This is a genomic window from Mesorhizobium sp. M1027, from assembly GCF_040318745.1.
Classification (GTDB): Bacteria; Pseudomonadota; Alphaproteobacteria; order Rhizobiales; family Rhizobiaceae; genus Mesorhizobium.
The window spans coordinates 228930-284322 of sequence record NZ_JAMYMW010000005.1 but is presented as its reverse complement, the minus strand read 5'-3'; the positions used below and the strand labels follow the sequence as shown (position 1 = coordinate 284322).

At 62.5% G+C, this 55393-nt stretch carries 55 protein-coding genes and 2 pseudogenes (1 of these 57 running past the window's edge); 36 read left to right on the top strand and 21 right to left on the bottom strand.

Annotation, left to right across the window (positions count from 1 at the left end; all coding sequences use genetic code 11):
* Positions 1-55 precede the first annotated feature (55 nt).
* The 3 genes from NKH50_RS12290 to NKH50_RS12280 all read left to right on the top strand — a co-directional run bounded on the left by NKH50_RS12290 (position 56) and on the right by NKH50_RS12280 (position 2889).
* Complete coding sequence (locus NKH50_RS12290; protein ID WP_352704173.1) at positions 56-688, top strand: LysE family translocator; 633 nt, start codon at positions 56-58, stop codon at positions 686-688.
* A gap of 139 nt (positions 689-827) precedes the next feature.
* Positions 828-2306: a D-glycero-beta-D-manno-heptose-7-phosphate kinase gene (gene rfaE1 / locus NKH50_RS12285; protein ID WP_352704175.1), complete on the top strand. Its 1479-nt coding sequence runs from the start codon at positions 828-830 to the stop codon at positions 2304-2306.
* Positions 2307-2313: 7 nt separating this feature from the next.
* Positions 2314-2889: a D-sedoheptulose-7-phosphate isomerase gene (locus NKH50_RS12280; RefSeq protein WP_352704177.1), complete on the top strand. Its 576-nt coding sequence runs from the start codon at positions 2314-2316 to the stop codon at positions 2887-2889.
* Positions 2890-3145: 256 nt separating this feature from the next.
* Here the strand turns inward: NKH50_RS12280 and NKH50_RS12275 are convergent, their stop codons facing one another.
* Entirely contained in the window at positions 3146-3622 is a 477-nt protein-coding gene (locus tag NKH50_RS12275; protein ID WP_352878951.1) for an Lrp/AsnC family transcriptional regulator, read from the bottom strand.
* Between the two features lie 45 nt (positions 3623-3667).
* Positions 3668-3847: a hypothetical protein gene (locus NKH50_RS12270; RefSeq protein ID WP_352805693.1), complete on the bottom strand. Its 180-nt coding sequence runs from the start codon at positions 3845-3847 to the stop codon at positions 3668-3670.
* 29 nt (positions 3848-3876) lie between these two features.
* On the opposite strand from NKH50_RS12270, the gene trxB reads away from it, so the two are divergent.
* Together trxB and NKH50_RS12260 are read left to right on the top strand one after the other, a co-directional pair.
* Positions 3877-4851, top strand: coding sequence for a thioredoxin-disulfide reductase (trxB, locus tag NKH50_RS12265; protein ID WP_254819256.1), 975 nt, complete (start codon positions 3877-3879; stop codon positions 4849-4851).
* 97 nt (positions 4852-4948) lie between these two features.
* Positions 4949-5845 carry a LysR family transcriptional regulator gene (locus tag NKH50_RS12260; RefSeq protein WP_023719100.1) on the top strand — a complete coding sequence of 299 codons (897 nt, stop codon included), beginning with the start codon at positions 4949-4951 and terminating at the stop codon, positions 5843-5845.
* A gap of 257 nt (positions 5846-6102) precedes the next feature.
* On the opposite strand, the gene NKH50_RS12255 is transcribed toward NKH50_RS12260, so the two are convergent.
* The 3 genes from NKH50_RS12255 to NKH50_RS12245 all read right to left on the bottom strand — a co-directional run bounded on the left by NKH50_RS12255 (position 6103) and on the right by NKH50_RS12245 (position 10519).
* A complete protein-coding gene (locus NKH50_RS12255) occupies positions 6103-6597 on the bottom strand; it encodes a methyltransferase family protein (protein ID WP_352878946.1) in 495 nt (164 codons plus the stop codon).
* A gap of 840 nt (positions 6598-7437) precedes the next feature.
* Entirely contained in the window at positions 7438-9489 is a 2052-nt protein-coding gene (locus NKH50_RS12250; protein WP_254819259.1) for an elongation factor G, read from the bottom strand.
* A gap of 163 nt (positions 9490-9652) precedes the next feature.
* On the bottom strand, positions 9653-10519 hold the full coding sequence (locus NKH50_RS12245; protein ID WP_352704183.1) for an alpha/beta fold hydrolase: 867 nt from the start codon (positions 10517-10519) through the stop codon (positions 9653-9655).
* Between the two features lie 146 nt (positions 10520-10665).
* On the opposite strand from NKH50_RS12245, the gene NKH50_RS12240 reads away from it, so the two are divergent.
* Positions 10666-11262, top strand: coding sequence for a methyltransferase family protein (locus NKH50_RS12240; protein ID WP_352878942.1), 597 nt, complete (start codon positions 10666-10668; stop codon positions 11260-11262).
* Positions 11263-11292: 30 nt separating this feature from the next.
* Entirely contained in the window at positions 11293-11688 is a 396-nt protein-coding gene (locus tag NKH50_RS12235; protein WP_352878939.1) for a (R)-mandelonitrile lyase, read from the top strand.
* 6 nt (positions 11689-11694) lie between these two features.
* Here NKH50_RS12235 and NKH50_RS12230 read toward each other — a convergent pair whose 3' ends face one another.
* A complete protein-coding gene (locus tag NKH50_RS12230; protein WP_352477845.1) occupies positions 11695-12897 on the bottom strand; it encodes a pyridoxal phosphate-dependent aminotransferase in 1203 nt (400 codons plus the stop codon).
* Between the two features lie 203 nt (positions 12898-13100).
* On the opposite strand from NKH50_RS12230, the gene NKH50_RS12225 reads away from it, so the two are divergent.
* From NKH50_RS12225 to NKH50_RS12215, 3 genes are all read left to right on the top strand, one after another.
* The gene (locus tag NKH50_RS12225; protein ID WP_352878937.1) at positions 13101-13994 is read left to right on the top strand and encodes an EAL domain-containing protein; all 894 of its coding nucleotides are present in this window, start codon (positions 13101-13103) and stop codon (positions 13992-13994) included.
* Entirely contained in the window at positions 13991-14845 is an 855-nt protein-coding gene (locus tag NKH50_RS12220; RefSeq protein ID WP_352878935.1) for an EAL domain-containing protein, read from the top strand. The genes NKH50_RS12225 and NKH50_RS12220 overlap by 4 nt, the downstream gene beginning before the upstream one ends.
* A 262-nt stretch (positions 14846-15107) precedes the next feature.
* Positions 15108-15716 (top strand): glutathione S-transferase family protein, encoded by a 609-nt coding sequence (locus tag NKH50_RS12215; RefSeq protein WP_352878932.1) that lies wholly within the window; start codon positions 15108-15110, stop codon positions 15714-15716.
* 341 nt (positions 15717-16057) lie between these two features.
* On the opposite strand, the gene NKH50_RS12210 is transcribed toward NKH50_RS12215, so the two are convergent.
* Both NKH50_RS12210 and NKH50_RS12205 read right to left on the bottom strand, forming a co-directional pair.
* The gene (locus NKH50_RS12210; RefSeq protein WP_352475039.1) at positions 16058-16258 is read right to left on the bottom strand and encodes a hypothetical protein; all 201 of its coding nucleotides are present in this window, start codon (positions 16256-16258) and stop codon (positions 16058-16060) included.
* Positions 16259-16534: 276 nt separating this feature from the next.
* Positions 16535-16747, bottom strand: a complete 213-nt coding sequence (locus NKH50_RS12205) for a cold-shock protein (RefSeq protein ID WP_023678332.1) — start codon at positions 16745-16747, stop codon at positions 16535-16537.
* Positions 16748-17046: 299 nt separating this feature from the next.
* Between NKH50_RS12205 and NKH50_RS12200 the strand changes: the two genes are divergently transcribed.
* A complete protein-coding gene (locus NKH50_RS12200) occupies positions 17047-17373 on the top strand; it encodes a hypothetical protein (protein ID WP_023719370.1) in 327 nt (108 codons plus the stop codon).
* 49 nt (positions 17374-17422) lie between these two features.
* On the opposite strand, the gene NKH50_RS12195 is transcribed toward NKH50_RS12200, so the two are convergent.
* On the bottom strand, positions 17423-17995 hold the full coding sequence (locus NKH50_RS12195) for a methylated-DNA--[protein]-cysteine S-methyltransferase (protein WP_254820326.1): 573 nt from the start codon (positions 17993-17995) through the stop codon (positions 17423-17425).
* 207 nt (positions 17996-18202) lie between these two features.
* On the opposite strand from NKH50_RS12195, the gene NKH50_RS12190 reads away from it, so the two are divergent.
* The 8 genes and pseudogenes from NKH50_RS12190 to NKH50_RS12160 all read left to right on the top strand — a co-directional run bounded on the left by NKH50_RS12190 (position 18203) and on the right by NKH50_RS12160 (position 23180).
* A complete protein-coding gene (locus NKH50_RS12190; RefSeq protein ID WP_352878929.1) occupies positions 18203-18979 on the top strand; it encodes a transglycosylase SLT domain-containing protein in 777 nt (258 codons plus the stop codon).
* Positions 18972-19460 carry a GNAT family N-acetyltransferase gene (locus NKH50_RS12185; RefSeq protein ID WP_352878926.1) on the top strand — a complete coding sequence of 163 codons (489 nt, stop codon included), beginning with the start codon at positions 18972-18974 and terminating at the stop codon, positions 19458-19460. The genes NKH50_RS12190 and NKH50_RS12185 overlap by 8 nt, the downstream gene beginning before the upstream one ends.
* Before the next feature lie 160 nt (positions 19461-19620).
* Positions 19621-20367: a DUF899 family protein gene (locus tag NKH50_RS12180; protein ID WP_352879132.1), complete on the top strand. Its 747-nt coding sequence runs from the start codon at positions 19621-19623 to the stop codon at positions 20365-20367.
* Positions 20368-20625: 258 nt separating this feature from the next.
* Positions 20626-21009 carry a DUF6152 family protein gene (locus NKH50_RS12175; protein WP_352878923.1) on the top strand — a complete coding sequence of 128 codons (384 nt, stop codon included), beginning with the start codon at positions 20626-20628 and terminating at the stop codon, positions 21007-21009.
* Entirely contained in the window at positions 21010-21474 is a 465-nt protein-coding gene (locus NKH50_RS12170) for a DUF6644 family protein (RefSeq protein ID WP_352878920.1), read from the top strand. It abuts the gene before it with no gap.
* A gap of 45 nt (positions 21475-21519) precedes the next feature.
* A pseudogene (locus NKH50_RS28995) lies at positions 21520-21804 on the top strand (Rid family hydrolase); the annotation flags it as partial.
* 94 nt (positions 21805-21898) lie between these two features.
* Positions 21899-22030, top strand: coding sequence for a hypothetical protein (locus NKH50_RS12165; RefSeq protein ID WP_302897169.1), 132 nt, complete (start codon positions 21899-21901; stop codon positions 22028-22030).
* A complete protein-coding gene (locus NKH50_RS12160; protein ID WP_352878917.1) occupies positions 22017-23180 on the top strand; it encodes a branched-chain amino acid ABC transporter substrate-binding protein in 1164 nt (387 codons plus the stop codon). The genes NKH50_RS12165 and NKH50_RS12160 overlap by 14 nt, the downstream gene beginning before the upstream one ends.
* 1 nt (position 23181) lies before the next feature.
* Here the strand turns inward: NKH50_RS12160 and carB are convergent, their stop codons facing one another.
* Entirely contained in the window at positions 23182-26685 is a 3504-nt protein-coding gene (carB, locus tag NKH50_RS12155; protein WP_352878915.1) for a carbamoyl-phosphate synthase large subunit, read from the bottom strand.
* Between the two features lie 185 nt (positions 26686-26870).
* Complete coding sequence (locus tag NKH50_RS12150) at positions 26871-27794, bottom strand: SH3 domain-containing protein (protein WP_352878912.1); 924 nt, start codon at positions 27792-27794, stop codon at positions 26871-26873.
* Between the two features lie 220 nt (positions 27795-28014).
* Between NKH50_RS12150 and NKH50_RS12145 the strand changes: the two genes are divergently transcribed.
* On the top strand, positions 28015-30474 hold the full coding sequence (locus NKH50_RS12145) for a DNA/RNA non-specific endonuclease (protein WP_352878909.1): 2460 nt from the start codon (positions 28015-28017) through the stop codon (positions 30472-30474).
* Positions 30475-30621: 147 nt separating this feature from the next.
* Here the strand turns inward: NKH50_RS12145 and NKH50_RS12140 are convergent, their stop codons facing one another.
* Together NKH50_RS12140 and NKH50_RS12135 are read right to left on the bottom strand one after the other, a co-directional pair.
* Positions 30622-31368, bottom strand: a complete 747-nt coding sequence (locus NKH50_RS12140) for a metallophosphoesterase family protein (protein WP_352878906.1) — start codon at positions 31366-31368, stop codon at positions 30622-30624.
* A gap of 94 nt (positions 31369-31462) precedes the next feature.
* Positions 31463-31819, bottom strand: coding sequence for an ArsR/SmtB family transcription factor (locus tag NKH50_RS12135; protein ID WP_352506754.1), 357 nt, complete (start codon positions 31817-31819; stop codon positions 31463-31465).
* A 193-nt stretch (positions 31820-32012) separates the two neighbouring features.
* Between NKH50_RS12135 and NKH50_RS12130 the strand changes: the two genes are divergently transcribed.
* The gene (locus NKH50_RS12130) at positions 32013-33191 is read left to right on the top strand and encodes an MFS transporter (protein ID WP_254820339.1); all 1179 of its coding nucleotides are present in this window, start codon (positions 32013-32015) and stop codon (positions 33189-33191) included.
* Between the two features lie 37 nt (positions 33192-33228).
* Here NKH50_RS12130 and NKH50_RS12125 read toward each other — a convergent pair whose 3' ends face one another.
* Positions 33229-33687: a MarR family winged helix-turn-helix transcriptional regulator gene (locus NKH50_RS12125; protein ID WP_352878902.1), complete on the bottom strand. Its 459-nt coding sequence runs from the start codon at positions 33685-33687 to the stop codon at positions 33229-33231.
* Positions 33688-33881: 194 nt separating this feature from the next.
* Here NKH50_RS12125 and NKH50_RS12120 point away from each other — a divergent pair, with 194 nt between their 5' ends.
* Positions 33882-34673 (top strand): SDR family NAD(P)-dependent oxidoreductase, encoded by a 792-nt coding sequence (locus NKH50_RS12120; protein ID WP_352646456.1) that lies wholly within the window; start codon positions 33882-33884, stop codon positions 34671-34673.
* Positions 34674-34691: 18 nt separating this feature from the next.
* Here the strand turns inward: NKH50_RS12120 and NKH50_RS12115 are convergent, their stop codons facing one another.
* Positions 34692-35291 (bottom strand): LysE family translocator, encoded by a 600-nt coding sequence (locus tag NKH50_RS12115; protein ID WP_352740209.1) that lies wholly within the window; start codon positions 35289-35291, stop codon positions 34692-34694.
* 92 nt (positions 35292-35383) lie between these two features.
* Between NKH50_RS12115 and NKH50_RS12110 the strand changes: the two genes are divergently transcribed.
* Positions 35384-36253, top strand: coding sequence for a LysR family transcriptional regulator (locus NKH50_RS12110; protein ID WP_352478095.1), 870 nt, complete (start codon positions 35384-35386; stop codon positions 36251-36253).
* 52 nt (positions 36254-36305) lie between these two features.
* Here NKH50_RS12110 and NKH50_RS12105 read toward each other — a convergent pair whose 3' ends face one another.
* Entirely contained in the window at positions 36306-36959 is a 654-nt protein-coding gene (locus NKH50_RS12105) for a dihydrofolate reductase family protein (protein WP_352506758.1), read from the bottom strand.
* Between the two features lie 150 nt (positions 36960-37109).
* Entirely contained in the window at positions 37110-38477 is a 1368-nt protein-coding gene (locus tag NKH50_RS12100; protein WP_352477808.1) for an Nramp family divalent metal transporter, read from the bottom strand.
* A 235-nt stretch (positions 38478-38712) separates the two neighbouring features.
* Between NKH50_RS12100 and mntR the strand changes: the two genes are divergently transcribed.
* The 3 genes from mntR (at position 38713) to NKH50_RS12085 (ending at position 41722) form a co-directional block, all read left to right on the top strand.
* Positions 38713-39168, top strand: a complete 456-nt coding sequence (mntR, locus tag NKH50_RS12095; RefSeq protein WP_254820344.1) for a manganese-binding transcriptional regulator MntR — start codon at positions 38713-38715, stop codon at positions 39166-39168.
* A gap of 211 nt (positions 39169-39379) precedes the next feature.
* Positions 39380-40300 carry a KPN_02809 family neutral zinc metallopeptidase gene (ypfJ, locus tag NKH50_RS12090; protein ID WP_352478094.1) on the top strand — a complete coding sequence of 307 codons (921 nt, stop codon included), beginning with the start codon at positions 39380-39382 and terminating at the stop codon, positions 40298-40300.
* 153 nt (positions 40301-40453) lie between these two features.
* Positions 40454-41722 (top strand): TCR/Tet family MFS transporter, encoded by a 1269-nt coding sequence (locus tag NKH50_RS12085; RefSeq protein ID WP_352740207.1) that lies wholly within the window; start codon positions 40454-40456, stop codon positions 41720-41722.
* A gap of 56 nt (positions 41723-41778) precedes the next feature.
* Here the strand turns inward: NKH50_RS12085 and carA are convergent, their stop codons facing one another.
* Positions 41779-42987 carry a glutamine-hydrolyzing carbamoyl-phosphate synthase small subunit gene (carA, locus tag NKH50_RS12080; protein ID WP_352879129.1) on the bottom strand — a complete coding sequence of 403 codons (1209 nt, stop codon included), beginning with the start codon at positions 42985-42987 and terminating at the stop codon, positions 41779-41781.
* Positions 42988-43313: 326 nt separating this feature from the next.
* On the opposite strand from carA, the gene NKH50_RS12075 reads away from it, so the two are divergent.
* Positions 43314-43763 carry a GatB/YqeY domain-containing protein gene (locus tag NKH50_RS12075; protein WP_254820347.1) on the top strand — a complete coding sequence of 150 codons (450 nt, stop codon included), beginning with the start codon at positions 43314-43316 and terminating at the stop codon, positions 43761-43763.
* A 28-nt stretch (positions 43764-43791) separates the two neighbouring features.
* Entirely contained in the window at positions 43792-44349 is a 558-nt protein-coding gene (locus tag NKH50_RS12070; protein ID WP_352738971.1) for a GNAT family N-acetyltransferase, read from the top strand.
* Positions 44350-44351: 2 nt separating this feature from the next.
* Here the strand turns inward: NKH50_RS12070 and NKH50_RS12065 are convergent, their stop codons facing one another.
* The 3 genes from NKH50_RS12065 to NKH50_RS12055 all read right to left on the bottom strand — a co-directional run bounded on the left by NKH50_RS12065 (position 44352) and on the right by NKH50_RS12055 (position 47671).
* Positions 44352-45533 carry an MFS transporter gene (locus NKH50_RS12065; protein ID WP_352878896.1) on the bottom strand — a complete coding sequence of 394 codons (1182 nt, stop codon included), beginning with the start codon at positions 45531-45533 and terminating at the stop codon, positions 44352-44354.
* A gap of 128 nt (positions 45534-45661) precedes the next feature.
* On the bottom strand, positions 45662-45871 hold the full coding sequence (locus NKH50_RS12060; protein WP_023678301.1) for a DUF2061 domain-containing protein: 210 nt from the start codon (positions 45869-45871) through the stop codon (positions 45662-45664).
* A gap of 135 nt (positions 45872-46006) precedes the next feature.
* The gene (locus tag NKH50_RS12055) at positions 46007-47671 is read right to left on the bottom strand and encodes a Na/Pi cotransporter family protein (RefSeq protein ID WP_352506762.1); all 1665 of its coding nucleotides are present in this window, start codon (positions 47669-47671) and stop codon (positions 46007-46009) included.
* Between the two features lie 378 nt (positions 47672-48049).
* Here NKH50_RS12055 and NKH50_RS12050 point away from each other — a divergent pair, with 378 nt between their 5' ends.
* From NKH50_RS12050 to NKH50_RS12015, 8 genes and pseudogenes are all read left to right on the top strand, one after another.
* On the top strand, positions 48050-48433 hold the full coding sequence (locus NKH50_RS12050; protein ID WP_352878893.1) for an RcnB family protein: 384 nt from the start codon (positions 48050-48052) through the stop codon (positions 48431-48433).
* Between the two features lie 221 nt (positions 48434-48654).
* Positions 48655-50559, top strand: a complete 1905-nt coding sequence (gene dnaG, locus NKH50_RS12045; RefSeq protein ID WP_352878890.1) for a DNA primase — start codon at positions 48655-48657, stop codon at positions 50557-50559.
* Positions 50555-50767, top strand: a pseudogene (locus NKH50_RS12040) (DNA primase); the annotation flags it as partial. The gene dnaG and the pseudogene NKH50_RS12040, both read left to right, overlap by 5 nt.
* 374 nt (positions 50768-51141) lie before the next feature.
* Complete coding sequence (gene rpoD / locus NKH50_RS12035) at positions 51142-53163, top strand: RNA polymerase sigma factor RpoD (RefSeq protein WP_023678297.1); 2022 nt, start codon at positions 51142-51144, stop codon at positions 53161-53163.
* A gap of 207 nt (positions 53164-53370) precedes the next feature.
* Positions 53371-53664, top strand: a complete 294-nt coding sequence (locus tag NKH50_RS12030; RefSeq protein WP_352450720.1) for a GYD domain-containing protein — start codon at positions 53371-53373, stop codon at positions 53662-53664.
* Positions 53665-53771: 107 nt separating this feature from the next.
* A complete protein-coding gene (locus tag NKH50_RS12025; RefSeq protein WP_352506765.1) occupies positions 53772-54152 on the top strand; it encodes a thiol-disulfide oxidoreductase DCC family protein in 381 nt (126 codons plus the stop codon).
* Positions 54153-54563: 411 nt separating this feature from the next.
* Positions 54564-55244, top strand: a complete 681-nt coding sequence (locus NKH50_RS12020) for a PadR family transcriptional regulator (protein ID WP_352878886.1) — start codon at positions 54564-54566, stop codon at positions 55242-55244.
* Positions 55245-55358: 114 nt separating this feature from the next.
* On the top strand, positions 55359-55393 hold the start of the coding sequence (locus tag NKH50_RS12015) for an HlyU family transcriptional regulator (protein WP_023678291.1). 256 nt of this gene lie beyond the right edge of the window; 35 of the gene's 291 nt are visible here — the first part of the coding sequence; it begins with the start codon at positions 55359-55361; its stop codon lies off the right edge, out of view.

Below are 55393 nucleotides of genomic sequence, written 5' to 3'. Positions count from 1 at the left end.
CGCAAACGTCACGTTTCAGTCGGCCTGCCGGCCAACCGGCGACAGGAGCAAGGTAATGCCGTCAACCGAACTGCTTGTCGCCTTTTTCGCCACCACGGCGATCTTCGCCTATATCCCCGGCCCCGCCATGCTCTATGCCGCTGCGCAAACCATGGCGCGCGGCCGCTGGTCGGGCCTGATGGCGGCGCTCGGCATCCATCTTGGCGGCTACGTTCATGTCTTCGCCGCCGCTGTCGGCCTGTCGGTGCTGTTCCATGCCGTGCCGGTGCTTTACATGGCGGTCAAGCTGGTCGGTGCGCTGTATCTGATCTGGCTCGGTGTTTCGCTGTTTCGCGCCAAGGCGCAAAGCGACGTTGTCTTGCCGGGAATTCAGCCGAAATCCGCCCGCCGCGCCTTTTTCGAGAGCGTTGCCGTCGAGGTGCTCAACCCCAAGACGGCGATTTTCTTCATGGCGTTCCTGCCGCAGTTCATCGATGCCTCGGCGGCGTTTCCGGTGTGGCTGCAGTTCGTCGTGCTTGGAACGATCGTCAATTTGATGTTCTCGTCGGCCGACATTGTTTGCGTGGTGCTGGCCGGCGCAGTGATCGCCAGGCTGCGGCAGTCGAGCCGGGCGCAGCGCCTGATGCGGCGCGCCGGCGGTGCGGTGCTTGTCGGACTGGGCGTGGATGTCGCGTTGCAGAAAAGCTGACGCATTGCCTCGCCGCCGCGATCGGTCGAAGGCCTGCCGTTGCGTCGGCTGAAATTGCGGTATATCGGCATCGCCATGAACGGCCGGCCCTGCCAATCGAATTCCCCGTCACCGAAAATCGGCTCTCCCACGCGTTGACATGATCAAGCTGCCCTCTCCCGAACCGCTTCACCGCGCCATTTCGCGCTTCGGCAGCGCCACCGTGCTGGTGGTCGGCGATTTCATCCTGGACCGTTTCGTCAACGGCGTGATCGAGCGCATTTCGCCGGAAGCGCCGATCCCCGTGCTGCACGGGCGCGGCGAAACGCTGGCGATGGGCGGCGCCGGCAATGTCGTCGCCAATATCGTTTCGCTTGGCGCTTCCGTCATACCGGTCTCGGTGATCGGCGCCGACGAGGCCGGCAAGAACCTCATGCGCATGCTCGGCGAATTTGGCGTCGACACCGGCGGGCTGGCGCAGGATGCCGATCGCATGACGTCGTCCAAAAGCCGCTTCAGCGCGCTCAACCAGCAGGTGCTGCGTTTCGACGAAGAGGAAATCAAGCCGCTGGGCGATGCCGAGCACGCGACATTGGTCGGGCATTTTCGCGAAGCGCTGGTGCGCGCCGACATCGTCATCCTGTCCGACTATGGCAAGGGCGTGCTGCTCGACGGCGTCGCCGGTGAGCTGATCTCGATCTGCCGGGAAGCGGGCAAGCCGGTGCTGGTCGACCCGAAGGGTAGGGATTATGCGCGTTATGCCGGCGCGACGGCAATCACGCCCAACCGCAAGGAACTCGGCGAGGCGGTCGGCCGCGCAGTATTTGCCGATGACGAGATCGAGGCGGCGGCGCGCCAGCTGATTTCGGCGCACGGTTTCGATTTCGTCGTCGCGACGCGAAGCGAAAAGGGCATGAGCGTCGTCGGTGCGGACGACGCCCGCCATATCGCCACGCAGGCGCGCGAAGTGTTCGACGTTTCGGGCGCCGGCGACACGGTAATCGCGACCTTCGCGCTGGCTCTTGCAGCAGGGGCTGATCGTGTGATGGCCGGATCGATCGCCAACGCCGCCGGCGGCGTCGTCGTCGGCAAGCGCGGCACCGCGCGGCTGACGATCGAGGAACTCACCGGTGCGCTGTTTCGCTCGCATGGTCCGGTCGCCCACAAGGATGCGATCCTCGATGCCGCGGCCGCGGCGCGGCTGGTGGCTGCCTGGAAGGACGAGGGCTTGAGCGTCGGCTTCACCAATGGCTGTTTCGATATCCTGCATGCCGGCCATGTCAGCCTGTTGCATGCGGCGCGCAGCCAGTGCGACCGGCTGGTGCTCGGCCTCAACAGCGATGCCTCGGTGCGCCGGCTGAAAGGGCCGGGACGCCCGGTCAACGACCAGCATGACCGGGCCTGCGTGCTTGCAGCACTTGCCTCGGTCGACGCCGTCGTCATCTTCGAGGAGGATACGCCGCTTTCACTGATCGAGGCGCTGAGCCCCGATATACTGGTCAAGGGCGCCGACTATACGGTCGATCAGGTGGTTGGCGCCGATGTCGTGCGGAAGGCCGGCGGGCGCGTCGTGCTGGTCGATCTCGTCGCCGGCAAGAGCACGACCGGCACCATCGGCAGATTGCGCGCCGGGAACTGAGGGTTTCATGTCCGAACTGAACGATTACCTGGTTCGCTCGGCGGCCGCGATTTCGGCGATGGTCGAGCGCGACCTGACCCGTGAGATGGAGCGGGCGGTCAGCGCCGTCGTCGCCGCGCTTTCGCAGGGCAAGGCGCTGCTGATAGCCGGCAATGGCGGCTCGGCCAGCGACGCCATCCACATCGCCGGCGAGCTGGTCGGCCGCTTCCTCAGGGAGCGCAAGGCCTACAACGTCATCGCGCTGCCGGCCAACGCGGCGGTGCTGACGGCCTGGGGCAATGATTACGGCTTCGACACGGTGTTTGCGCGCCAGGTCGAGGCGCATGGTTCGGCAGGCGCCGTGCTGATCGCCATCTCGACCAGCGGTAATTCGCCAAGCATCCTCGCCGCCGCCCAGCAAGCGCGCATGATGGGCATGACGGTGGTCAGCCTGACCGGCGACACCGGCGGCAAGCTGAAGCAGCTCTCCGACATCCTGCTCAACGTACCCTCGACCTCGACGCCGATCATCCAGCAGGGGCACTTGTGCCTTTACCACCATCTCTGCGAAATGGTCGAAACGCGCCTCTGCGACGCAGGGTGATTGCGCCAGGCCGGTAAAGGCCGTCTGTCAACGGGGAGAGGTAGCCGCAACGCTGGCGACCCCTCTACGGGGAGGGTAAGGTGAGGGCAGCGCCAGTCTGTAGCGATTATTATTTGACGCATAGCCACGTTTTGTTCTTGCTTTGTGCCGGCAGCTATGCTACTAATTCAACTACGGTGATGATTCCCACCGACGATCCGCCCGCCGAGGCGGGTTTTTGTTTCCGGGTTTTGTTTCTCCGGGGCTTTGCCTGGTCTCAAGCCGAAAACGCCACTAGCCCTTCGTCCTTGACCCGGCGGATGGTCAGCGCGGTTCTAACCGTATCGACATTGGGGGCCGAGGCCAGTTCCTCGATGACGAAGGTCTGGAAGGTGCCGAGATCGCTCGCCACGCAGTGCAGCAGGAAATCGGATTCGCCCGACACCATCCAGGCATCGCGCACGATCGGCCAGCCGCGGGTGCGCTCGGCGAAGGTCTTGAGCTCGGCGTCGGCCTGGTGATGCAGGCCGATCAGGCAGAAGGCGACGACGTCGAGGCCGAGTGCCGGAGCGTTGAGCAGGGCACGGTAGCCGCGGATGATGCCGGCCTCTTCCAGCCGCCGGACGCGGCGTAGGCACGGCGGCGCCGAAATGCCGACGCGGCTCGACAGTTCGACATTGGTCATGCGTCCGTCCTGCTGAAGCTCGCGCAGGATCTTCCAGTCGAGGGCATCGAGATCGGCCTTGATCGGCATGGCGGCTTCCGTGGTGACGCGAAAGAATCTTTCGCGACTTTGTAGTTAAACGACTTTGCTGTCTATTCCATCCGCTGGATCGAGGATTTTCGCATCATCTTGCTGCGGTTGCTTGTCGCCGTCGCCGGTGCCGAAGCTTTCCGGGGACGAACGGCAACTTGCCTTGCTGGCGTCGCAGGCAACACTTACATTACGCGCAACAATCGACGAGAGTTCATGCCACAATCCATGGCTGCTCCCCGCAGAGGCTTTTCATGATCACCAAGCACGCGCCTGTTCTCATCATCGGCTCCGGCCCCGCCGGCTATACGGCAGCAATCTATGCCGCCCGCGCCATGCTCAAGCCAATGCTGGTCGCCGGCCTGCAGCAGGGCGGGCAACTGATGATCACCACCGACGTCGAAAACTATCCGGGCTTCGCCGAACCGATCCAGGGTCCATGGCTGATGAGCGAGATGCTAAGGCAGGCCGAGCATGTCGGCACCGACATCGTCAACGACATCATCACCGAGGTCGACCTCAACGTGCGGCCGTTCCGCGCCAAGGGCGATTCCGGCACGATCTATACCGCCGACGCGCTGATCATCGCCACCGGCGCGCAGGCGAAATGGCTGGGCATTCCGAGCGAACAGACCTTCATGGGTTTTGGCGTCTCCGCCTGCGCCACCTGCGACGGCTTCTTCTATCGCGGCAAGGATGTCGCGGTGATCGGCGGCGGCAATTCGGCTGTGGAGGAAGCGCTCTATCTCTCCAACCTGGCCAAGAGCGTCACCGTTATCCACAGGCGCAGCGATTTCCGCGCCGAGCGCATCCTGCGCGAGCGGCTGCTGCAGAAAGACAATGTCCGCATCATCTGGGACACGGTGGTCGACGAGATCACCGGCAGGCCCGGCAAGGCGCCGCTGCCGCCGTCGGTCGAAGGGCTGAAGCTGCGCAACGTGGTGACCGGGCAGGAGATGCATCTGGTGGTCGACGGCGTGTTCGTGGCGATCGGCCACGCGCCGGCGGTCGAGCTGTTTGCCGGCAAGCTGAAGCAGAAGCCGAACGGCTATCTGTGGACGGCGCCGGATTCGACCCGCACCGATATGCCGGGTGTGTTTGCCGCCGGCGACGTGACCGACGACATCTACCGCCAGGCGGTGACGGCGGCCGGTCTCGGCTGCATGGCCGCGCTCGAGGCGGAAAAATATCTGGCGGGGATCGAGGTTCACCGCGAAGCGGCGGAGTGATTGTTGAACAAGCGGCTGAGACAAGCCGCGCAAAAGCCTGATTTTTCATTCAGACGCCAAAACAGGCGGACGCCAGAAAACAGGACGAGGGGAAATCATGGCGTTGGATTGGGACAAGCTACGCGTGTTTCACGCCGCAGCGGAAGCGGGGTCGTTCACCCATGCCGCGGAAACACTGCATTTGTCGCAATCGGCGATCTCGCGGCAGGTCAGCGCGCTCGAGCATGACGTCGGCGTGCCGCTGTTCAATCGCCATGCCCGCGGCCTGGTGCTGACCGAGCAGGGCGAGATGCTGTTCCGCACGGCACACGACGTGCTGATGAAGCTCGAAACCATCAAATCGCGACTGACCGAAACCAAGGACCGGCCCTCCGGCGTGCTCAGGGTGACGACCACGGTCGGCCTCGGCGCCGGCTGGCTGACCGAGCGCGTGCAGGAATTCATCGAGCTCTATCCCGAGGTCAGCCTGCAGCTCATCCTGGCCAATGAGGAGCTCGATCTCACCATGCGCCAGGCCGACTGCGCCATCAGGCTGCGCCAGCCGCAGCAGCCGGACCTCATCCAGCGCCGCCTGTTCACCGTGCATTTCCATCTCTACGCGGCGCCCTCCTATGTGAACAAATACGGAAAGCCGAATTCGATCGCCGAGCTGAAGGCCCATCGCATCGTCACCTTCGGCGTGCCGGTGCCGGCGCATCTGTCGGAACTGAACTGGCTGGAGACGGTCGGCGATTTCGAAGGCGGGCAAAGGGTGCCGACGCTGCAGATCAACGACATCCTGTCGATCAAGCGGGCGGTGCAGGGCGGCGCCGGCATCGCCATGCTCCCGGATTATGTGGTCAGCAAGGATTCCGGGCTGGTGCAGTTGTTGCCCGAAACCGAAGTGCCGTCCTTCGATACCTATTTCGCCTATCCCGACGCGATGAAGAACCAGGCGAAGCTGCATGTCTTCCGCGATTTCATCATCGCCAAGGCGCGCAGCTGGTCGTTTTAATTACCAGTGCCGCTCGTCGACTTCTGAGCAACGTCGGGCGATTGGCGAAGGCTTCGGCGAATTCGTCCTTCTTCCCGTCAGTATACGGGGAGAAGCTGGCGGCAGCCAGATGAGGGGCAGCGCCAGCCTTTGTCGCACTTGCCCTTCGATGGGCAGTCCTGATGCCCCCTCCTCGCCCTGCCGGGCACTTCTCCCCATATAGTAACGGCGAGAAGGAGCTGTCTCGCCGGCTTCGCCAATTGTCGGCGTCCAGAAAATTACCCGCGCCAAGGCGTCAGCCGGGGCAGCCAGCCTGGTACGGCGCGGCGGTAGGCTTCGTATTCGGCGCCGTAGCGGCGGGCAAGCGTCGGTTCCTCGTATCGTTTCACGAAGGAGATCATGGCGGCCGCGGCGATGACTAGATAGGCGGCGACCGTCCCGCTCGAAAACAGCAGTGCCGGGCCGAGGACGATCGACAGCACGGCGACGTACATCGGGTTGCGGACATGGCGATAAATGCCGCCGACGACCAGCCTCTCGGTCGGCGCGACCGGGGCTGGCGTACCCAGGCCCTCCAGAGCAAAACGGGCAAAGGCGTGCAGCACGATTGTGCCGGCGACAATCAGCAGCCAGCCCACAGGAACGAACCCGGGCAGTCTCGACCAGGGCAGGCGATAGCGATCGGTCAGCAGCCAAGGCAGCAGTCCGGCGACCACGCCCGGCGCTGCCGCAAGGAAGATGACACTGCCGGCGATCGCCGAAGTGGCTCGCATATAGCTCTCCTTACGGGTGCGGCCTTGAACGGTCTCCTGCAAATCGCTTCAGGTCTTGTCCGGCATGTAACCCAAACCGCTACACCCTCAGGTCAAGCTCGATGGCGGGCTTTTTGGGCGGCATGCACCAGCAAGGTCTGGCTGCCGAAAAAACAAACGCGTGCTGCACGATTCCACGTCATCCTGCGCTTTTCGACTTTCCGAGCAGGAATCGCTGCTGATTCGCGGCTGCGGATCGATTTTTGCCTTGCCGCAGGCTGTATTTCAGCGATTCAACTGGTCCTATTGCGCTTCGGGACGGATTAGACCACAGCCGGCGCCTTTTTGCATGTGAGTGTTGCAAAATAGATGCTTGTTTCTTGGGCATGAAGAGCACATATATAGATCATCTCCTGAGCGCGTTCTCCTCCCATTAGCGCTCTCGAGTGTTCCCCTCTGGAGGTTAGCCTTAACAGGCACTTCCAATCAAACTCAGCCGGGTCTTCATTGATCCGGCTTTTTTGTTGCCCGAAACCAACACATCGCCGGAAAATCGGCCGGAACTGGCGCGTAACAGTGACATGTAACCTCGGGTAACATGCGTTGGCACGCCAAATCGGGTAAGCAGAGCATAGGACGCGGTGTGGCTCGTCCGGGGGATGGGGGCATCACTCGGACGACCCGGGCTCAGGCAGCTACCGCGTCCGAACCTTCCTCCGCCGCCAGACACCGGCGGCAAGCATGCGGCGGACCTGCCGTTTCGCCTCCCACGAAGACGGTCCGCAACGAAACGGCGCCCGAATGATGCGGGCGCCGTTTCCTTGTGTGCATCCTTGTGCTCTGGCCGCCGCAAGCTGCTGTTCAGGCGGCCTTGCCGTTGGCGTTCAGCGCTTCGTCGGCCAACCGCCCGGTGAGTTCGGCCATGTGGTCGAAGACGGCCCGATAGCTGGCGACACCAGCCGTGGCCGAGCGCAGCTCGATGATGAGGTCGCCGATCTCGGCCTGCGGCATGGTCGCCTCAACCACGTCCCATCCCGGCCAGTCGGGCCGCGCGTCGTAGCCGAGGATCTGGCCGCGCCGCTGCGGGATCAGAGCGATGATCTTCGACGTCGCATCCGACGGCGTGACGATCTCGACCTTCATCACCGGTTCGAGCAGCACCGGCGAGCAGGCGGCCATGCCTTCCTTCATCGCCAGCTTCGCCGCCATCTGGAAGGCCATGTCGGAGGAATCCACCGCATGGTAGGAGCCGTCGGAAAGGTTGACGGCAACATCGACGACCGGAAAGCCGAGCGGGCCGGATTTCAGGTAATCGCGCACGCCGGTCTCGACCGACTGGATGTAGGTCTTCGGCACGACGCCGCCGGTGATCGTATCGGTGAACTGGAAACCTGACCCGCGCGGCAGCGGCTTGATCTCCAGCACTACGTCGCCGAACTGCCCGTGGCCGCCCGATTGTTTCTTGTGGCGGCCGCGCTGCTGCGTCGCTTTGCGGATCGTCTCGCGATAGGGCACGGCCGGCACATGGCCCTCGACCGGGATCTGGTTCTTGCCTTCCAGCCGCTCGCGCACGACGCGCAGATGCATCTCGCCATGACCGGACAGCACGGTTTCGGCTGAATCCTGGTTGTGATGCAGACTGAGCGAGGGATCTTCCTCGGCCAGGCGCTGGATGGCCGCCGACATCTTGACCTCGTCCTTGCGCTCTTTCGGCCGCAGCGCGAAGGCGAAGACCGGTTGCGGCGGCGCCAGCGTAACCAGCGGCTTGATGCCGCCCTTGGTCGAGCTAAGCGTCTGGCCGGTCCTGACGGCGTCCAGCTTACCGAGCGCCACCGTGTCGCCGGCCTTGGCCGAAGTCAGCTTGACCTGGTCCTTGCCGAGCATCTTGTAGATGCCGGAGACCTTTGCCGTCTCGCCGCTGGGAAGGAACAGCTCGGCGGCGTCGGCGACCTGACCGGACAGGATGCGCGAGACCGACAGCTTGCCGCCATGCGCGGTGTGGATGGTCTTCATCACCTGGACCACGGTGGCATTGCCGTCGGGAGCGCCGAGACGCTGGCGCGTCGCCGCGATATCGGGTGCGTCGTGACGGATCGCCTTCAACAGGCGCAGCACACCGTTGCCCTTCTCGGCGGTGCCGATCAGCACCGGGGTCACCGTGCCGTCGCGCAGATCCGCGGCGAGGTCATCGAAGATCGCGTCCTTTGGCGGTTCGATCTCGTCCAGCAATTGCTCCATCAGGCGGTCGTCATGGTCGGCGAGCGTCTCCAGCATGGAAAAGCGCGCCTCGAGCTCGCGCGCCTTGTCGTCGCTCGGGATCTGGGCGACCTCGCTCTCGGCATATTCGCGATAGATGTAGGCACGCTCCAGAGCGAGGTCGATCGAGCCGATGACGACGCCGTCCTTGCGCAGCGGGATCTGGCGCAGCAGCAATGGCACCGAGCTTGCCGGCTGCAGCATCTTCAGCGTGTCGCGCACGCCTGATATCGCCTTGTCGACCTTGTTCAGGAACAGCATACGCGGCACGCCGAGATCGTCGAGCTTGCGCATGATCAGCTGCAGGGCAGGGATCTTCTTCTCGTCAGCCTCGGCGACGACCACGGCGACGTCGCAGGCAGCCAGCACCGGCTCGGCTTCGAAGGAGAATTCGATGGAGCCGGGACAATCGACGAAGGTGAACGGCTCGCCCATGAAATCGGTTGTGGCGAAGGTCGCCTCGACGCTCATGCCGTGAGCGCGCGCTTCGGGCGAATGATCGGAAACGGTATTTCCGGACGAAACGGGATTCTGGCGGGGGATGGCGCCCGTACGGGCGAGTATGGCTTCGAGAAGTGTCGTCTTACCGCTTGCGAAGGGACCGACTATGGCAATGCATTTCGGTCCCGTGCGTCGTCCTCCGGCGCGAGTACCCATGGCTGACCTCCACTCAGGCGTTTCCCTGTGAGCGGCGGCCGGCCTGTCGGCCGTCGCGGGCGAGGCTTTTTTCAATTTGCCACCTACCCAAAGGGCATCGTCCCACGGGCAGGCCGGGAGGGCAAGGGATTTGAGGTTGAAGGGATTTGAAGTTGGGGCCGGTTCAGCCGGTGCCGGTTCGGCGCGACGCCAGTGGCGTTGCCTCGACGCGCTGTACTGCCACCGTCTCGGCAAAGCGCGCGAGCAACGGATTGAACAGGTCCGCACGCTCCCAGAAAGGCGCATGCCCGGCGCCGGGAATGATGTGGCAACGCTCCCACAGGGAGCCGTAGGCGAGCGTTTCAAAATAGCTGAGCCGGACGAACGGGTCGTTCTCGCCATTGACGACGGCGACCGGAAACGCGGCCTGCTCGATCACCTGTCTCTGGTCGGCGCCCTTGCCGATGAGCATGCCGCGCGTCACCGCGGCGCGCAGCCGGCCGTCGGTGCGCAGGATGGTTTTGCGAAAGGACGGGTCGGCGGTGTCGCCGAAACACAGCGTTTCGAAGCGCTCGGCATCGCGTTCGGAATACGTCTTTTTGGACGCCAGCAGCATGTCCCAATGCGCGTGGAAGCCGCGCAGCATGCCGAAAGGACCCTTCGATACCGGCGGCGCGCCGGTCAGCATCAGCCCGCCGACGGCGCGGTGAAAACTCGCGAGCTCGATTGCCACGTGCCCGCCAAGAGACCAGCCGAAGACAACGGCGCGACCGATGCCCAAGGCATCGAGGAGCTGAGCCGCCGATTGGGCAAGGCCGGCGATGGTATAGTCCGTCGCCGGATCGCGGGCGTCCGACGATTCGCCATGGCCGGGCAGGTCGAAGGCAATCAGCCGATGGGCGGCAGCCAACGGGCTGTCGAACTGGCGGGCGAATACGGTGCGCGAACTGCCCGAGCCGTGGATCAGGACAAGCGGGATGCCGGGTCCCGACGACTGGCTGAGGCGCAAATCCGCTTGCGGCGTGCGGATCGTGCGGTGGGAAACGGCCATATCCGGTTGGACCTTCGAATTGTCTCGAGGTCAACATCGCATGCCGAGGTCACCATGTTGTTTAGAACGGTGGTTAAAAAATGATTTCTCGGTTTCTGCCGGGTATGATGACCGAATCCACCACAGCTAACCCCCGGAGCCTGATGATGGAATCCACGCTCGACCTTCTCCTCTCGATCAGCAGCATCGCGACGCTCGGCCAATATGCCTGGTCGATGCGCGGGCATTTCCAGTCGCCGAGCATGTCTCAAGGCGCCATGATCATTTCGGCCGTCGTGGTCGGCACGGCGCTGTTCTTTCTGGCGCTGCTGTGGATCGAGCGGCAACCGGTTGCAGCGAAGATCGGCGGGTTTGCCGTCGAACTGGCAAGCTCGGCGCTGTTCTGGTGGGCGATCTCGGTTTCGCGCAAGGCGCGGCTGCGTTTCGCGTTTGATCCGGACAATCCCGACAGCCTGGTGACCGAAGGCCCTTATAGTTATGTCCGTCATCCGTTCTACACATCCTACATCATCTTCTGGATCGGATGGGGTATCGCGACCTGGTCGGTGTGGGCGGTGGTGCCGGTCGCCGGCATCGTTGCGATCTATGTGATCGCGGCCTTGGACGAAGAGCGAAAATTTTCACGTACAAGGCTGGCCGGTGCCTACCAGGCCTATAGCGGACGTGCCGGCCTGTTCTGGCCGCGTTTTGCCCGCAGCCGGCAGGAGATGCAGCCGGCATCGGACGAAAGTGGTAGTCTCTAGGACACTGGATTGGATCGAGGATTTGCGACGATGAAGATTATTGGCTGCGGCAGCGTGCCGACGATTGTTGCGCCGGAAAAATACTTCACTGGCCGGGTTTTGCAGACGCCGATCATCGAGAAGGAGGCACCGGCGCGGCTACGCGCCACGCTGGTCAGTTTCGAGCCCGGCGCCCGCACCTACTGGCACACGCATCCGCTCGGCCAGACGCTCTACGTCACGTCCGGTGCCGGTCTCGTGCAAAGCTGGGGCGGGGCGATCCAGGAGATCAGGGCCGGCGACGTCGTCTCCTTTGCGCCCGGCGAAAAGCACTGGCACGGCGCCGCGCCGAAATCGGCGATGACGCACATCGCCATGCAGGAGGCGCTGGAGGGCGTGCATGCCGACTGGCTGGAGAAGGTCAGCGACGAGCAGTATGGCGGCTGAAACGTCTCAGACCAGCGCGGCGGTGAAGCGCTGGATGCGCGTGCAGGCTTCTTCGAGCAGAGCCTCCGACGTGGCGTAGGAGATGCGGAAGTTCGGGCCGAGGCCAAAGGCCGAGCCGAAAACAACCGCCACGCCCTCGGCCTCGAGCAGTTCCGAGCAAAAGGTTTCGTCACTGTCGATCACCTTGCCGCTCTTGGTCGTCTTGCCGATCAGCTGGGCACAGGAGGGATAGACGTAGAACGCACCCTCCGGCGATGGGCAGGTGATGCCGCGTGCCTGGTTGAGCATCGAGACGACGAGATCGCGCCGGCCCTGGAAGATCGCCTTGTTCTTCGGGATGAAATCCTGCGGCCCGTTCAGCGCTTCGACCGCCGCCCATTGGGCGATGGTGCAGGCGCCGGAGGTCTGCTGGCCCTGGATCATGTCCATCGCCTTGATCAGCGGCACCGGGCCTGCTGCATAGCCGATGCGCCAGCCGGTCATGGCATAGGCTTTCGACACGCCGTTCATGGTCAGCGTGCGCTCATAGAGCTTAGGCTCGACCTCGGCGATGGTCTTGAAGACGAAGTCGCCATAGGTCAGGTGCTCGTACATGTCGTCGGTCAGCACCCAGACGTGGGGATGCTTCAACAGTACGTCGGCCAGGCTCTTGAGCTCCGCTTCGGTATAGGCGGCGCCCGAGGGGTTTGACGGCGAGTTCATCAACAGCCATTTGGTGCGCGGCGTGATCGCCTTTTCCAGCACGGCCGCCGTCAGCTTGAAGCCGTTGTCGATCGAGGTGTCGGCAAAGGTCGAGGTGCCGCCGCAGATCGCCACCATTTCGGGATAACTCACCCAATATGGCCGCGGGATGATCACCTCGTCGCCGGGATTCAGCGTCGCCATGAAGGCGTTGAACAGGATCTGCTTGCCGCCGGTGCCGACGATGGTCTGCTCCGGTCGATAGTCGAGATTGTTCTCGCGCTTGAATTTTTTCGCGATCGCCTCGCGCAGCGGCACGATGCCGGAGACCGGCGGATATTTCGTCTCGCCGCGGCGGATGGCCTCGATCGCGGCGTTCTTGATGTTGTCGGGGGTGTCGAAGTCCGGCTCGCCGGCGCCCAGCCCGATCACGTCGCGGCCGGCGTTTTTCAGCTCGCGCGCCTTCTGCGTCACCGCGATGGTCGCGGAAGGCTTTACGCGGGAAAGGGCGTCGGCAAGAAAGGCCATGACAGATATCTCCAGGAGGACCGGCGCGGCGAAGGCGCCGCGGCGCCTCTCATGTCGCATCATCTGGTCAAGCGCAAGCCCAGCGCAGGCATTGTCGAATGAGCCAGCGCGCAATGCTGGCAACAATAAATTCATCAACGATCGGTAAAAGCTTGAACGGCAGGGACCGTAGCCGGTCCGCCAGTCTCGCATAGCGAGGAACCGTGACGCGCAGCATCGAGCTTGCCCATATCATCCGCCATGATGACGGCACCGCCAGCGGTGTCTGGGGGGTCTATACGCTGCAAAGCGCGTTCCAGCCGATCTTCGCCTTCAACAAGGGCAAGCTGTCCGTCGTCGCGTTCGAGGGGCTGATCCGGCCGTTCCGCGACGGCGAGCCGCAGCCGCCAATGAGTTTCTTCAACAGCTGTCCGGCGGTCGATCGCCTGCATATCGAGGCGCTGACACGGACGCTGCACCTGCTGAACGCCGGCGCCTGCCTGCCGCGAGACGCCTCCATCTTCATCAACTTCGATCCATCGGTGTTCACCGACCGCGGCATCGCCGACAAGGCGCTGCGCGACATGCGACTGGTGCTGCACGAGGCCGACATCGATCCGCGCCGCGTCGTCTGCGAGGTCACCGAGCAGAAATCGGCGTCGCAGGAAACGCTCTACAATTTCGTCGAGGCGCTCAGGGGTAATGGTTTGCGCATTGCGGTCGACGATTACGGCGCCGACGAATCCGACATCAATCGCATCAAGGAACTCAGGCCAGACATCGTCAAGTTCGACGCCGACTGGATCATGACGCTGATGGAGTCCGGTGCCGGCTTCGCCTTGCTGACCGCCATGGTGACAAGCTTCGAAGAGCAAGGCATCCGAACGGTATTCGAGGGCATCGAGACGGGCTGGCAGCTCGAGCTTGCCGAAAAGTCGGGCGCCTCGATGGTGCAGGGCTATGTGCCGGCGCGCCCCGAGCTTGCGCCGACCAGCTTTCGCGTCTTTGAAAAGAGCGGGCAGGCGGCCGCGGTGTCGGCCGATGCTGAGAAGGTTTCTGCGGCCGTTTCGCCATCGCGGCGGCCGATGCGGGCCTTTGGCCGCAGGGTGACATCGTGACCGGGCGGGCCGACATGCGGCGCAAGATCGGCGAGGCGATCTTTGCCGACGAGGTCGGCATCGAATATGGCGTCTACGGCGCATTCCGGCTGAGGAGCGCCTACCAGCCGGTCTTCGCGCCGCGCGGCAGGTTTCTCGCCGCCGTCGCGGTCGAGGGACTGATCGAGCCGCATCGTGCAGGCAGGCCGGTGGCGCCGCAAATCTTCTTCGAAGGTGTGCCGGCAGAGGATCGGCTGTTTGTCGAAACCATGTGTCGGGTGCTGCATTTGCGCAACTTCCGCAACATCGGCGTCGACGGGCTCGACCTGTTCTTCAACTACAATCCGCTGATCAACGATGACCCCGCACGGGCGCTGGCCGAAATCAGGCTGATGACCAGGCATCTGGCGGATTTCGGCCTGCATCCCGGCATGCTGGTCTGCGAGATCACCGAGCAGGCTGCCGGCGACAAGGTGCTTGTCAGCCTGGCGCGCGAGATGCGGCGCGACGGCGTCCGCATTGCCATCGACGATTTCGGCACCGGGCATTCTACCGAAGAAAGGGTCGCCCTCGTGCAGCCCGACATCGTCAAGATCGACGGCACCTGGTTCGCCGAATTCTGCCGCCATGCCGCCGCCGAGCGGTTTTTCCGGCCGCTGGTTTCGACCCTGCACGACCGTGGCGCCAAGGTGCTGGTCGAAGGCATCGAGAACGCCACGCATCTGCGCGTCGCGCTGGATGGCGGCGTCGACCTGCTGCAGGGCTTTTATCTTGCCCGGCCGGCGCTGGCCGGAACGCTGTTCGACGAGGAGCCGCTGTCGATCGACAGGCTGCTTGGCAGGGACAGCAACGTCATCCCCCTGTTCGGCTAGGATATGCCGATACTCAAGTGATGCCGGCCTGCGAACGGGGGGTCCTGCGCTTCCGGTGCTCACGTACCCAAAAAGTACGCTCCGCTCCGGTTCTCGGAACCCGCCCTTCTCGGCTCGGCCTGACTTGAATCTCGACATATCCTGAAATGCATCAGCGGCGCTGATGGTTACGCCAAAACAAATCACTGGATGAAGCCGCCGCTGCCGCGATAGAGGCTGGATCAAGCCCTGCGAGGGGTGGTTGCGAGCAAGGGGAGCGCCGATGATACTCTATGGAATGATCGACAGCGGCAATTGCTACAAGCCGCGCCTTTTGATGGCCAAGCTCGGCATCCCTTTCACCAATGTCGAGGTCAGCTCGCATACCGGCGAGACGCGCAAGCCCGACTATGTCGCGAAAAACCCGAACGCCATGGTGCCGCTGCTTGAACTCGACGACGGCCGGCGGCTGGCCGAATCCAACGCCATCCTGCTCTACCTCGCCGAAGGCACGCGGTTCCTGCCGGCGGACAGATACGAACGCGCGCTGGCCTATCAGTGGCTGTTCTTCGAGCAATACAGCCACGAGCCTTATCTCGCGGTGCGCAGAGCGCTGCTCACCTTTCCAGAACGCGCGAAAGACGCGACGCCCGAGCGGCTGGCGCTGACGCTGGAGCGCGGCAACAAGGCGCTCGGCGTCATGGACAAGCACCTGGCCGGGAGCAGCTTCTTCGCCGGCAATGCGCTCAGCGTCGCCGACATTGCGCTCTATGCCTATACGCATACGGCCGAGACGGGTGGGTTTCAGCTCGACGCCTATCCGGCGGTCGCGGCCTGGCTAAAAAGGGTCGAGGCCGATCCGGGGCATGTGCCGCTGGAGTGGTTGCCTTAGTTCTGTCCTCACGCTGCCGCCGCTTCGCGGCTCGCTCCGGACGGGGCGCGCCAAAAGGCGCGACGCCCGGTCGGGCTTGCGGCCTTCGGCCGGTGGCGTGAAATCCGGATAGTACTATTTCAGCAGGCGGTCATATTCGGAATGGGGGCCGATCCAGAACCAGACCACGTCGTCGTGGTCGCGAACAGATCAACCCGCGCCGACCAGTAGCGGCCGACCTGTTTGAAATGCAGCGATGGGTGGAACGGGTCGGAACTCAGTTTGGCGAAACGTCTGTTCGCCTTTGCTCAACGAGGGCAGTTTTGCGTAAGCCTCCCAAAACGAGGGAGTGGCAAAATGATTTACAGAGGCCGGGTCCGGCCGGCGCGATGATCAGCCAAGGCCTGCTCGGCAAGCTTGTCCAGCCTGCCGCCCTTGGCGTCGGCTTCGATCTGCCGGTCCCACATGTCGGCCTGCAGCGCCTCGAACCATGCGGCAAACGCTCTCAGCTCTTCGGGGCTTAGTTCGGCAACGGATTTCTCAATCTGTTCAAGCTTGCTCATGAATTAATAGTACCACATTGGCCCAAAAACACCACGAAGTGGGACTATAGGCCCAAGGCAGCGGTTCACTGGAATCCAGACAGCAAAAAGGCGGGACAAAATCCCGCCTTCCCATGCTTGGTAGCCTGATCGGGAGCGTTTTGGCCGATCCGGCAGCAATCTGCTGCTTCGGCTTGTCGGGGTCTTTCGCTCCGGCGCGCTTCTCGCACGACCGCCAGTACATCCGTGACTTGCCGCGCGCCCCGGGCTATCGCCCGGCGCACGCCATTCGCAAAATCAGGCTGCCTTGCTCAGAGATCCAGCGGACGACTTGCCAGTGCGGCGGTCCTGCTCGATCTCGAAGTTGATCTTCTGGCCTTCGACCAGGGTCGACAGTCCAGCACGCTCGACTGCGGAGATGTGAACGAAAACGTCCGCGCCGCCGCTGTCAGGCTGAATGAAGCCGAAACCCTTGGTGGAATTAAACCACTTGACCGTACCTGTTGCCATTTCGATAGTCCTTTACGTTTGCTTTAGTTTGACTGGACCGAAACCCAGCCGGTTTGTATCGAGATTTTGGAGATAGAACGTCAGCAAACGCGAATATCGCGAGGCCCGGATCGATCGGCCGAAATATCAATGGACCGCATATAGTATGCCTTCGCGCAAAAAACAAGACGGGGCGGAAAATGGCGCGGCGGCAACGCTGCCCAACGGCCGCCCCAATCGCGTGAGAGCGTCGTCGTTGCGCGCCTGACGCGGGAGGATCGCGCCGGCTTCGGGCGCGACCGGGTTTTGGGGAGAGGGACATGAAAATCGTTCTGCTTGCCGCTTGCCTGACGCTGGTGGCCGCCGAGGCGCAGGCGGTCTCGCGCTACGACCCGACCCGCATGAGCTGCGGCAAGGTGCAGGCGACGATCGCGCGCGAGGGCGCGGTCATCCTGCGCTACAGATCGGCGCGCGTGCCAGGCCTGGCGCTCTACGACCGCTATGTGCGGAGCCAGCAATTCTGCGACATCGGCGAGGTCAGGGCGCGGGCCTCGGTGCCGAGTGCCGATACGAATTCCTGCACCGTCTACAAATGCAAGCGGGTGGAAATCGACCGGCGCTTCCGCCGGCGCCTGCTTCCGGATTAGGGGCGGTTGGACGTGCCGGGGTGTCGGCATCACCTGAATATCAGCACACCTAAAACCCGAACGACACCTGCGCCGGCGGCGGCGGACCGACGCGCACGCCTTCCATGGCCAGCATCTTTTCCTTGGTGGCCGAGCCGCCGGGGGCGGAAAAGCCGCCGATCTTGCCGCCGGCGGCAAGGATGCGATGGCAAGGGATGACCAGCGGCACCGGGTTGGCGCCGAGCGCCGCGCCTGTCTCACGCGCCAGCCCGGCATGGCCGGCGCGTTTTGCCAGTTCGCCATAGGTGGTGGTTTCGCCGAAGGCGAGCTTTCGCGCCGCGTCATAGATCGCCAGGCGGAACTCGTCGACGCCGCTGAGATCGACCGGCACGCCGGAGAAATCGATATCCTCGCCGGCGGCATAGGCCTTGATCGACGCGATCAGTTCGGCAACCCATTGCGGTTCGGGCTTCACGGCTTGTTCGACGTCGGAGGCATGGCGCAGCAGCCGGCGCTCTACCGCGTCGCGGTTGCGCTGCGGCAGGCAGAGCCGGGTTAGCCCGGCTTCGCTCCAGGCGATACCCATGTAGCCGAGCACGGTTTCGAAGACCGCGTGGCCGGCGGTGGCATGAGAGGCGTCCATGGCGTGCTCCCTTCCGGAATCCTTCGAAGTACAAATCCAGAACAATATCGCATTTCCCGGCCCGGATCGCCACCCGAAAACCACCGTCTAGCGCGGATTGCCCGGGGAAAGATGCTGGTGTAAGGACTTCTTAACACCCGACGAACCGGACCCGAGCGCCGCTTGCCAGCAAAATTCCTCTTTCCCGTCCTAGCGGCGGTGTTGGCCGTGGCCGCTCTCAGCGGTTGCACCTCGACTTCGCCGGCGACCCCGACGCCTGCCTTCACGGAAAACTCGGCCAACACCGATGCCGGCTTCACGCTGGCGCTGCCCGACACTGTTTCGGTCCTGCCGGAACCGTCCGGCCTCGCCCAGACAGCAGCACTGCCGGTCGAGCCGGCGGCCGCCTTTGCCGGGCCGACGCCGCTGGCGGCAACTACCCCCGCCGTCATGACCGCCGATGCCCAGCCTGTTACCGCGACGCCCGCTGTCGCCATGCCGGTCACCGGCCAGACCGGCGCCATGCCCGGCGTTCAGCCGGTTTCCTACACGGTGCCGCAGAACCCGGCCGCTCTGGCCGCGACCGACCCGGCGGAGGGCCAGTCGAACGCCGGCGCCCGCAGCGAGATCGAGCGGCTGATCGAGAAATATTCCGCGCTGTACGAGGTGCCGGTCGATCTGGTGCGCAGCGTCGTCAACCGCGAGAGCACCTTCAACCCGAAAGCCTACAATCACGGGCATTGGGGGCTGATGCAGATCAAGCACGCGACGGCGCGCGGCATGGGCTATGACGGGCCGGCGAGCGGCCTGTTCGACGCCGAGACCAACCTGAAATATGCAGTGAAATATCTGCGCGGCGCCTGGCTGGTGTCGGGCGGCAATCCCAAGCGCGCCGACCGGCTCTACCAGAGCGGCTATTATTACGATGCCAAGCGCAAGGGGATGCTGGGCGAAACCGACCTCGGCAGCGACCGCCTGCGGCGCCGTATGCAACCCGATGCCTGAGCCGCGTCCGCCGGCGCCGAACGACATAAGACTGCGCAAGATTTTGGACGACGCGCTTCTGGCGCCGCGCTGGCCAGAAGGTTTTTTCATGCGCGGCTTCGGAGCCGCCGATGCGCTCGCTTTGCATGCACTTTTGACCGCGGTGTTCGACGACGGCGCCGATGGGCCGTTCGACGAATGGTGGCCGCGCATTTCGGGCGACGCGGAATTCGATCCGGCTTTGTGTTTCCTGGTCATCGACGGCAAGGGGCGGCTGGCGGGCGCCGCGCTCTGCTGGGCGACGGGGTTCGTCAAGGATCTTGCCGTTCATCCCGAGGCGCGCGGCAAGGGCATAGCCGAGGCGCTGATGCGCTACGCGTTTGCGGTGTTTCAGGCAAGGGGTGCGGCGCATGTTGATCTCAAGACCAATACCGTCGAGAACGCGGCCGCGGTCAGGCTCTATCAGCGGCTGGGGATGATCGAGGTGGATTGGGCGGGGTGAGGAGCGCCGTTCGTCCTTTTTGAAGGCGGCAGCCCGGGTTCTCGTCGCCACGGCGCCTGCGCAAAAATGTCGGAACCGTTTCGCGCGATGCGTCCTTGGGAGGCAAGGCGCGTTGCCACGAACGGCGTGCCGCCAAAAAGCACGGCAGATGGAGATGACGATGATCACCTTTCCCAACGAGTCCCAGGAATACCGCACCGCCCGCGAAAAGCTGCTGCGGAAGGAAATCGAGCTGCGCCGTGCCATGGAGGATGTCGCCGTCGCGCGGCGCGCGCTGCCGCCGGGCGGGCTGGTGCCACAGGACTATGTCTTCGACGGGCTGGGGCCGGACGGCAAGCCCGCCAGGATCAAGCTTTCGGAACTGTTTGCGCCGGGCAAGGACACGCTGATCGTCTATTCGATGATGTTTCCGCGCCACCCGCAGGAGACGCGCGACGTGGCGACGAGCGGCGGCACGGCGAAGCTGCCCAGACCGGACCAGCCTTGCCCGTCCTGCACGGCGCTGCTCGACCAGTTCGACGGCGCCATTGGCCACCTCGAGGCCGCCGGCTACAATTTCGCTGTCGTAGCCAAGACCGCGCTGGAAAACCTGCTGACGCTCGGCCGCGACCGCGGCTGGAAAAATATGCGGCTGGTCTCGTCGGCCGGCAACAGCTTCAAGCGCGACTATCACGCCGAGGCCGAGGATGGCGCGCAGCTCCCCGTGCTGTCGGTGTTCCACCGCGACGGCGACGGCATCCGCCACTTCTGGAGCTCCGAACTCGGCTTCGCGCCGCCCGAACCCGGCCAGGACCCGCGCGCCATAGGCACCTGCGAGATCCTGTGGAACCTGATGGATTTTACCCCGGAGGGCAGGGCGCAGAGCTGGCAGGAGCAGCTGCAGTACAGAGAGGCTTGCTGCCACTAGCGTAGCTCGGCGCCGCCCTCATCTGCCTGCCGGCATCTTCTCCTCGTAGAGGGACGGGAGAAGGGGGCTGGCGGCAAACTCAGCTCCCTTTCTTCAACTCTGGAGATTGGCGAAATCCTTGGCGACGGCAACCTTTCTCCCCGTCACTATACGGGGATAAATGCCCGGCAGGGCAATGAGGGGCGGCGCAGACCTTATGTGATTTGACGCTGCGGCGCGCTGACCTACCCTCTAATGCCGGAACCGAGGAGACGAGCGATGCTGTCACCTTTCAACCGGAGCGTCACGCTGGCGGCGGCGGTGATCCTTGCCACCGCCGCCGCAGCCTATGGCCATCACGGCTGGTCGTGGACGCAGGACGGGTTTTTCGAACTCAAAGGCAATATCACGGCCATCTATATCGGCAATCCGCACGCCACGCTGGATGTCGACGCGAAGGGAGAGGCCTGGCGGGTGGAGATGGCGCCGCCGTCGCGCACCATCGCCGCCGGCTTCACCGAGGCGATCGCCAAGGTCGGCGACGAGGTGACCGCGATCGGCCACCGCTCGCGCGACGAGAGCGAAAAGCGCATGAAGGCAGTCCGCATCATCGTCGGCGGCAAGACCTATGACGTCTATCCCGACCGCGTGCCGCCGGCCTGAATGGACGGGTTTTTCGCCGGCATCGAGCAACTCGCGCTTGTGCGGGGACTGAAGGCCTCCTTTTTCGCCTACCCCATCGTCAACGCGCTGCACATCATGTCGATCGGCGCACTGCTGACCAGCGTCTGGCTCATGGACCTCAGGATCCTGGGCGCCTTCCGCTCGCTGCCGCAGCCGGCGCTCGTCGCGCTGCTGCGCCGTACCGCATTTGCCGCGTTCGGCGGTGCGCTGGTCACGGGCTCGCTCCTGTTTTCAGTCCGGGCGAGCGAGTATGCGGCGATGCCGATCTTCCTCGCCAAGATGGCGCTGATCCTGCTCGCTGGGGTCAATTTCCTCGTCTTCATGCGCCGCGCAAAAGGCGGTGACGAGCCGGCTGGTGGGGCCACGACCGTGCTGGCTGTGCTTTCGCTGATGCTGTGGACGTCCGTGCTGTTTGCGGGGCGGTTTATTGGGTTTCTCGGCTGAGGCGAGCGAGGCGCTGGCGTTCGCAACGTGCGAGATGGTTCGTGGCTCGAAACGCAGACCGAGGCGTGGCTGAAAGGCGCTGAAACATTGCCTCGAAGCGGCCGGCACCTCGTTGGAAAACATAGTCATGGTGCGCATCTACGCCGTCAATTCCGGCTTCTACAAACCATCAACCGCGTCTATGCGAAGTATTTTTCGACGAACTCGCCGGCGCGGAGTTTTGTGCCGGTGGCCTCGTGGCCGATGGAGTTTGATATCCAGATCGAGTGCGTGGCGGTGGCGTGCAGCGTCAACTTCTGCCCTTCCAGGATAATTTCCGCTTGTCTTTAAAGTAAAGTCGTCCCCAAATCCATCTGGGGATAGGGAGGGCGAGTCATGAACAAGCTGCCGAAAAAATTCGTCGCTTCAGCTTGTCGAAAATGAAGTGATCAAACGCGACACAATTGACGGCGACAAGGCGAAGGAAGCTGTAACCAGGATGCGCAAGGCTGCAAGCAAGTTGGAGAGAACAAAGAACAAAATCGTGAAGGAGGCCGTCGTCGATGTTGTGGATTAGCCTACGAAAATACCAGACATTTTTATGGATCAGGCTGCCGCTGGCGATGTTCGTCGCTTTTATGGCTTTGCCTCAACCCGCCACTGCAAAATGCGCCGATATTCCCATGGCAGTGGTCGGTCCTATGACCGGCGATTGGGCGTACGACGGTGAGGAGATGCGGCGGGGCGCTCAACTTGCAGTAGACGACATTAATGCCAAGGGCGGGGTACGAGGATGCAAGATAGTACTCACCGTGCTCGATGATCAGTATACACCAGCCACCGCGATAGCCCTCGCCAAGAGATTGGCAAAAGAGGGGGTTCGCTTTGTTATCGGCCATTTCAACTCAGGCAGTTCTGTCCCTGCCGCGATGATCTATGCCAAGAACAACACTTTGATGGTCAGCCCCGCGTCGTCAAATCCCGCTCTTACCGAATTCAAACTTTGGAATGTCATTCGCACGGTCGGTCGTGACGATGTTCAGGGGATGTTTGCCGGCGAGTATATGGCCGATCATTTCTCAGCACAAAATCTTGCCATCGTTAGCGATGGTACGCCCTATGGTGATGGCTTAGCGAACAAGGCAAGAAAAGCGCTGCGAGCGAAGGGGCATCCTGAAAAGCTGGCCAAAAAGATCAAATCCGGCCAAGGCGATTTTGCAGACCTCATCAGCAAACTTAAATCGATGAAGATCGAAGTTCTCTTCTTCGCGGGGCTTGCTGACGATTTTGGTCCGCTCGTTCGCCAAACCAAGGAAGCTGGGCTGAAGGTTCAGTTCATCTCCGGAGATGGAGCTCTAGTTCACGATCTGCCCGGGAAAGCGGGGCCCGCATTGGAAGGCGTGCTAATAGCATTTTCGCTCGAGGACCGGAGCAATCCTGCCGCAGCCGACGTTGTCGCGCGCTTTCGTTCTCAAGGATTCGAGCCGGCAGACTACACGCTGAAGTCCTATGCGGCAGTCCAAGTGGCGGCCAAGGGTATCGAAATGGCAGGTGGTCAGGCGCCAAGGGCTGTTGCGGCTTCTATAAAATCCGGCCAGCCAATTCCGACCGTGTTGGGGAACCTGACCTTCGACGCGAAGGGAGATCGAAATCAGCGTGACGTAACAATGTACGTCTGGAAAAGGCGGGGAGACGGCACACTCATGATGGATTTCCAATCCCCATAGCTTACGCAAAATACTCCTGCAACGGCCGAACCTCCAAACTCCCCGCCCGCAGCGCCGCAATTGCCTCGGCAACAGCCGCCGCACCCGACAGCGTCGTATAATACGGCACCTTCTGCATCAGCGTCGCCCGGCGCAGCGACTTGGAGTCCGAGACTGCCTTCTGGCCGTCCGTGGTGTTGAAGACGATCTGCACCTGGCGGTTGCGGATGGCGTCCTCGATGTGCGGGCGGCCTTCCAGCACCTTGTTTATCTTTTCGGCGACGACGCCGTTCTCGGCGAGGAAGCGGGCGGTACCTGAGGTGGCCAGCACCTTGAAACCCTGGCCGGCGAGGCGCTTCACCGCTGGCAGGATGCCTTTCTTATCCTCGTCGCGCACCGAGACGAACAGCGTGCCCGCGCGGGGGAGATCAACACCGGCCCCCAGCTGGCTCTTGGCGAAGGCCAGCGCGAAGTCGCGGTCGAGGCCCATGACCTCGCCGGTCGAGCGCATTTCCGGGCCGAGCAATATGTCGACGCCGGGGAAACGGGCGAAGGGGAATACCGCTTCCTTGACCGCGATGTGGCCGGGATTGCGTGGGTCGGGCATGGCGCCGTAATGGGCGAAGGCGTCTTCCAGGTTTTCCCCGGCCATGATGCGGGCGGCGATCTTGGCAATGGGACGGCCGATGGTCTTGGCGACGAAAGGCACGGTGCGCGACGCACGCGGGTTGACCTCCAGCACATAGACGGTGCCGTCCTTGATCGCGTACTGCACGTTCATCAGCCCGCCGACATTCAGCGCGCGGGCAAGTGCTGCCGTCTGGCGCTCCAGCTCGTCGACGAGTTCCGATGGCAGCGAGTGCACCGGCAGCGAGCAGGCACTGTCGCCCGAATGGATGCCGGCTTCCTCTATGTGTTCCAATATGCCGGAGACGTAGGTCGACTTGCCGTCGCAGAGGCAATCGACGTCGACCTCGATGGCGCCCGACAGATAGGTATCGAACAGAAGCGGGTTCTTGCCGAGCAGCGTGTTGATCTGGCCGGTCTTGTCGTTGGGGTATTTCTGCTTGATGTCTTCCGGCACCAGGCCGGGCACGGTGTCGAGCAGGTAAGTCTGCAGCATGCTCTCGTCGTGGATGATCTGCATGGCGCGGCCGCCGAGCACGTAGGACGGGCGCACGACCAGCGGGAAGCCGAGCTCGCCCGCAACGAGGCGGGCCTGCTCGACGGAATAGGCGATGCCGTTCTTCGGCTGGCTGAGGCCGAGCTTGTGCAGCAGCTTCTGGAAGCGGTCGCGGTCCTCGGCGAGATCGATCATGTCGGGCGAAGTGCCGAGGATCGGGATGCCGGCCTTCTCAAGCGCGTCGGCGAGCTTCAGCGGCGTCTGGCCGCCGAACTGGACGATGACGCCGACCAGCTCGCCCGAGGCCTGTTCGGTGCGCAGGATCTCCAGCACATCCTCCGGCGTCAGCGGCTCGAAATAGAGCCGGTCGGAGGTGTCGTAGTCGGTCGAGACGGTCTCCGGGTTGCAGTTGATCATGATCGCCTCGAAGCCGGCGTCGCGCAGCGCAAACGCCGCATGGCAGCAGCAATAGTCGAACTCGATGCCCTGGCCGATGCGGTTGGGGCCGCCGCCGAGGATGACGACCTTTTTGCGCGACGAGACCTGCGCCTCATTGGCGAGACTGCCGGCGAACGGCACTTCATAGGTCGAATACATGTAGGCGGTGGGCGAGGCGAATTCGGCGGCACAGGTGTCGATGCGCTTGTAGACCGGATGAACGTCGAGCGTACGCCTAATCTTCTCGATTTCTTCGACGTCTTTCCTGACCAGGGAGGCGAGGCGGGCGTCGGAGAAACCCATCGCCTTCAGCATGCGCAGATTGGCGGCGTCCTCGGGAATGCCGTGCTCGCGGATGCGATCCTCCATGGCGAGGATGCCGGCGATCTGTTCGAGGAACCACGGGTCGATCTTGCACATTGAGTGCACGTCTTCCAGCGAGGTACCCATGCGGATCGCCTGCGCCACCATGCGCAGCCGGTCGGGTGTCGGCGTGCCCAATGCCGCGCGAATGGCGTTGCGGTCGTCGACGTGGCTGGCGGGCGCGCTGCCGTGGCCGATACCGGGGATCTCGATCTCGTCCAGACCGGTCAGGCCGGTTTCCAGCCCGCGCAAAGCCTTCTGCAGCGATTCCTGAAAGGTGCGGCCGATGGCCATGACCTCGCCGACCGACTTCATCGAGGTGGTCAGCACCGGCTCGGCGCCGGGGAATTTCTCGAAGGCAAAGCGCGGGATCTTGGTGACGACATAATCGATGCTCGGCTCGAACGAGGCCGGCGTCGCGCCGCCGGTGATGTCGTTCTCGAGCTCGTCCAGCGTGTAGCCGACGGCGAGCTTGGCGGCGATCTTGGCGATCGGGAAGCCTGTCGCCTTGGAGGCCAGCGCGGACGAACGCGAGACGCGCGGGTTCATCTCGATGACCACCAGACGGCCGTCCGCCGGATTGACGGCGAACTGTACGTTGGAGCCGCCTGTCTCGACGCCGATCTCGCGCAGCACCGCGATCGAGGCGTTGCGCATCATCTGGTATTCTTTGTCGGTCAAGGTCAGGGCAGGGGCGACGGTGATCGAATCGCCGGTATGCACACCCATCGGGTCGATGTTCTCGATCGAGCAGACGATGATGCAATTGTCCGCCCTGTCGCGGACGACCTCCATCTCATATTCCTTCCAGCCGAGCACGCTCTCCTCGATCAGCACTTCGGTGGTCGGCGAGGCATCGAGACCGGACTGGACGATCTCGAAGAATTCGGCGCGGTTGTAGGCAATGCCGCCGCCGGTGCCGCCCATGGTGAAGGAGGGGCGGATAATTGCGGGCAGGCCGACATGGTCGAGCGCCTGTGCTGCAATCGCCATGGCATGGCTGATGTAGCGCTGCTTACGGTCACCTTCGCCGAGGTTCCAGCGAGTTTCCAGCGCGTCGAGCGCGGCGTCGAGGTTTTCCGGCTTCTCGGCTTTCAGCGCGGCGCGTTCGGCCTCGTGCGTCTTGCGGTCGGCATTCTTGACGTCGGTGGCGTTGGCCAGCATTGACTTCGGCGTTTCCAGGCCGATCTTGCTCATTGCCTCGCGAAACAGTGCACGGTCCTCGGCCTTGTCGATTGCGGTTGCGTCGGCGCCGATCATCTCGACCTGATAGCGGTCGAGCACTCCCATGCGGCGCAGCGACAGAGCGGTGTTGAGGGCGGTCTGGCCGCCCATGGTCGGCAGCAGCGCGTCGGGCCGCTCCTTGGCGATGATCTTGGCAACCACTTCCGGCGTGATCGGCTCGATATAGGTGGCATCGGCCAGTTCCGGGTCGGTCATGATGGTGGCCGGGTTGGAATTGACCAAGATGACGCGAAAACCCTCTTCCTTCAGCGCCTTGCAGGCCTGGGTGCCGGAATAGTCGAACTCGCAGGCCTGGCCGATAACGATGGGGCCGGCCCCGATGATCAGGATCGACTTGATGTCGGTGCGTCTTGGCATATCGAAGGTCCGTTCGGCAGGCGGCTTGCACGAAAAACCGGACGGGAAGACCCGGCCGGTTGTGCTCGCGATTCTGGTATCAGGCTAGGAGGGCCTTATAGGGAAGAGTTTTGCCGGATGTAACCCCGAAAATGAGGCAGTAGGGCAGAGGTTCGAGCGGCCTTTAAACATATTGCCTTACTGCCCTACTGCCTCATTCCCCTACCACTATCCCCCAGCGCGAACTGATCCGTAATCTCGAAGCGCTCGGCAACGCCGACGCGGATCATGTTGAGGCTGCCTTCGCGCGTGAAGCGGAATTCGCCCGGCCCATTCGAACCGGCCGGCTTGCCGGCCTGGAAGCTGATGATGCGCGTGCCGCCATCGGGCCAGGTCACGGTCACGTCGGTTTTGTCGCCGGTGCGCGCGACGCCTGCCTTGCAGTTGGTCATCGGCTGGCCGAGATAGCGCGCGCAAGGAATGACGTTGCCGGCACCTGGGAATGGTGTCCCCGGCGGCTGCAGCCGTGCAACGGTCTGTGCGTCGGCCGGAGGCGCCGCATTGGTCGCGCCGAAATTCTGGACGGGACCCACTGCCGCGGGCGCCGATCCATCAACCTGTCCAGTCGAGGGATTGCCAGCGGCCAGGGCCAGGCGGTAAGCGTCCTCGATGGCCACCCTGCCGATTGCGTCAGCGGAGTTCAGCGACGTTTCGGGAGCAGTTGCGCCGAGGCGCGTTGTCAGATCGGGCGGCGGTTGAGAGGCAGGGCTCTCCGTATCGGCCGCCGCCTGGGGTGTCACTTGCCGGGGATTGATGGGGTCGAGGTAGCGTGCGGGTGCCCATCCGCTCAGCTTCGGGTCGTCAATGTCTTCGACCTTGCACCACTTGTAGCCGCTGACGTCGCCGCAGCCGAGATTTTTCACGCTCGAACCACTCGGCAGCCGTGCCTCGATCTTGCCCATGGCCGACGCCGTGGCGCGCACGTTCAGGAGGTCATCGGGAGCGAGACCCGTCACAATCGAGATGATGGGCTCCGGCTCCTGGCCGTTGGCCGGCAACTCCGCCAGCATCAGCGGAGCAGCAACCATCGCAAGCAGCGTCGTCGGGAGTGTTACTGTGCGCCTAATCATCTGCCATGGGCGGTAGGTTCAATTGCCGAAGGCGTGGCCAGGCACGAAAGCGCCATCGCACGCCAGCCGGTTTTTATAGGCGACGAGGCGGCGCTGTGTAAGCCCGAAAAGGTGCCGCATGTTGAATCGCAACCAGGCCATTCCGTGAACTAACAGCCGGCAAAATATTGCACATTTCATGTAAATATGCACTCTCTCAAGTAAGGTTGAGGAGGGCAATATGGTCGACCTTGAAATATTCGCGCAAGTGGAAAACATAGTTCGTCAGCGTATCAAGAAAACGCGCGCCGAGATTGAGGCTTCACTTGGTCACATCGCCAACGGCAATCCGCTGGCCGCCGAACAGACCCTCTCCAGGCGCCTCGACAGGTTGCAGGTAAAGGCGTCGCTCAGCCGCACCGAAGCGGAGATGATATCGGCAGCAATCGACATGAGATCTGCCGGGGAGAGAAAGGCGGCCGCCAAACAGCCAGGACCGGAGGCAATTCTCGGCCCAACGCTCGATTTCATCGGGGTCGCATTTCTGGAGCGTGGGCGCCGTGCTGCCGATGCGGTCGGCCGCGTTGCCTTTCTCAACGGCAATCCGCAAGGATCGGGTTTTCTGGTCGGGCCAAGGCTGTTCCTCACAAACAACCATGTGATTTCGTCGCCGGCGGATTCCCGGCGCTTCCAGGTCCAGTTCGATTATGAGCAGGACGGTGCAAATGCCGTGCGCACGCCGACGACGTTCCTGTTCGATCCTGAATCCTGTTTCGTGACCGATAGCATAGAAGGTCTGGACTATACGCTGATCGGGGTCGGCGAGCGGCGTTCCGGCCCAAAGGAACTGGGGGAGTTCGGTTTTATCTCGCTGTCGGACGCGCGCGACAAGCATATGCTCGGCGAAATCGCCAACATCGTCCAGCATCCCGATGGCCGCTTCAAGGAACTGGTGCTGCGTGAAAACCGGCTGGTGGCCCGCGACGAAACGGTTCAAGTGCTGCACTATGTTGCCGATACCGAACAGGGTTCGTCCGGTTCACCGGTCTTCAACAACGAATGGGAGCCTATTGCCCTGCACCATTGGGCCGGCCCGTTCCACGAGGTGACGGGCATAGCTGGCTACGCGCTTGCGCGCGAGATCAACGAAGGCATACGGATCAGCGCCATCGTTGACGATCTGGGCGCTAGAAAGTCCAGGCTGCCGGGCTCGTCGGCATCGGCGGTTTCGGAAGTTCTGGCGATTTGGTCCGGCACGCCGCGCATGATGGATGAGACAGTTCGGCTGAACGCCGACATTCGCGGAGACGTGCCGGACAAGCCGGTGCAGCGGCCTGAACCGGATCGCGGCCCGCCGGCGACGAGACATAATGCCGATGGCTCGGTCACGTGGACTTTTCCCGTCGAGATAAATGTCCGGGCGCCGTTGATCGACCGCGACGGAGGCGATGCAACACGAAACGACGGCAAAGGTCCAGCAAGCGAACCCGCCAAGGTCATGGCCATCGCCGAGGCCGCGGGTTGGAAAACAGAGGATTTCGACGATCGCGGAGGGTATGAGCCCGGCTTCATACCGGGCTTTGTCCTGCCAATGCCGATGGTTGCCAATTCACCCTACCGGTTGGCCAAAAACCTTCTTGCCAAACCGGGCGAGGACCCACACGAATTGCGCTACCATCATTTTTCGATCTTGATGAACGCCGATCGCAGGCTTGCCTTCGTCACCGCCTGCAATATCGATGGATCCCGTACCAAGGCGGTCAATCGTGAGGACAAGACGGTCATCGACAACCCGTCGCTTGTCGACTTGGGGGTGGAGTCGATTTCCGGTTCGGAAGCCAGCGATGCTTTCCGGCCCGATCGCCGCATCGACCTTGGCGAGCAGATGACCCAGGAATTCTATTCGAGCCAGAATGTGCCCGGATTTCCCGTTGCAAAATCCAAGGAACGAATAGCTCGAATGTTCCAGAAGGGCCATATTACGCTTCGCGGCGACCCCGCCTGGGGCGTCGATCAGGAGGCGGTCGCGGCAGAACGCGACACGTTCTTTTATACCAATGCTGCGCCGCAAGTCGGCTTCTTCAATCAGGGAAGCTCGCTTGACCATCCCGGCTCCAAGGGGAAGCTGCGATGGCGCGCGGTGGAAACGTATGTACTGCGCAACGCTTATACGACGCGAGGCCGGGTCACAGTGTTTGCCGGGCCAGTGTTCCGCGAGGACGATCCTCCCTACCGCTTTGACAGCCATGTTCCGCTGAAGTTCTGGAAGATCGCGCTGTGGTCCGATCAAGCTGGCCTGCGCGCCATCGCGCTGCTGGCGGACCAGAAGCCGGTTTTGGAAGTGATGCCCGAAGCGTTCGGCGAGCGTGCCGAGGCATTCGACGACCCGCTTGAAATTGCCAGGGTATCGGAGTTTCTTTCGACGGTGGCCGAGATCGAACAGCTGACCGGTCTGAACTTTGGCCAGCAGGTGCGAGACGCCGACATTCGGGCCGGTTCCGAATCGGCTCCAGCACAGACTTTCAACCCAAGGCATCTAACGCCCAGTACGTCACGGCCAAAGGCTTCATCGCCCAAGGCTTCATCGGCCAAGACTTCGACGCCCAAGACTTCGGCGGCCAAGGCTTCGACGTCCAAGGCTTCGGCGGCCAGCGCCCGACGTCCTGCCAGGCGATCGAAGCGATCCGCGTCCGACGACTGAAGATTGCGGCTTCTGCCGCTCGAAGGCGGTCATCCGTTCAGCTAGGCATGAGCAAGCTCAGCCTGGCATGAGCAAGCTCAGCCTGGCATGAGCAAGCTCAGCCTGGGATGAGCAAGCTCAGCCCGGCGGCATGAACGCGTTCCGCGTTCAGCCGGACATAAATCCGGTGCGCAGCGCGTGAGCCCATTCGGGCCGTCCCGCCTGCTCGGCCTGATACGCCGCCGCCTCATGGTCATAGTCGACGGCGATGGATTCGAAACGATCGGGGTGCAAGTCGACGATGCCATAGCGGGCGTGTGGCGAGCCTTGCTCCGAGACATGCGCCGGTGGGGTCGAATCGTCATAGGCCGGGCAGCCGATGCTGCCCGGATTGAAAATGACCGGACCGCCGGGAATGCGGATCAGCTCGCTGCGGTGGCTGTGGCCGCAAAGCATGATGCGGCAGGCGGGATCGACCGCGCCGAGGCGCCGCTCGATTGCGGCCAGCGGCGCGCGCACCAGCCGGCCCTCGACGATCGCGTCAGTCAGGTATTTTTCGTCGTGGTCGGGCCGGGCATGGAAGGCGATCACGCCGGGCGCCACCTCAAGCGTGACGGGCAGCGCGAACAGCGCCTCGCGTTGGCCTGCCGTCAGCCGTTCCTGCGCGTAGCGGTCGGACGGCCACATGGTCTCGTCGGCAGTGTCGCGGGCAACGCGGCGGTCGTGATTGCCGCGTACCGTCGGCAGGTCGAGCGCCTCGAGCCGCTCCATGGTCTCGCGCGGCCACAGCGGGCCGGAAACGCAATCGCCGAGATTGACGATGAGGTCGGCGCCGCCGCGCTGCCGCAGATCGTCGAGCACGGCGTCGAGCGCCAGGACGTTGCCGTGGATGTCGGCGAGGACGGCAATGCGCATGGCAGGCTCCGTTAATTGGAATGGCTGGACGGCAGGTGAAGCTACTTTGCTCGTCTCGCGAAGCGGGCGAGAGCGGAACCCAGCTTCGCGCCGGTCAGGCGCGGACTTCGATCTCGTGGCCGCCGACCGCCGGTAACGATGCGTCGTCGCCGGCCGCGGCAATAACGCTGTCGAGCAAGCCCGGGAAGCGGCGGTCGAGATCGTCACGGCGCAGCGTGATCAATCGGCTGGTGCCAACCGCCTCGGTGCGGGTGACGCCGGCCTCACGCAGCTTGGCCAAATGGTAACTCAGATTGGTTTTCGAGGCGAAGTCGAGGAACCGGCTGCAATTCAGCGGCACGCCCTCTTTGCTGGCGAGATAGCGCACGATGGCCAACCGCGTCGGGTCGCCGAGCACAGCAAGCACGTTCGGCAGGCTGATCTGGTCGGCGGTGGGATGGGGCAAGGTCATGCCCAGGAATTAAGCACATTTGGAGCCGATTTCAACGCATCTCCTCTCGTGGCCAATGGACACATAGTTTCGTCCCGTCGCCCCGTCCTGACACCGGGCTGTCAGGATGGTTCGGCTATTTTGCAGCGGCTTTATTGACATCATGCCCTGTTATGTCCAATTGTTCAATAACCTTTGAACTAAGGAAATTGCCATGGATAAGCGCCTCATCTGGCTTGCGCTCGGATCGTTCACGATTTCGACCGAAGGTTTCGTCATCTCCAGCCTTTTGCCCGATATCGCAAAGGATGCCGCCATCTCCGTTCCGCTCGCCGGCACGCTGATCACCGCATTTGCGCTCGCCTATGCGATCGGCACGCCGATCCTGGCAACGCTGACCGGCGAATGGGACCGTCGCCGCGTCATCCTGTGGACGCTGGTGTTCTTCGTGTTGGGCAACGTCGCCGCGGCGCTGAGCTCCTCCTTCGAATTGCTGTTGATCGCGCGCATCGTCATGGCGCTGTCGTCAGGCCTGTTTGCGGCGACCGCACAGGGAACGGCCGTTGCGCTTGTCGACGATCATCACCGCGCCCGCGCCATTGCCGTAGTCGTCGGCGGCACTACGGTTGCGGTCGCGGTCGGAGCACCGCTCGGCGCGCTCGTTGCGACGGTTGCCGGCTGGCGCGGCACCTTCTTTGCCATTGCCGGCCTTGGCGCGCTCGCCGGCGCGATTCTGTGGTATCGGCTGCCGCGCGGCATCGTCGGCACAAGGCTGCCGCTCCGGATGCGGCTGGCAGCGGCACTTCGCCCCGGCGTCATGCCTATCCTGGTGACGACGATCCTGGCTCTGATCGGCGCCTTCACCGTCTTTGCCTTTGTCGCGCCGCTCGCGATCGAAGGCGGCGGACTGAACCCGATCGCGCTTCCCGGAATGCTGCTCGCTTTCGGCGTTGGCGCGGTCATCGGCAATATCGGCGGCGGTCAGGCCGCCGACCGTTTCGGCGCGACGCGCACCGTCTGCTGGTCGCTGGCGCTGAGTGCCGCCATGCTGGTCACGTTTTCGCTGATCCCGATGTTCCTGCCGCGCGAGATCGCCGGGCCGGCATTGATGGCCATGATGGTGCCGTGGGGCATCGTCGGCTGGGCATTCCCGCCGGCGCAGGCCAGCCGTATCATCAAACTGGCGCCCGATGCCGCGCCCATCGTGCTGTCGCTGAACGCTTCGGCGCTCTATCTCGGTGTCGCACTGGGTGCCGTGGTCGGCGCCGCGGTGCTGCGCTATGGCGCACCGGCCGACCTCGGCGTGGTCGCGGCGGCATTCCCGATCATCGGTCTGGGCGTAGTGCTGGCGGGCCACCTGGCGGCGCGACCGGTGGCGATGCCGGCCGAATAGGGCTGTTAGCGGAGCTTGGCTGCCGGCCGCCGATAATTCAACTCGCGGCCGGCGGTACGTCGAAATCAAGCGCGGCGATTTCGTCCAGCGCCGCTCGCAGGCTTGCCGCCTGTTCTTTTCCAAACATCTCCTCGAAGCGCTGCTGAGCGACTTGCCACAGCTTCAGAGCTTCTTCGAGCTTGATCCGGCCCTGCGATGTCAGCCTGACGCGCCTGCTGCGGCGGTCGGCAGGGTCGGAGAAGGTCTCGATGTAACCGTCCCTGATCAGCGGCTTCAGCGTATGACCGAGGGCCGACAGGTCCATGACGAGGGCCGCGGCAAGGGCACCCATCGTCGGTTCGTTGCCGATGTGGATCTGGTAGAGCAGGCCCTGCTGCGTGGCCTTCAGACCCGATGGGGCCAGCACATCGTCATAGAACTGGCCCAGTTTCCGCGTTGCGCGGCGCAGCATGGCGTTGTTGCAAAGCGCCAGGCCGGGCAGGGTGGTTTGGGACATTGGCGGATTTCCGATGAGGGACCGGAAAGGCCCCTCGATGCAAACCAGAAATAGTCCTTGCTCCCCGGATTGACAAGATGGTGGCATATGCCTACGTTCCAATGGTGGCATATGCCAATAATTCGTGTGCCAGTCGAAGCAGGGTGTTGCCCTGCGGAACCGGCATTTGGAATCGAACCAGAAGGAACAAGACAATGAGCAATCAGGACAAAGGTACTGCGGTCGTCACCGGCGCCTCGTCCGGCATCGGTGCGATCTATGCCGACCGGCTCGCCGGCCAAGGTTATGATCTGGTGCTGGTGGCGCGGCGCGCCGATCGGTTGGAGGAATTGGCGGAGAGGCTCCGCTTCGCGTATGGCATAAAGGTCAGCGTCATCGGCGCCGACTTGTCCGACGACGGCGATCTGCGACGGGTCGAGCAGGCGATATCAACCGACGACAGCGTGACGCTGCTGGTCAACAATGCCGGCCTTGGCGGCGCGCAGGTGGTGGCAACGGCTGAAGCCGATGTCGCCGAGCGCATGATCAAGGTCAATGTCGTGGCGCTGACTCGGCTGACGCGCGCGGTGCTGCCGGGGCTGCTGTCGCGCAACCGCGGCGCCATCGTCAACATCGCCTCGGTCCTTGCCTTCGATACCTCGTTCGGCGGCATCTACAGCGGCACCAAGGCCTACGTCGTCAACTTCACCGAGGCCTTGCAGCGGGAAGTCGCGGGCACGAAGGTCGCCGTGCAGGTGGTCTTGCCGGGGGCCACGCGGACAGAATTCTGGGAAGTTGCGGGAAGCGATATTGCCAATGTGCCGCAAGAGATCGTGATGACGGCCGACGATCTGGTCGATGCAGCGCTGGTTGGCCTGGCAAAGGGTGAAGCGTTCACGGCACCGGGTCTTGCCGATGTTGCCGGGGTGGATGCCTTTCTTGGCGTTCGGCAAGGCTTCTTCGGCAGTCTTCTGGCCGGCAAGCCGGCGGCGCGTTACACTGCCTGACATAGCTAAAGACTAACCTTACGCTGTCCGCCACATCGGAATGATCGAGGCGGCCAGCAGCAGGCCAAGCACGGCGTTGAGCATGCGCCACTGCCGCTCGGTTCGCAGCAACCGGGCGAGCAGCGTGCCCGCCACGCACCATGCCGCCAAGGATAGAGCCGCTGCAAGGCCGAAGACGGCGCCGAGCAGCAAGGCGAGCTGCAGCGGCCCTTTGGCGAGCGCGGCAAAAGATGCCGCCGCTCCCAGCCCCATGGCCCAGCCCTTTGGGTTCATCCATTGCAGGCCGGCGCCGCCCAAAAAGCTGTTCGGCTTTGCCATGGCCACGTCCAGACTGGGCGGACCGCTGCGGCCGATCTTGAGCGCAAGCCATACCAGATAGAGGGTACCGGCCATTTTCATTGCTAGTTGCAGCGAAGGAGCGGCGGCCAGCAGACCAGCGAGCCCGGCAGCACCTGCCGCAGCCACTGTGGCCAGGCCGGCCGCACTTCCGGCCATCAGCGGGATAGAGCGGCGGAAGCCGAACTGCGCGCCGGACGCCGTCGACAAGGTCGTGGCGATGCCGGGCGTTAAGGTAGAGACCAGCGCGAACAGGACGAGGGGAAGGACGGTTTCAAACATGCTGCTTCCTTTGAAGCCTGCACGGTAGCCTGTTTGGCTCATCAGTAAATGCAATGTTTGCTATGACATGCATTAGCAAATATAATGGCTTGATGCTCCGCAACCTCGACACTGCCCTGATCCGAACCTTTGTCACCGTTGCCGACAGGGCCAGCATGACGGCGGCGGCCAACGCGCTGCATTTGACGCAAGGTGCCGTCAGCCAGCAGGTCAAGCGTTTGGAAGAGGTTCTCGGCTGCAGGCTGTTCGAGCGCGATCGGAGCGGATTGCGGCTGACCCGCTCCGGCGAGCGGCTGTTCGGCAAGGGCAAGCGCCTGCTTTCGCTCAATGACGAGATCCTGGCGGAGATGGCGGGCGATGCAGTTGCCGGTCAGGTGCGGCTTGGCGTGCCGTACGACCTTGTCGGCACCTTGCTTGCGCCGGTGCTCAAGGCCTATGCCGAGGCGTATCCGCAGGTCGAGATCTCGCTTGTCTGCGCCTCGTCGCCGGAGCTGGCTGCGGCCTTGGCGGCCGGCACGATAGAGCTCGCGGTGATCGAGGAACCGGTCGGTCGGTCGGCCGGCGAATGCCTTGTTGTCGACCGGCTGGTCTGGGTCGGCGCCAAAGGCGGCGGCGCCCGCAGCAAACGCCCCTTGCCGGTTTCGATGGTCGCCGAGACCTGCGCGTTCCGTCCGGTTGTACTGGAGGCGCTTAACGAGCACGGGCTGGCATGGCGCACCGTATTCGAAAACGGCAGCATCGACGCGACGACGGCGACAGTGCGTTCGGACTTGGCCGTCACCACCTGGTTGGCGTCGACCGTACCTGCGGACCTTGATATTTTGGCCAACGATCCGGATTTGCCGTCATTGCCGAATTTTGCAATCAATCTGCATTTGCCGAAGCACAGCGTTGCGCCTGCCGTACTGGCATTCGCGGGCCACCTCCGCGATGGATTGGCACGGCGACGAGAGGCGGCTTAAAACAGCAAAAAGGACGGCCAGTGTTCAGCCGTCCTTGATCGCCCTGCGGCATCTACTTCCAGTTCTTGCGCCGCTCGATCTCGGCTTCGGAAGGCTGTTCCGGGGCAAAGGACCCGGTCTTGATCTCGCCGGAGCGCTCATAGCTCGCCATGAGGACGCCGGTGGTCGATGCCTGCGAACGGGTCAGCTTGAAGGCGGCAGGCATCGCGCCGCTGCCGAACAGTTTTTTGCCCTTGCCCAGCACCAGCGGGAAAATCAGCAGGCTGATCTCGTCGATCAGGTCATTGGCGAGCAAGGTCTGGATCAGCTCGCTCGATCCCTGAATGAGCAGGTCGGGGCCGTCCTCCTGCTTCATCCGGCGCAACGTCGCCACGACATCGCTGCCGAGCGGCTGGCTGTTTTGCCAGGACAGCGTATCTGGCCTGTGCGTAGCCACATATTTGGTGACGGCGTTGAAGCTGTCGGCGATCGGGTCATTCTTCTGGTAGGGCCAATGGGCGGCGAAGATGTCGTAGGTCTTGCGGCCGAGAAGCAGCGCGAACGGTTTTGAAAACGTCTCGCCCATGGCGGCACCCATCAAGTCGTCCCAGTAGTGGAATGTCCAGCCGCCAAATTTGAAGCCGCCGACAGGGTCCTCTTGCGGGCCGCCGGGCGCCTGCATGACGCCGTCGAGGCTGACGAATGTTGCGGCGATGATCTTCCTCATTGGAGCTCCCTTTCGCTGATCCGTGCCGTCATGGCCGGACTTCGAGCCAAGGACGGGCAGACAGACATTTGTCCGACAGCGGCCGGCAAATTTCCAGGGCTGGAAGGACGGATGATTGCCGACGTTGTTGGGTCAGTTTGGAGCAGACGCTCAGCCTAAACCGACGACCGTGTCGTAGAGCAGCTTGAAGTTGAGCACCAGGATGAGGGCGGCAACCACCCAGGCCAGCACGGCAACGGCGCGGGAAATGGCGAAATTGCCCATTTTGCGCTTGTCCGAGACGAACTGCACCAGCGGGACGACCGCGAAGGGAAGCTGCATCGACAGGATCACCTGGCTGAAGACCAGCAACTGGCCGGTGCCCTTCTCGCCATAGAGGGCGGTGACGACCACCACCGGGATAATGGCGATGCCGCGCGTCAGCAGGCGGCGCGCCCATTGCGGGATGCGCAGCCGCAAGAAGCCTTCCATCACGATCTGGCCGGCCAGTGTCGCGGTGACCGTCGAGTTCAGGCCGGAGGCAAGCAGGGCCACGGCAAACAGGATCGAAGCGATGCCGAGGCCGAGGAGCGGCGACAGAAGCTCGAAGGCCTGGCCGATCTCGGCAACGTCATGATGACCGGTGCCGTGGAACGCCACCGCCGACACGATCAGGATGGAAGCATTGACGAACAACGCCAGTATCAGCGCGATGGTCGAGTCGGTCGTCGCCCATTTGATGGCGTCGCGCTTGCCGCGATCGGTGCGCTCGTAGGCGCGGGTCTGCACGATCGAGGAGTGCAGATAGAGATTGTGCGGCATCACCGTGGCGCCGATGATGCCGATGGCGATGTAAAGCATCGCTGGATTGGTGACGATCTCGGACGACGGCACGAACATGGCGTGCAGGATGGAGCCGACCGGCGGCGCGGCGGCAAAGATCTGAATGGCGAAGCAGCCGAAGATGACAATCAAAAGTGCTATGATGAAGGCCTCGAGGAAACGGAAGCCCTTGTTCATCAGCAGCAGCAGCAGGAAGGCATCGAGCGCGGTGATAATGGCGCCGCCGATCAGCGGAATGCCGAACAGCAGTTGCAAGGCGATTGCCGTGCCAATGACCTCGGCCAGGTCGCAGGCGATGATGGCCAATTCGCAAGCGACCCAGAGCATGAAATTGACCGGTCGCGGATAATAGGCGCGGCACGCCTGCGCAAGGTCGCGGCCGGTGGCGATGCCGAGCCGGGCGGCGAGCGCCTGCAGCAGGATCGCCATCAGGTTCGACAACATGATGATGAAAAGCAGCGTGTAGCCGAACTGGGCTCCGCCGGCGAGGTCGGTCGCCCAATTGCCCGGATCCATATAGCCGACCGAAACCATGTAGCCCGGCCCCATGAAGGCGAACAGCCGGCGAAGCCAGATCCCCGAGTGCGGCACCGCGATCGTTGCGTTGACTTCGCGCAGGCTGAGCTGCTCGTCGTCCTCCGGGCGGGCAAATCGCCACATGGACCGGGGGGCTGAGGTGGCTTCGGCTTCCGACATGAAATGGCTTTCCACTGGAACGATCGATGTTCTCTCCTTATCTATGCCACGGCTGAACATTATGCAATATGCTATATTTCATTGTCGGAGCTTTTTCGTGTAGCCGCTTGGCCGTGCGGCCGGACCGCAGTGACCGCCGGTTGCGCCGGCCACCGAATGGAAATAAACGGCCAGAACAAATAGGGTTCCGTGTTATGACTGCAATGTCGATTCAAACTGCCGGGAGGAGCGCGTATTGGCGCTGAAGAAAAGACCGGTTCCTCGCGAAAAGCCGCTGCCTGATGCAGAAATCCACTCGGAAGGCTTCAGGCAGACGCGTGAAGCGCGCCGCAGCGCGCTGGTCGAGGATTATGTCGAGCTCATCGCCGACCTGATCGAGGATGGCAACGAGGCGCGCCAGGTCGATATCGCGGCACGGCTCGGCGTCGCTCAGCCGACGGTGGCGAAAATGCTGACGCGGCTGTGCGCCGACGGGCTGGTCTCCCGGAAGCCTTATCGCGGCGTGTTCCTGACCGAGGCCGGCCGCAAGGTTGCGGAAGAGAGCCGCATTCGCCACCAGACGGTCGAGGCCTTCCTGCGCTCGCTCGGCGTCAGTGCCGAGACGGCGCGCATCGACGCCGAAGGCATCGAGCATCATGTCAGCGCCGAGACGCTCGAAGCCTTTCGCAAGGCAATAATCGCCGCCCGCTGAAAAGCACGTGGCGCGACTCGCTTCCCACGAGCAGGGCGAACGCCACAGACCTTGCGATGTTTCGGCCAGAGCAAACAAGCGTCAGCAAGCATTGCTTGTTCGCACGAAAAATACTGTGACTTGGCGTAACCGTTGAGATAATTGTGGTCGTGTCCCATCGAACCGGGACGCGGCCCGATCGGCCGGAAGAAATTGCGTCATGGGGGTTGCCATGCTCTGGAAGGGCCGTCGTCAGAGTGACAATGTCGAGGACGAGCGCGGCCAGAGCGGCGGGTTTGGCGGTGGGCCGGGGCAGTTTCGCATCCCGATCGGCGGTCGCGCCGGCGGCGGCGGCATGTCGGGCATCATTATCGTAGGGTTGATTTTCCTGGCAGGGTGGTATTTCGGCTTCGACCCGAGCCAGATCCTCGATGACAGCGGCTTGCAGCCCGGTGGCGGCGGCCAGATCACCGACAATAGCGGCGGCCAGGGCGGCGGCACCGGTGCGCCCGCGTCCGACGAAATGAAGCAGTTCGTGTCGACCGTGCTGGCCGAGACCGAGGATACCTGGACCGGTATTTTCCAGTCCGAGGGCCTGACCTATCAGGATCCAAAGCTGGTCCTGTTCAGCGGCCGGATCGGCTCTGCTTGCGGTTCTGCCTCATCGGCGGCCGGACCATTCTACTGTCCCAATGATCGCAAGGTCTATCTCGACACCACCTTCTTCCAGCAGCTCGATCAGCAGTTCGGTGCCTCCGGCGATTTCGCACAGGCCTATGTGATCGCGCATGAGGTCGGCCACCACGTGCAGAACCTCGTCGGCATCCTGCCCAAATTCAACCAGATGCGGCAGAATATGAGCGAAGCCGACGCCAACCACATGTCGGTGCAGGTCGAGTTGCAGGCCGACTGCTTTGCCGGCATCTGGGCACATTTCACCGGTCAGAAGGGCATCTTGGAACAGGGCGACATGGCGGAGGCACTGAACGCCGCCAAACAGATCGGCGACGACACGCTGCAGAAGAAGATGCAGGGCTACGTCGTGCCGGAAAGCTTCAACCACGGCACGTCGCAGCAGCGGCAGACCTGGCTGGCGCGAGGTTTCCAGAACGGCAAGCTTTCGGACTGCGACACGTTCAACAACCCGATCTGAGCCGACAGTTTTCTCGTAGTTATCTGAGAGACTGCATCGCAGTCAGGGGATGTCAGGATGAAAACACTCTGCCCGTTCCCTCATTGTTCCCGGCGATGTGCTCGCCTATAAGGTGTGTCCCCGTTCGCTCGGGCGGCCCGAGGAGATACCATCATGATAGACCCAAAAACCGCCAGGCGGGGCCTTGCGCTTGTTTTCACCACCCTGCTGCTCGACGTCATCGGCTTCGGCATTATTATGCCGGTGCTGCCGGCCTATCTCAGGGAATTGACCGGCGTCGGCATCAGCGAGGCGGCTATCGAGGGCGGCTGGCTGTTCTTCGTCTATGCGGCGATGCAGTTCGTTTTCGCACCAGTGATGGGCGGGTTGAGCGACCGGTTCGGGCGGCGGCCTATCCTGCTCGCCTCGGTGCTGACGTTCGCTATCGACAATCTGATCTGCGCTATCGCCTGGTCCTATCCGATGCTGTTCATCGGCCGCGTGCTGGCCGGCATTTCCGGCGCCAGTTATTCCACGACATCGGCATTCATCGCCGATATCTCGACCGACGAAAATCGTGCGAAGAATTTTGGGCTGCTCGGCATTGCTTTCGGCGTCGGCTTCGTCATCGGGCCGGTTCTGGGCGGGTTGCTCGGCACGTTCGGGCCGCGTGTGCCGTTCTATTTCGCTGCAGGGCTTGCGTTCGCAAACTTTCTGATCGCGCTGTTTCTGTTGCCGGAAACACTTGATAACAAGCACCGTCGCCGCTTCGAGTGGAAACGCGCCAACCCGGTCGGCACGCTCGTCCAGATGCGCAACTACGAAGGTATCGGCTGGATCGGACTTGTCTTCTTTCTGATGACGCTGGGGCACATGATGTATCCTGCGGTCTGGTCGTTCGTCTCCAGTTATCGCTATGGCTGGAGCGAACAACAGATCGGCTTCTCGCTCGGCGCTTTCGGCCTGTGCGGGGCGATCGTCATGGCGACTGTCCTGCCGCGCGTGATCCCTAAACTTGGCGAGTGGAAGACGGCGGTAATCGGTCTGGCATTTACCGCACTCAGCGCCTTCGGCTACGCCTTCGCGTCACAAGGCTGGATGATCTATGCAGTGATCGTCGTCGGATGTCTCGAGGCGTTGGCCGACCCGCCGCTCAGAAGCCTTGCGGCCGCCAAGGTGCCACCTTCCGCCCAGGGCGAACTCCAGGGCGCAATGACCTCGATCTTCTCGATCACCTCGATCATCACACCGCTGCTTTATACGGCGATCTTTTCCTGGTTCACGGGGCCGAACGCGCCCGTGGTTTTCGGCGGTGCCCCGTATCTGCTCGGCGCGATTTTCCTCACGCTGGCGCTCGTCGTCTTCGTCACCAGGGTGGCCAAGCCGACGCCGAAGGAAGTCAGACGCATGCACGCGCAGGAAGCGGTGACGGACGGGGCTTGATTGGCGCCGGGAACCCGGCCGGCGCCCGTCAGTCGAATCCGTTTTTACGCAATGCGCTAAACACGCTCGGCCAGTGCCGGCTCGCCGCGCTTTTCGCGGATCAGGTTGACGAAGCGGCGAAACAGATAGTGCGAATCCTGCGGCCCGGGCGAGGCTTCGGGATGATGCTGGACCGAGAAGACCGGTCTGCCGGTGAGCGCAATGCCGCAATTCGAACCGTCGAACAGCGAGACATGGGTTTCCTCGACGCCGCTCGGCAACGAGTCGGCGTCGACGGCAAAGCCATGGTTCATCGAGACGATCTCGACCTTGCCGGTGGTGTGGTCCTTGACCGGATGATTTGCGCCGTGGTGGCCCTGATGCATTTTCGCAGTCTTGCCGCCCAGCGCCAGCGCCAGCATCTGGTGGCCGAGGCAGATGCCGAACAGTGGGATATCGGACTTCAAAAGATCCTGAATGACCGGCACGGCGTAGTCGCCGGTTGCTTCCGGATCGCCAGGGCCGTTGGATAGAAAAATGCCGTCGGGCCGCATCGCCAGGATCTCCTCGGCGCCGGTTTTTGCCGGCACCACGGTGACCTTGGCGCCGAGGCCGGCCAGCAGGCGCAATATGTTGCGCTTGACCCCGTAGTCGACGGCAACGACGTGCATCGACGGATCAGCCTGTTCGCCAAAGCCCTCGTTCCAGACCCAGGGCGTCTCGCGCCAGACCGAGGATTGACCGGAGGTGACCTCCTTGGCCAGATCAAGCCCGATAAGCCCCGACCATGCGGCGGCGCGGCGCTTGAGATCATCGACGTCGAAGATACCGTCGGGCGCGTGCGCGATGACGGCGTTTGGCATGCCCTTTTCGCGGATCAGCGCGGTCAGCGCCCGCGTGTCGATGCCTGAAAGTGCGACGATGCCGCGCTTCTTCAGCCACTGGTCGAGACCGGTTCCGGCGCGATAATTCGACGGGTTGGTGACGTCGGCCTTGAACACGGCGCCGACGGCACCGGCGCGGGCCAGCGGGTTGAGGTCCTCGATATCTTCGTCGTTTGTGCCGATATTGCCGATATGCGGAAAGGTGAAAGTGACGATCTGGCCGGCATAGGATGGGTCGGTGAGGATCTCCTGATAGCCGGTCAGCGCAGTGTTGAAGCAGACCTCGGCGACGGCGGAGCCGGCGGCGCCCAGACCGCGACCCTCGATGACGGTGCCGTCGGCCAGCACCAGCAGAGCAGTCGGCTTGTCGGTGGCCCAAGGGGGGGGCGATGCGACGGTCATCGTTGCCACGGCGGCACTCCTAAAGGTGCGCCCTCAGTCGGCGCAACAAAAAGCGCGAAGCGGCGATCTCACAGCCTCGGCGCGCTAAGTTTTCACGTGTGCATGTCGTTGCCCAAAACAGCTACGCACTTTTGGGCGACGTGCACTAGAATTCAGTTCATGCAAGGCCCAGTACATAGGGGAAGGCGCCAAGGCGGTCAATGACGCCAGGAAGTGCGAGCCCGGATTTATTTCGTCGAACAATATCAGGGATTTGCCCGTAGTGTCGCATTTGCGTTGGGCTTTCGGCACGGCTATTGTCCGCCGCATTCGAAGGAGAAAGCACTATGCGAGGCAAAATCGCCGAATCCCTGAAGAGCGCGATGAAGGCGCAGGACAAGCGCCGGCTGCCGACATTGCGGCTGATCCAGGCGGCCATTCACGACCGCGACATCGCCAATCGCGGCGCCGGCAAGGAGCCGGCGAGCGACGACGAAATCCTGCAGATACTGGCCAAGATGGTGAAGCAGCGCGAGGAATCGGCCAAGGCGTTCGATGACGGCAAGCGGCCGGAGCTTGCGGCGCAGGAGCGCGACGAGATGGCCATCATCCGCGACTTCCTGCCGACGCAACTGGGCCAGGTTGAGACGGAAAGCGCCGTCCGTTCCGCGATTGCCGAGACCGGCGCCAGCGGCGTCAAGGACATGGGCAAGGTGATGGCGGCGCTCAAGGAGAAATACGCCGGTCAGATGGATTTCTCCAAGGCGAGCGGCATCGTCAAGAGCCTGCTTCAGTAAGCTGCCGAAGGCCCTTGCCGTCGCGCCCGTGATCGAACTCGTCAAACCGGCGCTTGAACACCTGCCGTCCTACAAGGCGGCCCTCGAGCGTGGCTGGTCGCCGGACAATGTGCGGCTACTCGACGCGACGCGCGAGCAGCTTGCGGCAATCGAAAAGGATCCAGCGACTTTCCTTGGCGATCTCGACGATTCCGATGGCAAGGGACCGCCGATCACCTTGCCCGACGGTTCGACGGTGCCGCGGCTGCCCGGATTCCGGCGCTGGATCTGGGACGGGGAAGTCGCAGGCTCAATCGGCTTGCGCTGGCAGCACGGCACCGCGGCGCTGCCGTCGCATGTGCTCGGCCACATCGGCTATGCGGTGGTGCCGTGGAAACGGGGACGCGGCTATGCGACCGAGGCGCTGCGGCTGATGCTGGTGGAGGCGAGGGCTGTTGGCCTGCCCTTCGTCGAAATCACCTGCAAGCCTCACAATGTGCCCTCGCAGAAGGTCGCTCTGGCCAATGGCGGCCGGCTCGTCGGGCGTTTCTTCGAGGACGCCGCCTATGGCGGCGCGGAAAGCCTGCGCTACCGGATCGATCTGTAGCCCTATTCGGCGGCAGCCGGCAGCGGCGGCGCAGCCCGGCTTCGCCATTCCCAGACATGCGAGGCAAGCGCAACCGCGACCGCGACCAGCATGGCGACCGCGCCAACCACCGGCAGGCTGCGATAGCCATAGCCGGCATTGAGCATGCCCGCGCCGAGCGATGCGGCGAGCGCGATGCCGACATTGAAGCCCGACGGAATGAGCGACGAGGCAAGATTGGAGGCGTCCGCGGTCCAGGTCAGTATGCGGGTCTGGATCGGCGTGCCGATGGCGAAGTTGAGGCCGCCCCAGACGAAGATCGCTATCACCATCGGCAGTGGGTAAGAACTGACGGCATAGATCAAGGCGAGCATCACCGCCTGCAGGAAAAGCATGGCGATGAGCGACGACATTAGCTTCCAGTCGGCGAGCCGCCCGCCGACGAAGACGCCGATCGTTGCGCCGACCCCGTTGAGCAAGAGCACCCAAGGTATCCATTTCTCGTCGAGGCCTGTGACCTCAAGCAGCGTCGGCGTGATGTAGGTGAACAGGCCGAACTGGCCGATCATCAGCATCAGCATAATAATGAGCGAGGTCCAGACCTGCTGGCGTGCGAGCACGCGGACCTCGCTTCCAAGGCTCACTGACGGGCTCGACGATCCCGTCTTGCGCGGCAGCAGGGCGCCGATTGCCGCGAAGGCCACCACACCGAGCGCGCACATCACCCAGAATGTTGCACGCCATCCCCAGATGTTGCCGATTGCCGTGCCGGCCGGAACGCCGATGACGTTCGATACGGTGAGGCCGGACAGGATCAGCGCCACCGCCATGCCGCGCTGGTCTTCGCGCACGAGGCCGACGGCCACCACCATGGCAACGCCGAAATAGGCGCCATGCGCCACGGCCACCGCTATCCGCAACAGCAGCATAGAGGCGAAGTCGGGCGCCAGCGCGCAGGCGGCCTGGCCGATGGTGAAGGCTGCAGTCAGTCCAAGCAGCAGGGCCTTGCGGGAGAACCTTTTGGTGGCGAGCGCCAGCAGCGGGCCGCCGACTGCAATGCCGCCGGCATAGCCGGAAACGAGATAGCCGGCGGTCGGAATCGCGACGGCAAGGCCATCCGCCACCTGCGGCAGCACGCCGGCGATGACGAATTCGGTGGTGCCGAAGGCGAAGGCAGCTATGAACAGGGCAATGAGGGGCAGCATGGCGCGAAGGAGATCCTCGGACAAGCTGGCCTCAAACCACGGATCGGGGCGGCGGGCAATCCAGAAATTGGCGACGCCGCTTTAGCTTTTCTTGATCGCCGGTCTGGCGCCCGCCGCGGAGGCAAGAGCTAGGCGGCTGCCTTCCTCCCGTAAGGAATTTTCAGCCACGCCCGTTCGTGAAGATAATAGAGCAGCGACTTGGTGACGACCTCGGTCAGGCCGATGGCCGCGGCGAGCTTGATGCTTCCGGTCACGACGAGCGAGATGATCATTGTGTCGATGGTGCCGGTGACGCGCCAGGAAAGCGCCTTGGCGAAACTGCGAGAATGGGTGTCCATCGACTTTCCTCCCGGTAGATATGGGACGATCCTTTAGCCGACAGACGGGAAAACGCGCAAAGATAATTTTTGCGCATTGGCCCACAGCAATTTTCATAGGCGATGTTCTGAAGCTACCTGGCCTGTGGACGCAATCTATCCAGCCTTCAGCCGTGAACCGGTGAGCAGACCGCGCTCCTCAAGCACGGGATAGGCCATCGAGGCGAGCAGCGAGTTGATCTGCTTGAGGTCCCGAATGGTGTCGAGATGGATGGAACTGGTCTCGACACTCTTGGCGGTGCCGTCGCGCAGCCGCACGAAATGGCTCTGGCTGGTTTCCTTCTCGCGGTCGCGCAGCCGGTCCTTTTCCAGCACCAACTGGCGAGCGGTCTCCGGATCGCGAGACACCAGCACGTTGAAGGCAAGCCTGGCATTGGCAAGCACCAAGGCATGGAAGGCGCAAAGCTCACGCCATCCTTCCGGCGTGAACTCCAGCCCGCGCTCGAATTTCTTCTTCACGTGGACCAGCATGTTGCGCACGATGATGTCGCCGACCTGCTCCAGCTTGACGCAGGCGCCGATCAGCTCCTGGCAACGCAGGGCCTCGTCCTCGCTCAGCGGGTTCTTGGTGACCCTGGCCAGATAGAGCTTGATCGCCGCGTGCTTTCTGTCGACACGGTCGTCGAGTGCGGCCAGCGCGCCAATCTTGTCGGCATCGGCGCTCTCATAGAGCTCGATGATCCGTTTCAGCATGATCTCGACCGTTTCGCAGACCCGCACCACCTCGCGGGTGGCGTTGGCTAATGCCTGGCTCGGCACGTCGAGCGCACTTTCGTTGAGCGCGGAAAGCTCAACGACGTCGAGCGCGTCGGCGGGCTGCGGCTTGGTGCCCAGCGCCACGATCTTTTCCGAGGCGCGATAGACCAGGCGCGCCAGCGGCACGCCGGCGATCAGGATCAAGATGTTGAAGGCGATGTGGGCATTGACGATCTGCTCGGGCACGGTGCTGCCCAAGAAGGCGACCCGCGGCTTGAACGTCAGGAACAGGATCAGCATGATCAGCGAACCCATACCGCGCATCAGGAGATTCCCGATCGGCACGATGCGAACGCCGGGCTCTGCGTTGCGGGTTAGAAGCGGCGCGATGATCGAAGAGCCGAGATTGACGCCGAGCACCAGCACGATGCCGAGTTCGGGCGGGATGAAACCGCGACCGGCGAGCGTCACCATCAGCAGCACCGCGGCGATCGAGGAATGGAACAGCCAGGTGACCAACGCCGCCAGAAGATAGGCGGTGACCGGATCGCCGGAGAAGTAATCGACGATGAGCGGCATCAGCGTGCTCTGGCGCAGCGGCTCCGACGCCTGGCCGATCATCTCCAGCGACAGAAGCAGCAGGCCGATGCCGACCAGGATGCGGCCGAACTGGCGCCAGTCGCGCCGCTCTGTGGCCATGAACATGACCGTGCCGGCGACCAGGCAGACCGGCACCAGCAGCGACAGATCGAAGGTAAGCAGCTTGACCACCAGCGCCGAGCCGATCTCGGCACCGCGCACCGCAAGCTGGCCCGACATGCCGCTGACAATACCGGAGCCGGCGAATGAGCCGACCAGCAAGGTGACGGCGGTCGAGCTTTGCAGTGCGACAGCCAGGCCGCAGCCGGCCAGAACCGCCATGAACGGATTGCGCATGGTGGCGCGCAGTTTGTGGCGCAGCACATCGCCGTAGGCGCGCTCGACGCCGGTCTTCACCAGACGGGTGGCAAACAGCATCAGTGCCACCGCACCGGCAAGGTGCAGCAAAACGACGGAGCCACTCATGCCAGGCCCCGCAACGCCACAGGCGCCGGCGACGCGGGCGCGGTGAAGTCGAAGGGGCAAAAGCGGGCGCGAATCGTGGACATTGCAGAGGTTGATATTACTCCGATTTATTTTAGCCGAATAATAAATTTTGCCCGGTTCGGACGCCTGTTGGCACGCGACGGGGCGTGTCGGAAATGGATGGCTGACAAAATGGTTGCATAGCCTGCGAGGTTGCGGAGGGTCATGCGTCCATTCTCGGACGGTCGCTTTAAAGGTATCGCTGAATTAGTCGTGCTAACTATAAGAAATCATTACGAAAACGTAATCTATGCATTCAGTTTCGGTTCATCCTTCCGGCTCTATTCCGGAGGCATCGACAACCAAGGAGTACCCGCCATGAAACGTATCGTTCTTTCCGCCATTGCCTTCTCGATGCTGGCTGCAACCGCCTTGCAGGGCCAGGCTGCACCACTGAACACACCAAACGCGCCGCAGTCGAACTACAGCCAGGTCGACCGGCAGAAGCCCGGCAGGCATGTGAACAAGCATGTCGACGTGAACAAGCGCGTCATAGTGAAGAAGAAGATCGTCGTGAGACGCAGCCATTGGCGCAACGGCCAGAGATATTCGAGCTGGAAGCGTCACCAGCCGATCCGCGACTATCGCCACTATGGCCTGCGCCGTCCGGGTCCCGGTCAGGAATGGATCCGGGTCGGTAACGACTATCTGCTGGTCAGCGTTCTCTCCGGCCTGATCTTCGGTGCCATCGCCGCGCAGTGAGCGCGGAACGGCTGACCGGCGCTGCGCCGGTTTGGATAGAAGGCGGCCCGCAGCGGCCGCCTTTCCGTCGAGCCCGTCTCGGTTTTCCTCGATATCCACGCTTTAACCGAAAGAGGGACGTGGCCAAATTCCATACGAATCTATAATCTGAACGTCCTAGGTTTTTTATCCTAAGTGTGATATTCTGCCGAACCCCTGACCGGCTCGCCCCAGAGTAAGTGATGCGTTTCCCAGATTCATTTCTCGATGAGATACGCGATCGCGTGCCGATTTCATCGGTAATCGGCCAGCGCGTCGCGTGGGACAGGAAGAAGACCAACGCGCCGCGCGGCGATTATTGGGCATGCTGCCCGTTCCATGGCGAGAAGAGCCCGTCCTTCCACTGCGAGGACAAGAAGGGCCGCTATCACTGCTTCGGCTGCTCGGTTTCGGGCGATCATTTCAAGTTTTTGACCGAGCTCGACGGAATGAGCTTTCCCGAAGCGGTCGAGAAGATCGCTGACATGGCCGGGGTGCCGATGCCTGCCCGGGACCAAGAATCCGAAAAACGCGAAAAGCAGCGTGCGACGCTTCATGAAGTGATGGAACTTGCTACAAGGTTTTTCCAGGAGCAGTTACAAGCTGCTTCCGGAGCCAAGGCCCGCGCCTATCTCCGTGATCGAGGTCTGACTTCTGTCACCATCCAAAAGTTTCGGCTCGGATACGCGCTCGATAGCCGAAATGCGCTGAAGGAATATCTGGCTGGAAAAGGCGTTGAAAAATCCCAGATCGAAGCCTGTGGTCTGGTTGTTTTTGGCGAAGATATACCCGTGTCTTACGATCGCTTCCGTGATCGTGTCATTTTTCCGATTGAGGACACACGAGGGAGGGTGGTTGCATTTGGCGGGCGGGCGCTCTCATCAGAAGTCTCGGCGAAATATCTGAATTCGCCAGAGACGGAGCTTTTTCACAAGGGCAATCTTCTTTACAATTTTGCGCGTGCACGAAACGCCACCAATAGCGGCGGGGCTGTAATCGCGGTAGAAGGTTATATGGACGTAATTTCGCTGGCTCAGGCGGGCATCGATAACGCGGTTGCGCCCCTTGGTACTGCCCTAACTGAAAATCAGTTGGAACTCCTTTGGAAAATAAGCCCAGAACCAATCATGTGTTTTGATGGAGACGCTGCGGGAAGTAGGGCTGCTTTTCGTGCGATTGATGTTTGTTTCCCTAAACTTAAGTCTGGATATAGTCTGAAGTTCGCTGCATTGCCGGACGGAAAGGACCCTGATGATCTCATCAAGTCGGACGGGCGGGACGCATTTTACAAGCATCTTGGCTCCGCCATTCCGCTGCACGAGTTTTTCATTCTCCGTCGTCGACAGCTAGGCTCTGACATTTCACCGGAGCAAATGGCGAGGACTGAGACAGAGCTATACGCTGACGTGGACACAATTGGGGACCCGACGGTCAAGCGGTACTACCGCTCGCACCTGCGACTGCGTCTTTATGAAATGTTTGGTCGTTCACATCGACTCTCAACTGATACGGGTGCAAGAGCACGAATTTCCCTCGATAAGCTTGGAATAAACAGGATCCAACGCATTTTGCTTGGCTTGTGTGTTGAGTTCCCTGGTTTGTTAACGGACTATGTGGAGCAACTTACTGAATTTGAATTTTCAAACGCTGAATTTCAACTTTTTGCAAAAGAGCTTCATAGGCTCTACGTGGAATTCAGTGATTTAACTGTAGCGGCGGTATACGAGAGAATTGATAAACGCTTTGTATTCGTCCTTGAGGCTATTCACGGTTCTGAAAAAACTGTCAGGACTCGCGAAAATCGTCATGGTACCTTTTACGAGTATCAAGTGACGCGTGGCCATAAACTGCGGTCGCTGTTTCCGATGCTGCGTTTTGAGCCGCCGTACGAAACTATCAAGCAGACGTTGGAACACCTATTTTTGGAAATTGAGGTCCGGCAATTCCGCGACCATTGCTTATCGGTGGCGCACGAACTCGATCAGGCCGGTTTCGAATCTATGCAGCGTCAACTTGACACGATTGAAGAGACAAGAGCCCAATCAGAAATCGAGTTGGACCAGGAATACCAGGCCTTGGCTGGCAGGCATCAATTTCTGGCTGCGTAGCGATTGTCGCCAAGCTCTCCACTTGCAGCGCAGCGCGCGCACCTTACATAAGGAGCTGAAGCAGGCGGAAGCAGCGCTCGCCAGCGATCCCACGGACGAAAATTACCGGCACCTGGTCGAAATCCAGGCGCAATTTCGTGATGTGCAGGCAACGGAAGCGCTGATCGAAGGGTTTGGCGTATCGTCGGGCAGAGCTGGGCGCGTTTAGATCGAAGCCTCCAGAAGACTGAAATGTAAGGACGCGCTTGCGCGTTGAATCAAGCGTGCGGTGCTCTAAGTCGGGTAATTGATTCGCTTTTTTCATGCGAATCATGCGAGAGGCGCTTGACCTTCCGGCAGAATGGCGGAATCAGGTCGATTCGAAACGTTAACCCGCCCCGGCATCGACGGGAATGCAGCGATGTAAGGTACTGATCACTGGACAGGCAGTCTGCTTGCCACAGATATCAGGGTTAATCTGGACTTAACGAGAGATGCAGTTACTGGCCCGGTAAAGCGCGTTCTGGAAGGAGCGCATCCAATTTGACCGGACCGGCAGCTTACGCGGCTTTGATACTCAGCCGCTTGGAGAAAATAAAGACTATGGCGACAAAGGAAAAGGAAGAAGTCGAGACCGAACGCGAGGCCGCGACCGATGGCCCTCTGCTCGACCTTTCCGACGATGCTGTCAAGAAGATGATCAAGGCCGCCAAGAAGCGCGGCTATGTCACCATGGACGAGCTGAATTCGGTGCTGCCCTCGGAGGAAGTGACCTCCGAGCAGATCGAGGACACGATGGCCATGCTTTCCGACATGGGCATCAACGTGGTCGAGGACGACGAGCAGGGCGAGGAGCCCGAAGCCGCCGATACTGCCGCTGACGCCGAGGAAGACGCGAACGAACTCGCCGAGCAGACCGGCACCGCCGTCGCCGCCACCACGACCAAGAAAGAGCCGACCGACCGCACCGACGATCCGGTCCGCATGTATCTGCGCGAGATGGGCTCAGTCGAGCTTCTGTCGCGCGAGGGCGAAATCGCGATCGCCAAGCGCATCGAGGCCGGCCGCGAGACGATGATCGCGGGCCTGTGCGAAAGCCCGCTGACCTTCCAGGCCATCATCATCTGGCGTGACGAGCTCAACGAATCGAAGATCCTGCTGCGCGAGATCATCGACCTCGAGGCGACCTATGCCGGGCCGGAGGCCAAGCAGGCGCCGGTTGTCGAGCGTATCGAGGAAGCCAAGACCGAGGAAAAGTCGCGCCGTTCGCGCGAGGACGAGGACGACATCACCAATGTCGGCGGCGACACCCGTGGCCTGGTGGACGATGACGAGGAAGACGATGACGAGGCGAGCCTGTCGCTTGCGGCGATGGAAGCGGAACTGCGCCCGCAGGTGATGGAGACGCTCGACGTCATTGCCGACACCTACAAAAAACTGCGCAAGCTGCAGGACCAGCAGGTCGAGAACCGGCTGGCCGCCGCCGGCACGCTGTCGCCCAGTCAGGACCGCCGGCTGAAGGAATTGAAGGACCAACTGATCAAGGCGGTGAAGTCGCTGTCCTTGAACACGGCGCGCATCGAGGCGCTGGTCGAGCAGCTCTACGACATCAACAAGCGCCTGGTGCAGAACGAAGGCAAGCTGCTCAGGCTGGCCGAAAGCTATGGTGTGCGCCGCGAGGAATTCCTCAAGGAATATCAGGGCTCGGAGCTCGATCCCAACTGGACCCGCTCGATCGGCAATTTGACTTCGCGCGGCTGGAAGGAATTCACCAAGAACGAGAAGGACGCCATCCGCGACCTGCGCGCCGAGATCCAGAACCTCGCCACCGAGACGGCGATTTCGATCCAGGAATTCCGCAAGATCGTCAACCAGGTGCAGAAGGGCGAGCGCGAAGCCGCGATCGCCAAGAAGGAAATGGTGGAGGCCAATCTGCGCCTCGTCATTTCCATCGCCAAGAAATACACTAATCGCGGCCTGCAGTTCCTCGATCTGATCCAGGAGGGCAATATCGGCCTGATGAAGGCGGTCGACAAATTCGAATACCGCCGCGGCTACAAGTTCTCGACCTACGCGACGTGGTGGATCCGGCAGGCGATCACCCGTTCTATCGCCGACCAGGCGCGCACCATCCGCATTCCGGTGCACATGATCGAAACGATCAACAAAATCGTGCGCACCTCGCGCCAGATGCTGCATGAGATCGGCCGTGAGCCGACGCCGGAAGAACTGGCGGAAAAGCTCGCCATGCCGCTGGAAAAAGTGCGCAAGGTGCTGAAGATCGCCAAGGAGCCGATCTCGCTCGAAACGCCGGTCGGCGACGAGGAGGATTCGCATCTGGGCGACTTCATCGAGGACAAGATGGCGATCCTGCCGATCGACGCAGCGATCCAGGCCAATTTGCGCGAGACGACGACGCGTGTATTGGCCTCGCTGACGCCGCGCGAAGAGCGCGTGCTCAGAATGCGCTTCGGCATCGGCATGAACACCGACCACACGCTTGAAGAGGTCGGCCAGCAATTCTCGGTCACCCGCGAGCGCATCCGCCAGATTGAAGCCAAGGCGCTGCGCAAGCTCAAGCACCCGAGCCGGTCGCGCAAGCTCAGAAGCTTCCTCGACAGCTGAGGCCGGGTGACGGATAAGCAGTTTCAAGGGCGCCGGTGGCGCCCTTTTCCGTTTGGGCACAGGCGATCACGATTGAACGCGCCGCTCTTGCGGGTCGTGCCCTACGAGAGGATAATTCCGCGACGGACGCATTCTCTGGGCGACAAACCCGGATGCCCGCCCCGGCGGTTGGACGCCGTGCTCCGTGGCACCGGAGGGAGGTGTGCCATGACAACTTACATCGTGCTGATCAACTGGACGGAGCAAGGCGCCAAAAACGTGCGCGAATCGCCGAAGCGGCTCGATGCCGCCAAGAAGCTGCTGGGAGACATGGGCGGGTCCTTCAAGGCATTTTATCTTACCATGGGGGATTGCGACATGGTGGCCGTGCTCGAAGCGCCCGACGATGCCGTCCTGGCTCGTTTCTCGCTGATGCTGGCGACGGCCGGAAACGTCAGGACGCGGACACTCAAGGCTTTCCCGGAGGATGCCTATCGCGAGATCATCACCTCGCTCGGGTAAGTTGCGCTCCAGGCCTAGCCGGCCATTCCGCGGCTGTCGTGTTGCGTTGCGGCGCAATGGCGTTTGCCGGATAGTCGGTGCGCGTCCCTCTGGTGCCGTCTCGAAACATGAGCAAGCCTCTGCTGACCGTCTGGTATAATACGCGCTGTCCGGTCTGTGATGCCGGCATCAGCCGGCAGAAGCGGCGGCTGGTCGAGGCGGTCAAGGCCGGGCGGATCGAATTTCGCGACATCAATGCCGAACCGACGGCGTTGGCCCGCTACGGCATCAGGCTGGAGGATATCCGGCGTCGGCTGCATGCGACCGACGCCGGTGGCAAATTGCTGGTCGGCGCCGATGTTGCAGTTGCGGTGTGGCTGATAACGCCGGGCGAGGGCTGGTTGGCGACGCTGTTCGGCAATCCCGCCGCACTGCCGTTGACGCGCTATGCCTATGATCGTTTCGCCGATCTGCTCTATGCCTGGAACCGGCGCAAAGGCCGCTGGTAACAGGTATCCATTCCTCCCGCACCGAGCGTTTCGCATGCCCCGCTATCAAGCCGCGGGGTCGCGAAGCCAGCCAACGATGCGGCGCACCGCAGGCAGCACCAGCAGCAGCGTCGGAGGCAGCTTTCTGCGCGAGGTTTTCACATTCGTCTGGGATTTCGCCGAAGCATCCGGTTCGTCGCCTTGCATCCATTCGCCGGTCTTCGGCGTAACTGGAACGGGGGTGGATGCGTTGCTTCACGTTAGACGCCTGGGGAGTGGCCTTCGGCCCCTCGCGCGCTTCCTGACCGCCCTTGCCGGCGAAAACCAATCCTGCTGGCGCTATCTTCAGATACATCGTAAGATATATCTTGACTCCGCCGCTGTGAATACGTAGTTGAGATATATCTTAAGACATAACTTAAGGAGCAAACAATGCACAAAGACAATCATTTCGGGCGTCCTCGTTTTGGCGAACACGCCGAGCGCGTTTTCATGCATATGGCCGGCAAGTTCGGCGGACGCGGCGGCGGCTTCGGCCCGTTTGGGCATGGCATGAGAGGCGGACGCGGCGGGCCGGGCGACATGTTCCGCGCCGGGCGCATGCTGGCCGACGGCGACCTCAAGCTGATCACGCTGTCGCTTCTGGCCGAGGCGCCGCGGCACGGCTACGACATCATCAAGGCGCTGGAGGAGCGCACCAGCGGCTTCTACAGCCCGAGCCCCGGCGTGGTCTACCCGACGCTGACCTTCCTGGAAGAGGCCGGCTACGCCGTTTCTGCGGCGGACGGCATCAAGAAGGTGTTTTCAATCACCGAGGCTGGGCAGGCGCACCTCAACGAAAATCGCGAGATGATCGACCACGTGCTCGAACATCTCGAGCGCTTCGGCCGCAAGATGGCAAAGGCGCGCGACTGGTTCGGCTGGAACGATGACGGCGACGGTGGCCGGCGCGGCCGCGGCCGCTCGGAAAAGCGCGACGAGTTTCGCGCCGTGCGCCACCGGCTGCGCGCCGCGCTCGGCGAAATCGTCGATGCGCCTGAAGCAAAGCAGGCCGAGGCAATCAGCATATTGGAAGCTGCCGCAGAGGCCTTGGAAGCGTTGTCGCGCGACTGACCTCTGAGTGCCAAGCCAGTTGCGGCCCTTGCCCGCTCGGCCAAGGACCGGTACTGAAAATCATCCTGCACCGCGCTATGTGGTGCAGGATGATTGCCGTTGGAGGATACCCCCATGTCTTTTCTGAAGCGTCTTTTCGGCGGAGGCAA

Bases quoted from the DNA above. Each gene is read 5' to 3' on its own strand.
- NKH50_RS12290 (WP_352704173.1), top strand. From the start codon at position 56: ATGCCGTCAACCGAACTGCTTGTCGCCTTTTTCGCCACCACGGCGATC.
- rfaE1 (WP_352704175.1), top strand. From the start codon at position 828: ATGATCAAGCTGCCCTCTCCCGAACCGCTTCACCGCGCCATTTCGCGC.
- NKH50_RS12280 (WP_352704177.1), top strand. From the start codon at position 2,314: ATGTCCGAACTGAACGATTACCTGGTTCGCTCGGCGGCCGCGATTTCG.
- NKH50_RS12275 (WP_352878951.1), bottom strand. From the start codon at position 3,622: ATGCCGATCAAGGCCGATCTCGATGCCCTCGACTGGAAGATCCTGCGC.
- trxB (WP_254819256.1), top strand. From the start codon at position 3,877: ATGATCACCAAGCACGCGCCTGTTCTCATCATCGGCTCCGGCCCCGCC.
- NKH50_RS12260 (WP_023719100.1), top strand. From the start codon at position 4,949: ATGGCGTTGGATTGGGACAAGCTACGCGTGTTTCACGCCGCAGCGGAA.
- NKH50_RS12255 (WP_352878946.1), bottom strand. From the start codon at position 6,597: ATGCGAGCCACTTCGGCGATCGCCGGCAGTGTCATCTTCCTTGCGGCA.
- NKH50_RS12250 (WP_254819259.1), bottom strand. From the start codon at position 9,489: ATGGGTACTCGCGCCGGAGGACGACGCACGGGACCGAAATGCATTGCC.
- NKH50_RS12245 (WP_352704183.1), bottom strand. From the start codon at position 10,519: ATGGCCGTTTCCCACCGCACGATCCGCACGCCGCAAGCGGATTTGCGC.
- NKH50_RS12240 (WP_352878942.1), top strand. From the start codon at position 10,666: ATGGAATCCACGCTCGACCTTCTCCTCTCGATCAGCAGCATCGCGACG.
- NKH50_RS12235 (WP_352878939.1), top strand. From the start codon at position 11,293: ATGAAGATTATTGGCTGCGGCAGCGTGCCGACGATTGTTGCGCCGGAA.
- NKH50_RS12230 (WP_352477845.1), bottom strand. From the start codon at position 12,897: ATGGCCTTTCTTGCCGACGCCCTTTCCCGCGTAAAGCCTTCCGCGACC.
- NKH50_RS12215 (WP_352878932.1), top strand. From the start codon at position 15,108: ATGATACTCTATGGAATGATCGACAGCGGCAATTGCTACAAGCCGCGC.
- NKH50_RS12210 (WP_352475039.1), bottom strand. From the start codon at position 16,258: ATGAGCAAGCTTGAACAGATTGAGAAATCCGTTGCCGAACTAAGCCCC.
- NKH50_RS12205 (WP_023678332.1), bottom strand. From the start codon at position 16,747: ATGGCAACAGGTACGGTCAAGTGGTTTAATTCCACCAAGGGTTTCGGC.
- NKH50_RS12200 (WP_023719370.1), top strand. From the start codon at position 17,047: ATGAAAATCGTTCTGCTTGCCGCTTGCCTGACGCTGGTGGCCGCCGAG.
- NKH50_RS12195 (WP_254820326.1), bottom strand. From the start codon at position 17,995: ATGGACGCCTCTCATGCCACCGCCGGCCACGCGGTCTTCGAAACCGTG.
- NKH50_RS12185 (WP_352878926.1), top strand. From the start codon at position 18,972: ATGCCTGAGCCGCGTCCGCCGGCGCCGAACGACATAAGACTGCGCAAG.
- NKH50_RS12180 (WP_352879132.1), top strand. From the start codon at position 19,621: ATGATCACCTTTCCCAACGAGTCCCAGGAATACCGCACCGCCCGCGAA.
- NKH50_RS12175 (WP_352878923.1), top strand. From the start codon at position 20,626: ATGCTGTCACCTTTCAACCGGAGCGTCACGCTGGCGGCGGCGGTGATC.
- NKH50_RS12170 (WP_352878920.1), top strand. From the start codon at position 21,010: ATGGACGGGTTTTTCGCCGGCATCGAGCAACTCGCGCTTGTGCGGGGA.
- NKH50_RS12160 (WP_352878917.1), top strand. From the start codon at position 22,017: ATGTTGTGGATTAGCCTACGAAAATACCAGACATTTTTATGGATCAGG.
- carB (WP_352878915.1), bottom strand. From the start codon at position 26,685: ATGCCAAGACGCACCGACATCAAGTCGATCCTGATCATCGGGGCCGGC.
- NKH50_RS12150 (WP_352878912.1), bottom strand. From the start codon at position 27,794: ATGATTAGGCGCACAGTAACACTCCCGACGACGCTGCTTGCGATGGTT.
- NKH50_RS12145 (WP_352878909.1), top strand. From the start codon at position 28,015: ATGGTCGACCTTGAAATATTCGCGCAAGTGGAAAACATAGTTCGTCAG.
- NKH50_RS12140 (WP_352878906.1), bottom strand. From the start codon at position 31,368: ATGCGCATTGCCGTCCTCGCCGACATCCACGGCAACGTCCTGGCGCTC.
- NKH50_RS12135 (WP_352506754.1), bottom strand. From the start codon at position 31,819: ATGACCTTGCCCCATCCCACCGCCGACCAGATCAGCCTGCCGAACGTG.
- NKH50_RS12130 (WP_254820339.1), top strand. From the start codon at position 32,013: ATGGATAAGCGCCTCATCTGGCTTGCGCTCGGATCGTTCACGATTTCG.
- NKH50_RS12125 (WP_352878902.1), bottom strand. From the start codon at position 33,687: ATGTCCCAAACCACCCTGCCCGGCCTGGCGCTTTGCAACAACGCCATG.
- NKH50_RS12120 (WP_352646456.1), top strand. From the start codon at position 33,882: ATGAGCAATCAGGACAAAGGTACTGCGGTCGTCACCGGCGCCTCGTCC.
- NKH50_RS12115 (WP_352740209.1), bottom strand. From the start codon at position 35,291: ATGTTTGAAACCGTCCTTCCCCTCGTCCTGTTCGCGCTGGTCTCTACC.
- NKH50_RS12110 (WP_352478095.1), top strand. From the start codon at position 35,384: ATGCTCCGCAACCTCGACACTGCCCTGATCCGAACCTTTGTCACCGTT.
- NKH50_RS12105 (WP_352506758.1), bottom strand. From the start codon at position 36,959: ATGAGGAAGATCATCGCCGCAACATTCGTCAGCCTCGACGGCGTCATG.
- NKH50_RS12100 (WP_352477808.1), bottom strand. From the start codon at position 38,477: ATGTCGGAAGCCGAAGCCACCTCAGCCCCCCGGTCCATGTGGCGATTT.
- ypfJ (WP_352478094.1), top strand. From the start codon at position 39,380: ATGCTCTGGAAGGGCCGTCGTCAGAGTGACAATGTCGAGGACGAGCGC.
- NKH50_RS12085 (WP_352740207.1), top strand. From the start codon at position 40,454: ATGATAGACCCAAAAACCGCCAGGCGGGGCCTTGCGCTTGTTTTCACC.
- carA (WP_352879129.1), bottom strand. From the start codon at position 42,987: ATGACCGTCGCATCGCCCCCCCCTTGGGCCACCGACAAGCCGACTGCT.
- NKH50_RS12075 (WP_254820347.1), top strand. From the start codon at position 43,314: ATGCGAGGCAAAATCGCCGAATCCCTGAAGAGCGCGATGAAGGCGCAG.
- NKH50_RS12065 (WP_352878896.1), bottom strand. From the start codon at position 45,533: ATGCTGCCCCTCATTGCCCTGTTCATAGCTGCCTTCGCCTTCGGCACC.
- NKH50_RS12060 (WP_023678301.1), bottom strand. From the start codon at position 45,871: ATGGACACCCATTCTCGCAGTTTCGCCAAGGCGCTTTCCTGGCGCGTC.
- NKH50_RS12055 (WP_352506762.1), bottom strand. From the start codon at position 47,671: ATGAGTGGCTCCGTCGTTTTGCTGCACCTTGCCGGTGCGGTGGCACTG.
- NKH50_RS12050 (WP_352878893.1), top strand. From the start codon at position 48,050: ATGAAACGTATCGTTCTTTCCGCCATTGCCTTCTCGATGCTGGCTGCA.
- dnaG (WP_352878890.1), top strand. From the start codon at position 48,655: ATGCGTTTCCCAGATTCATTTCTCGATGAGATACGCGATCGCGTGCCG.
- rpoD (WP_023678297.1), top strand. From the start codon at position 51,142: ATGGCGACAAAGGAAAAGGAAGAAGTCGAGACCGAACGCGAGGCCGCG.
- NKH50_RS12030 (WP_352450720.1), top strand. From the start codon at position 53,371: ATGACAACTTACATCGTGCTGATCAACTGGACGGAGCAAGGCGCCAAA.
- NKH50_RS12025 (WP_352506765.1), top strand. From the start codon at position 53,772: ATGAGCAAGCCTCTGCTGACCGTCTGGTATAATACGCGCTGTCCGGTC.
- NKH50_RS12020 (WP_352878886.1), top strand. From the start codon at position 54,564: ATGCACAAAGACAATCATTTCGGGCGTCCTCGTTTTGGCGAACACGCC.